The following is a 45,749-nucleotide window of genomic DNA, read 5'->3' on the forward strand; positions in this document are numbered from 1 at the left end:
TATGCAACCGTCACCATACGCTGGATAAGCAGCTATGCCGATGGCTGTTACTCAGTCTGGATCGATTGAACGGCGTAGATTTGATCATGACCCAGGAACTCATCGCTAATATGTTAGGTGTGCGGCGTGAAGGTGTAACCGAAGCAGCACTCAAATTACAAAATGCAGGCTTGATTAGCTATACGCGTGGCCATATTAAAATTCTGGATAGAATTGGTCTGGAAAAACGAACGTGCGAATGCTATATGGTTGTGAAGAAAGAATACAATCGCTTGCTTCCTGAAAGAACGGCGACATAATGTTTTCCCTGCACTGACCAAAAATAAAAGGCTAAGGTATCACTTCATGTCGATCACACAGAACTTTTTCTACAGGTGTAATACAAATAGCAATCGGATCACTGGCCGGGAAAGTTTCCCATAAAGCTTCATCGAGAGCAGCTTCTTCTGCTTTACTTTCTTGTATCAAGAGATCAGAGTCGAGTTGACCTATTTTCTGCTTTACATCGACTTTTGCTGACGCAGGTAAGGGATGTAACTTGTTTTTTTTATGCATGCGATTCTCCTATACGTAGAGTTATCTGGGCAAATCAAAATCAAACATGGGAGTACCAACGTTACCCCCATATTCGAATGATTTAGCGATTGACAATGTGCCCGGCGTCATCCGAAAGAATAATCTCAACGCGACGGTTCATCTGGCGATTTTCTGCCGTACTGTTATCTAATAATGGAAATTGTTCGCCATAGCCGTGCATTGTAATTCGTGCTCTTTGCACGCCCATCAGTTGCAAAGCGCTGCTGACCGCATTGGCTCTACGTTCCGACAACTGCAAATTGTAGGCTGAACCACCGGTACTATCGGTGTGCCCCTCAATTAATAATATTTGTTGTTGATGCACTTGCAAAACAGTGGCTAATTTTTGTAGTTCACGCATCCCGTCAGGATTCAAGCGTGCATCATTGGTGCCAAATAAAAGATCCCCCAAGGTAATTACGATGCCGCGATCGGTATTTTTTGCTTTGAGATCTGCCAGCTCTACTGATAAAGCCGTGACTTTTTGTTGTGCCGTCTGCGTATTAGCCTGCGCTACCTGCGCTGCATAAACTGCCTGATCTGCCCTATTCTTTTCCTGGTTCACTTCCTGCGTTCGTTGATCGAGGCGCATCTCATCGCGTTCTTTTCCTGCATTAGCAATCTTATTTTCTGCATTTTTTTGTTTTGCCGCTTCTTTTGCAATGTCTATTTTTTTACCAGCGAGGTAAGCGAGTTTATCTATTTCTTCGCGACTTTCATTATTGCTTGCAGCATTATTTGCTAATACCATTGCATCATCCGCCTGACGCATTTCTATTGGCGCTAACTGGGCAATGCGTGGATTGTTTTGTGCCATCTGATATTGCTGTCGTGTGTTATCTAATAAACTCGTCGATCTCGGCGCAGTGCTGCAAGCAGTCAACATTGCCACCATCAATAGCGCACCTGGCGTCATCGAAATTTTATTCATGATGTTTCTCCATTTTTGATTATTGGCTTTTTTTGCTGCATTTATTTGTTGTTCACGCGATTTAGCTCTTCGCGTAAAACCCTGATGTCTTCCTGTAAAGCCGTTGCCGCCTGCTGCGCTTTGGTTGAGCTTACTTTGGTTTGAGCAAGTTTGGCATCTGCTTGCGCTTGCGCTGCATAATCAGACGCAGCTTGATAGTCATGTGCGGCCATTGCCGTATTCGCCTGAGCAAGTTTTTCCCGGGCTGAGCGCATTTCTGCCGGTGCATATTCACCACCGCCAACTGCTGCAGCGCCATTCACTGCTGAAGTGGAAACAGCAACATCCGCTGTTGCTGGTGTCTGTAGATTGCTGCAAGCGCTGATTGTAAAAATATATGCAAAAAAGCTGCTGGCAAAAATGAGGCGCAACAAATTTGATGCGTGAGGATGTGCGGTAAGCATTGTTTTCTCCGTAAAAGACAATCAGTAAATCTGAAATGACTTTGTATCCTGGACTGGCATATCGTATCTGTACGATGCCGCACCTAGTGCTATCCATCTGCTTTCGATCTACTTTCGATCTGTTCTTCATTCCGAGCCACTATGTACGTCAGCGTACCTACAAGCTTCGGTCATTGCTCTAAGATCAATAAAATGTGCGGTTTCCCGCGCAATCAATACCGTGATATCGAGATTTAACTCATCGTCAAAAGAAAGTAGCGTGCCATTTGAAAACTATCCAACAATACCTTTCCGATGGTTTTTACAGTTTGCGCACTAACTGGCTCATGAAGCGTCTATGGTTCCGTTCGCATCGACAACAAAACACGACGGAATCACCGTTACGGGCTGAACTGTTTAGCGCGCTACAGATGGAACAACATGGAAGAATTCTCGCGATAGGCCATGTACTGAGTCCCACTTTCCATTCAGATCAGCTTCTATCACGTTTATCAAATAACGAAGAAGTTATCGTCACTACCTGTGGTCTGCTGACCGAAGTAATCAAAGATGGTCACCAAGTCACTCCGGCCGCGGCATGGTTACTGGATAATTTTTATCTCATCGAAGACCAGATCAGAACAGCCAAACATCATCTTCCTAAAAATTACAGTAAAGAGCTGCCCTGCCTGTCGACTGGCAATTGCACCGGGAAACCACGGGTGTATGGAATTGCTTTAGAAACGATATCGCATGGCGATGGGCGCATCGACCCTGAAAATTTGCGCCACTTTATTATGGCTTATCAAGTCATCTCCACCTTAAAGCTAGGCGAGTTGTGGGCGATTCCCATCATGCTAAGACTAGCTTTGATAGAAAACCTCCGCCGCGTGGCCGCGCGCCTGGCGACTACGCAAGAAAATCGCAAACTCGCGATTGTCTGGGCGGATGCCATGATTACCACCGCCGAGAAGGATCCCAGCAATCTGATTCTATTGGTGGCTGACATGTCACGCTCACACCCGCCACTGGATAGTTCATTTGTCGCTGAGCTGGTAAGACGTCTGCAAGGTCAGGCGCCAACATTAATTTTGCCCTTGAATTGGTTGTCACAACGTCTTGCTGAAACAGGGCAAACGATAGAAAAATTAGTTCAGCAGGAATCGCAAAAACAAGCCGCGGATCAAATTTCGATCAGCAATAGCATTGGCAGTTTACGGCTACTTAGTGCGATGGATTGGCGTGAATTTGTTGAAAGTATGAGCGCGGTGGACAAAGTCTTGCAACAGGATCCGGCACAGGTTTATCTACATATGGATTTTGCAACGCGTGACCGTTATCGCCATGTTGTAGAAAGCATCGCAAAGCAAAGTGAATTATCTGAAGTCGATGTCGCAAAAGCCGCACTGGATTTAGCCAATAAAGAATTGATTAAACAGGTTCCACATGATCGTCGCTCGCACATTGGCTTTTTTTTGGTTGATCAGGGTTTGCCAACACTCGAAGATCTGGCACGTGTGAAGCTTAGTGTATGGGAGCAAATTTGCCGTTGGACAAAAAAGCATGCTTTTTTCATCTATACCGGCAGCATTGTATTGCTAAGCCTTTTTGTCACAACATGCCTTCTGTTGCCGGCGATTGATCTGAAAGATAAATCTTATTTGTTGGTCGCATTTTCTATCGTTTGTGTTTTAGTTGCCAGCCAATTTTCTGTCTCCGTTATCAATTGGTTAGCCACTCTGCTGGCCGTACCGCATTCGCTGCCACGGATGGATTTTTCAAAGAGAATCCCACAACAATGTAGTTGTCTGGTAGTAGTGCCTACCATGTTGTTTAACACCGAAAATATAGATGAATTATGTAATGCCATGGAAGTACGCTTTCTGGCAAACCAGGATTTTCATCTACAGTATGGCTTGCTGACGGATTTTTCGGATGCAGATCTGGAAAAACTCGCTTCAGATGATGCTTTACTGGAACGGGCAACCCACCATATCGAGCAATTAAATATAAAGTATCCGCGTGCAGGTGGTTCTTATTTTTTACTCTTTCACCGGCCACGAATCTGGAATCCGCAAGAAAACAAATGGATGTCATTTGAGCGTAAGCGCGGCAAGTTAGCCAGCCTGAATGCATACTTGCGCGATTTGAGCGGCAATGCATTTTCTCTGGTGGTGGGTGACACCAGCGGCTTGGCTAAAATAAAGTACGTGATCACGCTCGACACAGATACCGAATTGCCACGTGACGCCGCCTCCTTATTTGTTGCAACAATGGCGCATATATTAAACAAGCCTAAATACGACGATCATCTTTGTCGGGTGACAGAGGGATATGGAATTTTACAACCCCGTATCACCGTAGGCATCCCCTCCTTGCATGCATCGAGGTATGAATTATTGTATGGCGGGGATGTGGGAATTGATCCCTACACCAGAACGGTGTCAGACGTGTATCAAGATATATTCAATGAAGGATCCTTCATCGGCAAAGGTATCTATGACGTTGATGTTTTTGAGCAGGCACTTGCGAACCGAATGCCAGAAAATCGGATTTTAAGCCATGATCTTTTAGAAGGTTGCTATGCGCGCGCGGGCCTGCTTAGTGATATTCCATTGATCGAAGCCTATCCTGCTAGCTATCTTACTGATATGCGTCGCCGCCACCGTTGGGTGCGTGGTGACTGGCAAATAGCTTCGTGGATGTTGAAAAATGTCCCAGGCTCTTTGACAGAAAATTCCGATGCAAAAAAGACGTGCCAAAATCCACTTTCGTATCTCTCTCGCTGGAAATTATTTGACAATTTACGGCGTAGTGTCACGCCTCTGGCTCAGATCTTGTTTTTGCTCGTTGGATGGCTATTACTCTCATCACAGATCAGCCCCAGATTTTGGTCCTGGGCGCTGGTAATTTTATTGGCGTTTCCATCGATCTCCTCCTTTATATTAAATTTATTCAAGAAACCGACAGATATTTTGCTGTATCAGCATCTCGTCGCCTTAATTAAAAATACGAAGCTACAGCTGACGTATGCGTTTCTACACCTCTGTTTTTTGCCTTATGAGGCATGGGTAAATACCGATGCCATCCTGCGTACACAATGGCGTGTTTTATATTCGCATCAACACTTACTCGAATGGAACCCGTCTCACCTGGATATGCTATCAGGCAAGAATAGCTTTCTTTACGCCTTAAAAAAGATGTGGATTGGTCCGATGTTAGCGGGTGTGCTATTTATCGTCCTGACATCAGACATGAACAGTAGCGTCTCCGCATGCGCCCCCTTTATCCTTTGTTGGCTATTTTCACCTCTCCTTGCTTACTGGATCAGCTTACCCAAAATACGCGAGATTCAACAGCTTACTGCGACACAAAATACGTTTCTGCATCTGCTATCCAGAAAAACCTGGCGCTTCTTCGAGACATATGTGGGTTCGCAAGATCATTGGCTGCCACCAGATAACGTGCAATTGGATCCAGTTGCAGTTGTCGCGCATCGTACATCTCCTACCAATATTGGTTTGTCTTTATTGGCAAATGTCGTTGCTTTCGAATTTTCTTATATCTGTGCAGGACAACTTCTTACACGTACCAATAATACGTTTCAAAGCATGAAAGTATTAGACAGATACAAGGGCCATTTTTATAATTGGTACGACACCCTCACGCTGACTCCTTTACAACCGATGTACGTGTCAACGGTGGATAGCGGAAATTTATCTGGGCATCTGCTTACGTTACGCCCTGCATTGATAGACTTAATTGAGCAACCGATTCTTCATCCTCGCTTATATCAAGGGCTCTACGATACGTTTGAAGCACTGACAGAGGCGTTAAATGGGATTCTATCCCCTGTGATTTCGGTCATAAACGACAAGCTGATGCAACTTTTGCAAACGCGCCCGCTTTGTTTGCATACCACTTACTGTGATCTCAACAATTTAATTTCTCTGATTGAAGAATCCAGAACCAGCTCACTAGGGCAGCCTGTCAATCCTGATGTTTCAATCTGGAGTACTGCCTTACTAAGCCAATGTCAAAGTCAGGTCGGCGAAATACTTTATCTGGCACCATGGATCAGCGATGCACAAATTCCAGTTTGCTTTGAACACTTTCCGCAATTAAAGGGAATACCTAGCTTAAAGCAATTGGCGAATTTAAGTTGCGTCCATCATCAGACAATGGCGGACAGTTTGGCGGTACATCAGTATGATCAGGATGAGGAAAAAAATAGCTCGTGGACTGCATTAATCATTGAAGCGCAACACCGGGCCGAATTGCGTATCGCTGAAATACATCGTTTAGCCGACATGGCGACCACTTTTTCTGAGGTGCAATACGATTTTTTATACGACACGACCACCCATTTACTGTCGATAGGTTACAACATCAATGAACGACGTTGCGATGTCAGTCGTTATGATTTATTGGCTTCGGAAGCGAGGTTGGCGTGTTTTATTGGTATCGCTCAAGGTCAACTTCCACAAGAAAGTTGGTTTGCGTTAGGGCGTCAACTCACGATCGCCGATAGTGAACCTATCTTGCTATCGTGGAGTGGCTCGATGTTTGAATATTTGATGCCGCTGCTGATTATGCCTACGTTTGAGCATACGCTACTGGAACAAACCTACCATGCAGCTGTAAAACGACAAATTGAGTATGGCTTCCAGCGCGGCGTACCGTGGGGGATTTCTGAATCTGGTTACAACGCTTTTGATACTAATCTAAACTACCAATATCGCGCGTTTGGCGTACCTGGCCTCGGGTTTAAACGCGGTCTGGGTGATGACCTGGTCATTGCTCCTTATGCTTCTATGATGGCGTTGATGGTTGAACCTGAAGCTGCATGCGAGAATCTGATGCAAATGGCAGCGGTTGGATTTTGTGGCGCTTTTGGCTTTTTTGAGGCGATAGATTACACGCCATCACGCTTGCCCCGTGGTCAGGATCACACCTTGATCCATTCGTTTATGTCACACCATCAAGGTATGGGCTTATTGTCCTTAGCGTATCTATTATTAGACCAACCTCTGCAAGCACTGTTTGAGTCCGATCCCTTACTCAAAGCAACCATACCTTTACTCTATGAGCGCGTGCCTAAAGTAACCGCGAAGTATGCCAACACCACAGAATTGGCTGATATCCGCAGTAGCACCAACGAAGAGACCACCCCACTACGGGTTATTTCACAAGCGAATTCTAAAACACCAGAAGTACAACTGCTCTCCAATGGACATTATCATGTCATGGTGACCAGCGCCGGAGGCAGTTATAGTCGTTGGAATGATATGGCTGTGACTCGCTGGAAGGAAGATAGCACCTGTGATGACTGGGGCAGCTTTTGTTACGTGCGTGACGTTGAAACAGGACGTTTCTGGTCTACCGCTTTTCAACCTAGCCTGGTCAATTCCCCTCAATATGAAGTTGTATTTTCGGAAGGCCGGGCTGAATTTCGCCGGCGCGATAATAATATTGATTTACATACTGAAATTGTCGTCTCACCAGAAGACGATATTGAATTGCGTCGTACCCGTATCATTAACCGTTCAGGGCGGCGACGGACGATAGAATTCACTAGCTATGCAGAAGTCGTATTGGCCTTGCCTGCTGCCGATAATTCGCATCCGGCTTTTAGTAAATTATTTGTACAAACCGAAATACTGCCTGAACAAGCGGCTATTTTATGCGTACGCCGTCCCCGCTCCAGCACCGAGCAAGTTCCAACGATGTTTCATTTGATGGCGCTGCATGGTGTAAATGCCGATGAAGTTTCTTACGAAACTGACCGGCTGCAATTCATTGGCCGTAACAATACTTGCACCTACCCCAATGCCATGAAACATTCTGGTCCCTTATCGAATAGTGCCGGTTCAGTGCTTGATCCCATTGTCGCCATTCGCTATCAACTTACCTTAAACCCAGAACAAACTGCGACCATCGATATCGTCACTGGTATCGCAGAAACACGCGAGACGTGTCTGGCACTCATAGAAAAATATCAGGACCAACATTTGGCTGAACGCGTGGTCGACTTGTCCTGGACTCACAGTCAGGTTGTACTCCGTCAATTAAATATCAGTGAAAAAGACGCGCAACTCTATGCGCGACTGGCGAATTCTGTGATCTACGTTAATCCTCTGCTGCGTGCCAGCGAAGATATTCTGATGCAGAACCATCGAGGTCAATCCGCGCTCTGGAGCTACGCTATTTCAGGTGACGTGCCGATTGTCTTATTGCAAATTAGCAGTCAGGAGCATATAGAACTGGCGCGCCAACTGATACAAGCCCACGCCTATTGGCAATCAAGAGGTTTAGCGGTCGATCTGGTCATTTGGAACGAAGATCACGCCAATTATAGACAAGTTCTTCAAGATCAGATTCTGGGGCTAATTTCATCGGTGATCGGAACGCACGCCTTAGAGAAACCGGGCGGCATTTTTGTGCGCTCTATCGATCAAATTTCAAATGAAGACAGAATCTTATTTCAATCGGTGGCACGTATCATTTTGAATGATCATCGCGGTTCGCTTTTAGAGCAATTAAATCGCCGTGACCTGGCGGATATCCGTCCTGGAAATCTTATTCCAATCAAAAAGAAGCAAATTTATTTACCATCAATTTCAGAGGTACCCGCAGAAAAGGAGCCGTCACGTCAATTTGAAAATGGTATTGGTGGTTTTTCGGACGATGGCCAAGAATACCTGATCACAAATAGTCATAGCTTGTCTACCCCTGCACCTTGGGTCAATGTATTGGCGAATCCCATGTTCGGGAGCATCATTTCCAACAGTGGTCAGTCATACACCTGGTCAGAAAATGCACATGAATTCCGGCTGACACCGTGGAACAATGATCCGGTGACCGATATGGGTGGGGAAGTATTTTATTTACGCGATGAAGAAACCGGCAAATTCTGGTCGCCGACCGCTCTTCCCCACTGCGGCAATGGCGAATATTACGTACGGCATGGTTTTGGATACAGTGTTTTTACGCATACAGAAGAAGCGATTCATACTGAATTGACCATTTATGTCGCCTTGAACGCACCGATCAAGTATGTGGTGTTCAAAATTATCAACGAATCACAATTGCATAGACAACTTTCCGTCACAGGCTATGTTGAATGGGTATTGGCAGATTTATCAAATAAATCGGCAATGCATATCGTCACAGAAATGAATGCCAGCCACAACGGCATTTGCGCTCGCAATTCTTACAATACAGATTTCCCTGGACGAGTAGCCTTCTTTAGCGTCAACAGCAGCAATTGCTCTGTTACCGGTAATCGCGCTGAATTTATCGGACGTAATGGCAATTTATATGATCCGGCGGCAATGAGTAAGGGCTATCTATCTGGCAAGGTGGGTGCAGCTTACGATCCTTGTGCTGCGATACAGATTGCTTTTGATTTAAATCCCGGTCAACAAAAGGAATTGATTTTCGTTTTAGGGGCAACGGATCAATCATCAAGTTCGCCCGAAACGTTAATGCGGCATTATCTGAACGCCGATGCGGCGGCACGCTCGTTAGCTGAAGTCAGGGAATACTGGAAAAAAACCTTAGGTATTGTCAAAGTGACGACACCAGATGTTGCCCTCAACGTGTTGGCAAATGGCTGGTTACTTTATCAAACGATAGCTTGCCGCTTATGGGCACGAAGTGGCTACTATCAATCTGGCGGCGCATTTGGCTTCAGAGATCAATTGCAGGACACTATGGCGCTGGCGCATACAGCACATCAATTAGCCAGAGAACAGATCTTGTTATGCGCCGCCCATCAGTTCATTGAGGGCGATGTGCAGCACTGGTGGCATCCACCAACACAAAGAGGCGTGCGTACACATTGTTCTGACGATTATTTATGGTTACCTTTAGCAGTTTCCCGCTACGTCAACAACAGTGGCGACACCGGCATTTTAGACGTCAAAATTCCATTTATTGAAGGTCGTGCGCTCAGCTCCGACGAGGATTCTTACTATGATCAGCCGTCCCGTTCACAGCAAACAGCAACCTTATACATGCACTGCGTACAAGCCATAGAGCATGGCTTACGCTTTGGGTCACACGGATTACCTTTAATGGGCTCGTGTGACTGGAACGACGGTATGGATAAAGTTGGTAATGAAGGCAAAGGCGAAAGTGTCTGGCTCGCCTTTTTTCTGCATGAAGTCTTAATGCAATTTTCTACGCTGGCACTACAGAAAGAAGACGACGTCTACGCCAAGCATTGCGAGGATCAGGCGAAACGAATTGCAGGGTTAATTGATAAGGCGGCGTGGGATGGAGCTTGGTATAAGCGCGCTTACTTTGATGATGGAAGTGCTTTAGGTTCAACAAAAAATGCTGAATGCCAGATCGATTCGATCTCTCAGAGTTGGTCCGTTTTGACCTCAACAGGTGATCCGGCGCATAGAAAGCAAGCAATGGAATCTCTGTATCAACGACTCGTCAACAAAGAAAAAGGGATTATTCAACTACTAGATCCACCATTTGATCAGTCCGGACAAAATCCTGGCTATATCCGAGGTTACGTGCCTGGGGTACGTGAAAATGGGGGACAATATACGCATGCCGCAATTTGGGCGGGAATGGCATTTGCCAAACTAGGTGAAGTCGATCACGCTTGGGAGGCGTTTGACATTATCAACCCGATCAACCATGGCAATACACCTACCGCAATCCAAGTCTACAAAGTGGAACCCTATGTGATTGCCGCCGATGTCTATGGCGTTGCACCCCACATAGGACGCGGTGGATGGACCTGGTATACAGGTTCTGCGGGATGGATGTACACGTTTATGATGGAATCATTGCTCGGCATCCATCGCCGCAATACGGAACTACACATTTCTCCGTGCTTACGCCTGAGTTGGAACGGCTATCAACTCGATTATCGCTATTGCGACACTGACTACCACATTGACGTCACAGTTCACGACGATCCAGAGCAAGTCTCCAAATTGTATTTCGATGGGATATTGTCTGAAAAATTACATATTGATTTAGTTGACGATAAGCGATCACATCAACTACGTTTAGAATTTCTTCGGACTCCAGTGGGAGAGAATTAGGTTTCGGCCAACTGCGAATGCAGTGCCGGTTGCATTCGCCTTACCGTCTAAAAAGCAACACGGTAACGCATTGAGAATATGTTCGATAACGCACCGAAATGAAACAGATAGTCCAATACGCTATGAGTGTGCCAAAACGCTGATCGGCATACAAATTTTCTTACTAACCAAACTGGAGAAATAAAAATGACAACAAATAGCGAAGCAGTAAGCTTACACGAACAAGCAGCTAACGATCATACTGAAGCAGCCTCACATCATCTGGATGCAGCATCACACCTTGCGAAAAACAAAGTGGAAGAGGCAAAAGTATGCGCTGATCACGCAATGAAATCCTGTGACAAAGCCGCAAAAAATACAGCAACAGCCTGTAAATCTACTGCTAAATAAAGAATTCAAGTGTCTTTACTTTGAGGAGTAAAGACACTTCAACCTCTATATATTGGCTACAACAAGGAAAATAACATCATGAACAAACAACTACGTTCTATTTATCAAACCGCCGCCCTTGTGTTCGCCAGCCTGTTTTTCGCCGGTGGGATCAATCAGGCCTACGCTGCAAGCACCGCAGCAGAACTCAATCTTGAGGCAAATGAGTCTTTAAAAGCGCTTTATCACAGCAATCCTACAGCACTTGAATTGTCAAAAAAAGCACGTTCAATTTTGGTATTTCCTAAGATAGTCAAAGCTGGCCTGGTATTTGGCGGAAGTTTTGGCGAAGGCGTTTTGCTCAAAAGCGGCCAAATGAATGAATACTTCAACTCCGTTTCGGCTTCATGGGGCTGGCAAGCTGGTGCTCAATCCTACGGATATGTGATTTTCTTAATGAGCGATCGTGTCGAGCAAAGCATCCGTGAAGCAAAGGGATGGGAGGTAGGCGTTGGACCCACTGTTGTTGTAATGAATGAAGGTGCTGCAAAAAATTTCTCTACTTCGAGTCTCAAAGATGACGCTTACGCCTTTATCTTTGATCAGCAAGGCTTAATGGTCAGCATCAGTGTCGAAGGTACGAAAATTTCCAGAATTAAAAGATAAGGTATTACTTGTTTCAATGAGCAAGATTCACTAGGATTTATGCAAAATTATTCTAATTTGACATTACCACGACGACAATAGAAAAACAAAGTTTTTGATATGCTACTTTTTCAGGTTTTATTGTTATCAGGGATAAATTTGTGTAAGTCCTATTAAACTCGCTGTTTATTTCACGCCTCAGGTGAACTTGAATGAATTAGGGCATACTCCAGTCCGCAGCTGCCTTAAGAATTATCATTCAACACAATCCGCAACGAGACGTACGAGTAATTTTCCTCTGCTTACTTGCTTGCATCCAATTTTGAACGAAAGCAATTCGTTCACAGCATACTCATTTCCAAGGTCTTAATATGAATTCCAATATCGCAAATGGTCTGACCATCAGAGGCAGACTCTGGCTTGGGTTTGGTGTCATTTTGGCCTTACTGTGCGTCGTTACGACGATCGGTGTTGGCGAAGTAAATTCAATTGCCCGAGGGCTGATTACTATTGGTGACTTCAATAGTGTAAAGCAGCGTTATGCCATCAATTTTCGCGGCAGCGTTCATGACCGCGCAATTGCCTTACGCGATGTCGTATTAGTGCCTACTGATACTGAACTACAGGTGGTTACAGAACGGATCACGAGCCTCGCAGCTGATTATAATAAGTCTGCCGGCCCGCTGGATACGCTATTTACAGGTTCAAAAGAAATTAGCGATGATGAAAAGCAAATACTGAGCAGTATAAAAGAAACTGAAGCACGCACCCTACCATTGATCAACCAGGTAATCTCACTGCGTAAGTCGGGTGATTTTGACCAAGCAAAACTAATGCTGCTCAACGAAGCTAAACCTGCATTTGTAGAATGGCTGGCGCGGATAAATAAACTGATCGACTACGAAGAAAATTTAAATCGTGTTGAATCAGCTTCGGCCAGAAAAACTGCGAATGGTTTTCAGACTTTAATGCTAATCATGTGTCTCGGTGCAATCGTCTTTGGTGCTATTGTCGCTACATTTATTGCCAGAACAATTACCAGGGCAATGGGCGGCGAACCTCGTGATGCCAGTTCTATTGCACAAAATATCGCCGCTGGTGATTTGGCGGCAGAAATTCATATCGCCAGCAATGATCATAGCAGTGTACTGGCTGCCATGAGTGAAATGCGTGAGAGTCTGGTCAGGATAGTGAGCGAAGTGCGAAGTACTACGAATGCAATCTATGACGGTTCCTCTGAGATCGCCTCAGGCAATCAGGACTTATCAATCCGTACAGAACAACAAGCCTTAGTTTTAGAAAAAACTGCGACCTCGATGACGGAGCTAACCTCGACTGTCAAACAGAATGCTGAGAACGCTAAACAGGCAAATGTGTTAGCGCTTTCTGCATCGGATGTGGCTGTCAAAGGTGGTGCCGTCGTAGCGCGGGTGGTTCATACGATGGAGTCTATCAACAGCTCAGCTAAAAAAATCGTCGATATTATCGGCGTTATTGATGGCATCGCATTTCAAACAAATATTCTCGCCTTAAATGCCGCTGTGGAAGCAGCACGTGCTGGCGATCAAGGTCGCGGCTTTGCCGTGGTGGCTACCGAGGTACGTAATCTTGCACAAAGAAGCGCGGCGGCTGCCAAAGAAATTAAGATCCTGATTGGTGATTCTGTGGAAAAAGTCGAGATGGGAAGCAAACTGGTTACAGAGGCTGGTAGTACCATGGAAGAGATTGTCGGCAGCGTCAAAAAGGTAACCGATATTATGGGTGCAATAATGTTAGCCAGCGAGGAACAGAGTACCGGTATTGACGAAGTGCACAGAGCAATTAATGAAATGGACGAGGTAACGCAACAGAATGCGGCGATGGTCGAAGAGGCTGCAAGCGCTGCATCGCATTTGCAAACATTGGCGACAGCCCTATCAGCCCACGTCTCCATTTTTCAATTAAGTGAGGCCACACAACAACCTGTACAAAAACTTATACGCAGAATACCGGTAAGCAAGAAAGTTGTGTTGAAACTAAAATAAATATAACGACCTCCTATGAAATAGCTGAAATAGAGCCTGAAATTGCACAGTATTTTGAGCAAAACAATGCATTCATCCCGATATTTTCTGAATGCCGCAAACACGTTTGACGGTGTAGCGGCAGTCAAACTAAATAGCCTTATTTTGTCACTGGAGATCAACCACCGCCCGGGAATTGCTCAGTTCATTTTTTGCGCGTAATACATCTTCTGCGTCGCCGTGAACGATCAATACAAATTTATCCGCTTTGACTGCTGTATCGTATTTGATCAATTCATCCTTAGATGCTCCAATCATTGATAACGCGCCACCAACTGCGGATATGCCGCCAATCACGACTGCCCCCTCCAATGCAGCAACAATGGTGGTAACAATGGGGCCAGCCATCGCTACTACCCCAAGACCTGGCAAAACAAATACTGCCGGTGCTACCAACAAACCCCAGATCCCGCCCCAGAATGCACCAACACCGCCCCAGGCTTTAATTCGGTCGCCGGTACTGTAAAAGCCAATCGGATGTTCCTCACTGTGATACCCCTTACCGATTAAGGACAGTTTCTTGACATCAAATCCTGATTTCCCCAAGGCTCTGATCGCGTCTTCGGCATCACTGTGCGTATTAAATACGTAAATTGCAGAATGTTCGCTTTGCATATAAAACCTTTCAAGTAGATTTGAACGTCACAAATTCGTGTTCTGTCCGGAAAGAACATTTTGCTCAACAGCTATCTTTTCATCTGTGCGACAACCCACGTTAGAAAAAGGATTCAGAGTACAGACATTTTTTAGACATCAAGTTCGGTGGCGTACAGATGACACACACCTATCCAAATAAAGTTAAGTGATTCGGGCTACACCCTTTTGCTTACAGGAGTTCTGATGTCTACCGACCCCACATTCATTTCTAACGCGACTCCGCAGGTAACAGGTTTGAGCAGCAGCAAAAAAAGTGTATTAATGCAACCAGTTGTCAGCAGTAAAGTACAAATTCAATTTATCGTTGCATGGTTGTTTTGTCTGATTTTTTATTTTGCGCAGTACGCGATGCGTTCGGCGCCCGGTGTGATGTTGCCGGAGCTGACGCAAGCATTTTCTTTGACCGCATTAGGCATCAGCACCTTAATCGGGTTGTACTATTACACGTATTCTTTATTCGCTCTGATCGCAGGCGCTTTTCTGGATCGCTTCGGTGCCAGACTTGTGGTACCTGCCGGGATAGCAATGCTGGCAGCTGGTTCAATTTTATTCGGATGGGGTTCTTCATTATCGGCAGAATTTGGCCGACTGCTGCAAGGGGCTGGCGGGGCATTCGCCTTTACTGGTGCAGTGTATCTGGCAACACATGGGTTTCCCGGAAAATATCTGGCAACGGCAATTGGTTTTACTCAATGCGTTGGGATGCTGGGTGGTTCAGCAGGGCAATTCCTGGTCGCGCCTTTGATACACGGCATCATAACGTGGCAACAATTCTGGATCGATGCCGGTATTGCTTGCTTTATCGTCGCTGTCATCATGATGGTACTCACTCCACGTTCTGAGTCTTCACCCGTTTCTGAAAAAACCTCTTTGTGGGCAATGTTTGCGCCCTACAAAATAGTCCTGACGAATCCGCAATCATATTTGTGCGGCTTTAGTGCTGGGCTCTTATTTTTGCCGACAACGATCGGAGACATGATCTGGGGCGTCCCATTCTTACGCGTGGCTTCGCACCTTGAATTTAATGAAGCGGTCAGACAAGTATCCATGGTTCCGTTGGGTTGGGTGATTGGTTGCCCTTTACTCGGCTATCTGACCGATGTGATTGGTCGCAGAAAACCAGTGTTGATCGCTGGCGGCGTATTTATGCTGGCGATCTCTTTGGTGATTCTTTACGCACCACGAGAACTCCTGCCAGCTTATTGGCCAGGGCTGTTACTCGGCTTAGGTTCGGGTGCAGCGATGATACCGTACACCATGATCAAAGAATTAAATCCGGACAAAGTCAAAGGTAGTGCAACTGGCGCGATCAATTTTCTGGTTTTCACGTTAAGTGCTTTGATGGCTCCAGCTTATGGCTGGCTATTAAACCATTTATCTGGCGACACACCGATGACGATGGAAACGTTTCAACAGGCAGGTACCGTCGGCATTGTAGGTATCGTTGCCGCCATCGTCATGGCTTGTTTTATTAAAGAAACCGGTAGTAAGGCACTGCCGGAACGGCAAGCAAGCTGAACAAAATCAGACAAGTACAGTAAAGGCAATTCAATATGCGCTCTTCGATACTACAAGACCTGACCCCGGAAGTAAATTTGGCAAAATCACTTGGCGTTGGTCCTCGCCGGACACAACATCCAATTTATGTCGATTTGCTGCCACCCTGCAATGAAGCTTGCCCCGCTGGTGAAAATATCCAGGCATGGTTGGCACATGCGCAAGCTGGTCACGATCGACTGGCGTGGGAGGCCATTGTCAAAGACAATCCGTTCCCCGCCATACATGGGCGTGCGTGCTACCACCCTTGTGAGAGCAAATGCAATCGCAATGAACTGGATAGCGCCGTCAGTATTCACGCGGTAGAACGCTATCTCGGTGACTTAGCGATAGCGCAAAAATGGCATTTACCATTTGATGCGTCACCTACTGGCAAGCGCATTCTGATCATCGGTGCAGGACCAGCTGGCTTGTCCGCAGCCTATCATTTGCATATGCGTGGGCATGAAGTGGAGATCCATGAATCGAACGGACTGCCAGGTGGTATGTTGCAATATGGGATACCAGCTTATCGCTTGCCACGCGATATTGTTGCAGCCGAAATTAATCGATTACAAGAAATCGGTATTCGCATCATTTTAAACCATGCGGTCAGTGATCTTGTCGAAGAACAAAAGGCAGGCAATTTTGATGCTGTGTTTGTTGCGATAGGCGCCGGAATTTCTAAACACATCGATATTCCAACGCGAGATACCAGAAAGGTGATGGATGCGATCACCCTGCTTCACCACTTTGATGAAGAAGAAATTCCACGGATTGGCCGCAAGATGGTGGTTTTAGGTGGTGGCAACACCGCCATCGATGTGGCGCGCACTTTAAAACGTCTTGGAGCAGATGACACCATCATCGTCTATCGACGTGATGCTGCACACATGAGTGCGTTGCCGTTTGAAGTGAGAGAAGCCGTAAGCGAAGGTATACGCTTCGCCTGGATGCGGGGCGTTGCTGAAGTCTTTGCAGACCACGTAAAGGTCGAAAAAATGCAAACGGATGAACACGGGAATATTATAGGCACCGGCGAATTTGAAGATATTCCGTCAGATGCCTTAGTGCTAGCGATAGGTCAGGATTGTGCGAGTGGCTTTTTAGAAAAAGTACCGCAAATTCAACGCAGTCCTCACGGAAATATTCATATTGATCGTCAATTCATGACGGGAGTGGACGGCATTTTTAGCGGTGGTGATGCCACCGATGGTCAACATAGCGTCACAGCCGCGACTGGCATGGGCAAAAAAGCTGCTGCCTATATGGATGCATGGCTGCGTAAAACCAAATACGAGGCATATAAAAAACACCCTGTTGTGAGTTTTGATATGTTGCGCTTGCCCGTCTACAGTCCGGCAGTTTCGTTAGAAGAGAAAGAGCTTCAAGGTTCAGAGCGGCTAGTGAGCTTTGACGAGGTCATCAGCACACTAACACCGTCCGAGGCACGGCATGAAGCAAAACGTTGTTTATCTTGTGGTAATTGCTTTGAGTGTGACAGTTGTTACGCCGCCTGCCCGGAAACCGCAATCTCAAAACACGCAGAGACCCCAACCTACCAGGTCAATCTGAATCTGTGCACTGGTTGCGCCGTGTGCGTTGATCATTGTCCTAGTCATGCGATGGAAATGATGCAGGATCTTGTTCAGTCTGATTGCTAAAAAAAGCAACAGACTCAGCTCACACAAAATAACGGGACAAAATTCCGGGAAAGAACATCATGAGCAAATATACGACCATGGATGGTAATACTGCAGTGGCACATATCGCATATAGGGTGAATGAAATTTGCGCTATATTTCCAATTACGCCCTCTTCCACCATGGCAGAACTGGCCGATGAATGGTCAGCCAAAGGTATCACCAATATATGGGACAACGTACCGGTAGTACAAGAAATGCAAAGTGAAGGTGGCGCCGCTGGTGCGGTTCACGGTGCATTACAGTCAGGGGCATTAACAACCACGTTTACGTCATCCCAAGGGCTGATGCTGATGCTGCCAAACATGATAAAAATCGCTGGCGAATTGACCTGTGCGGTTTTTCATATTGCTTCGCGTTCATTAGCAACGTCTTCATTGTCGATCTTTGGCGACCATTCGGATGTCATGACCGTCAGAACCACCGGTTTTGCGCTATTGTCTTCGGCTTCAGTACAAGAAGCACATGATCAAGCCTTAATTGCGCAGGCGGTGACCTTAATGTCGCGCGTTCCAGTGCTGCACTTCTTTGATGGTTTTCGCACCTCGCATGAACTCAATACACTCATTTTGTTAAGCAATGAGCAAATACGCGCCATGATCGATGATCGCCTGATTCTGGCACATAGAGCGCGCGCATTAAATCCTGAACATGCATTTATTCGTGGGACAGCACAAAACCCAGATACATTTTTTCAAGCGCGAGAAGCAGTCAATCCCTACTATGCAGATTTGCCAGACATTTGTGAATCAGTCATGGTGCAATTTGCTGCCCTTACCGGTCGCCATTATCACTTATTTGAATACACTGGCGCGGCAGATGCAGAACACGTCATCATTGTGATGGGTTCTGGTGCTGAGACAGTGAAAGCGACCGTTAAGCTGGCGAACCAGAACGGCAGAAAAATTGGCGTCATTCAGGTTCGTTTATTCCGGCCTTTTTCTGCATCGCATTTCCTTGCCTGTCTCCCGGATAGCGTCAAGAGTATCGCTGTCATAGAGCAATGCAAAGAAGTTGGTGCCAGTGGTGAGCCTTTATATCTGGACGTAGTCTCCACCCTTGCCCAAGACTACACGAGCGGCAAACGGGTCATCATGCCAAAAGTCATTGGCGGCAGATATGGTCTGGGTTCAAAAGACTTTTCTCCCGGTATGGTCATGGCGGTTTTTGCTGAGCTACAAAAAGCGGAACCTAAAAACGGTTTTACGATTGGTATTGATGACGATCTCTCACATACTAGCCTTAGCTTTGATGCGCAATTTGCGATTCCTGACAAAAATAGAAGCGCGGTGTTTTATGGCCTGGGAGCAGATGGCACGGTGGGCGCGAATAAAAATACCGTCAAAATACTGGCAGAAAGCGCTGGCTTCTTTGCCCAAGGTTATTTTGTGTACGATTCACACAAATCCGGGGCACAAACTGTTTCTCATTTACGTTACGGACACGAAGCAATCCATGCCCCCTATCTGATTAGCTCTGCAGAATTTGTCGCCTGCCATCACTTTGATTTTTTATTCCGGCAAGACTTATTAGGTCTGGCAGCAATGGGGGCGACATTTTTATTGAATAGCCCTTTCTCTGCAAGCACGGTGTGGGATCAATTCCCGCGGTCTGTGCAACAGAGCATCATCAATAAGCAATTGAAAGTATTTGTCATCGACGCCCAAGCAATTGCAGAAAAAGCGCAGCTAGGTAACCTGACCAATACGATATTACAGACCTGCTTCTTTGCGCTGAGCGAAGTATTACCACTGGCAACGGCGATAGCGCACATAAAAACAGCGATTAGCAATAGCTATAGCGGAAAAAGTGCCGGCACCGTTGAGAAAAACCATGCCGCAGTCGATATGGCAATCGCCAACATGCATGAAGTCAAGATACCACACAAAGTAAGCAACTCGCTGGAATTGATCGCAGCTGTGCCACCTGGTGCACCTATCTTCATTCAAAAAATGACTGCCAAAATGTTACGCCAGGAAGGCAACAGCATCCCCGTCAGTGTGATGCCGGCCGATGGTAGTTTTCCGTCCGGTACAGCCTCTTTTGAAAAACGTAATATCTCAGATTGGGTCGCCGAATGGAATGCAGAGACCTGTATTCAGTGCGGGCAATGCTCTATCGTCTGCCCACATAGCGTCATTCGGGCAAAATTTTATAATCAAGACCAACTCTCTGGTGCGCCAGCCAATTTTAAAACAGCGGCTATCAATGCGCGCGGTTATCCGGAAGAGCGCTTTAGTCTGGATGTTTATCTGGAAGACTGTACTGGTTGCGGACTGTGTGTTGAAGCTTGCCCTGTCGTCACACAATCGGACGCAAAATTAAAGGCCATCAACCTCGTAGCAAAAGCACCAATATTAGAAACCGCTAAAGAACATTTGCGGTTTTTTGAAACGATCCCCATTAACAATCGTTCCCTGGTCGACTTTGATAACGTACGTGGTGTCCAATTTCTGCAACCCTTATTTGAATTTCCGGGTGCATGTGCCGGTTGTGGCGAAACGCCGTATCTTAAATTATTATCGCAGTTATTCGGAGATCGTGCCCAAATTGCGAATGCAACAGGTTGCTCTTCCATTTATGGCGGCAATTTACCTGTTACCCCTTGGTCTTTGAATGCAAAAGGACAAGGTCCAGCATGGTCAAATTCTCTGTTTGAAGACAATGCCGAATTTGGTTTCGGGTTCAGGCTCGCGGCTGACAAACACTTAGCGATGGCAAAAGACCTCCTGAAAATAATGACTCAACAAATCGGCGATCAACTTGTCAGCGACATCCTCGGAGCCCGACAAATCGAAGAATCTGAAATTCAACAGCAGAGACTGCGCATCGCGAGTTTAAAAAAGATTCTTCATCGGCTTAATTCTGATCCAGCACGCAATCTATTGTCACTCGTTGATCATCTGGTCAGGCGCAGTATCTGGTTGGTCGGTGGCGATGGCTGGGCGTATGACATCGACTCTGGCGGACTGGATCACGTTTTAGCCAGTGGCAGAAATGTGAATGTTCTGGTGCTCGATACCGAAGTCTATTCCAATACTGGCGGTCAAGCCTCTAAAGCCACGCCTTTAGGTGCAGTTGCAAAATTTGCCGCAGCGGGTAAGCGAGTCGCCAGAAAAGATCTGGCATTGCAAGCCATCGCTTACGGCAACATCTATGTCGCACAAGTGGCAATGGGAAGTAATCCACAACAATGCATTTTAGCGTTCAGAGAAGCCGAAGCTTATGATGGCCCATCAATTATCCTCGCCTATAGTCATTGCATTGCCCACGGTATCGATATGCGTCATGGCATGCGACAACAACAACTGGCGGTAAAAAGTGGATTCTGGCCCCTACTTCGCTTTAATCCTGCGTTGATCAGTACCGGAGTTAATCCATTTTGTCTTGATTCTTTAGCGCCTGATATTCCGCTGCAAGACTATGCCTATAACGAAATCCGCTTCAGTAGTTTGATTACGGAAAACAAGGCAGAAGCCGCAGCCTTGTTAGAACAAGCGCAGCAAGATGTATTGAAAAAATATCTGGAATATCAAACTTTATCCGAATTAGGTGGGCAACATTTCAGTGGCAAAGCACCTTCACGAACACCATCGTGGTCAGCCACTTAGTGCTTAACATCTACGATCACGTCGCTTTTTACTATTCATTTTTTATCTTTTCCTGGAGTTCATCATGAAATATCTTCCTACCATTTCTACTAGCGTATTATTAACCATCACCATCACCATCACCATCACCATCATGAGTTTGAGCGCTTGCGCAGGGATGACTACACAACAAAAAAATACCAGCATCGGTGCTGGTGCAGGGGCGGTTGCTGGCGCAGTCCTTACCGGCGGTAGCGGCGTTGGTACCGTTGGCGGTGCCGTTGTCGGTGGTGTGATTGGTAATGAAATTAAGAAATAAATTAAGAAGTAAATCACGCTTTCCATTACCGCAATTTCATGTGGTTTTTCTACACCATTGTCTGATAGCGTACCGAACAAAAACTAACAAAAAACTAAGCTTAGTCATACATTTATTTTCATCACTACATATCGACAAATTCTTAGCAATCTGTGCGATGAAGAATGTTGTGATGACATACAGGGGGTGCGTTGCACCACCCTGTGTTCATCACTTATTAAAAGCAGGAACTTACCGCAGAAGCAATTCAGCTGGTCTCTTCCTTTTGTCTTTTTATTTCTTCGAAAGCTATTATGCAATCCCGTAAAAAAATAAATATTGCGCTGACTGCGCTCTTTAGCATTGGTGCCGGGGTTTTAACCTCTGGCGCCGTCGCTGAGGACTATAATCCGTCCTGGTATATTGCGCCTAGCTTACACGCCGCTGATATCGATGATGGCTTTGGGCCGGGCTCAACGTCTTACGGTGCCGGTCTCAGAATAGGTAAACCTGTTTCCGACAATATTGATATACAACTTGGCACCACCTTCACACAAAGCAAAAACAGTTATCAACGCTTTTACCAAAACGCGTATAGCATCGATGGTCTGTATTTATTCTCTCGCGAAGCACTACGACCATTTATCGTCATGGGTATCGGTGCTGAACGAGATCGCATGAATTCTTCCAATGGAATCGCTGACCGCTACTCACCAAATGCCAATCTCGGTGTTGGCGTGCAATATGTATTAAGCGATCAATTCAGCTTGCAAGCTGACTGGCGCAAAGTACATGCTTACTTGCGCGGAGCCGATTTTGGCTTCAAACAAGCAAGTAACAGCTTTTTATCGTTCGCATTAGTCTATGCGTTTGATAAGACGCCAAGCCGTCCAGTGCCGCAGGCACCACCAGCACCGCCACCACCCAACGTCACTGCGACGCCGCCAATAGTCACAATACCTGTCCCACCGCCGCCAGCCCGATTTGAAAAAATCAACCTGTCAGCAACAGAACTATTTGGCTTTGATAGCGCTCGTCTGGCTGATAACCAACCAAAACTAGATGGCATTGCTGATGCACTCAACACCAATACCCAAATTGATAACGTCGTCATTACTGGTTATACCGATCGCATCGGAACCCAAAAATACAACCAGAAGCTGTCTGAACAGCGTGCAAATGCGGTGAAGACATATTTAGAGGGCAAAGGCGTTGCTGGCAATAGAATGAGTGCCATCGGTAAAGGTGAAAGCAATCCTATCGTTCAATGTTCTGAAAAATCAAAAGCAAAATTAATCGAATGTCTGGAGCCTAACCGCCGTGTCGAAGTGGATCAAATTACCATCGAAAAACGGGTGCAATAAGGTCGCCTTCCAAGCTTTAATCATTGAATGAAAAAAGCGGCCATTGTTACGATTGGCCGCTCTTTTTTATTCAACTAATTACCCAACATTTTCTAATCAGACTCTTTAGTCCAGCTCGCATCCGGGTTGTACGTGACGATTTTTGGCATCAACGCCTGTGTTCTCCTACCTAAGTCTTTGCTATAGACCACGCCTTGATGACTGATCATAAAACTTTTGACACCGGTAATTGCATATTTTTCAGGGTACGCAATGAGTGCAAAACCACCTATCATTCTATCTTTTGACAAATAGCTAAAAGCGCCGCCCGGAGCGGAGCTACCTTGCGCAGTGAGGATTTTGAAATAATAGCCGTGATAAGCATGACCACTATCGGCGGGGATTCGTCGCTGCAAACTTTGATGTGCATCGGCAAATGCCTGTCCCATCGGCGATAAACTCTCATTTTCGCCGGAGACCCAATACAGTCCATCATGTTTACCCGGCGTACTCGCAATTTTTTGTGCATATTCAAGTAGCCCATCACTATTTCGGTCCATCAAAACGTATTCGCGTTGAGCATCCGCATAGGCCAATGAAACTTGTATGGCGGCTATTTCATCGCTACCGATACGACGATTTTTCCATTCGCGAGCACCAGCCACATCATCAAAATGCCATTGAGTACCACTTTTTACTAACGGAAACGGCAATGGCCAATCAAGCGCACCAACGATAATGATCGCCCTGTCATTACTCAGCAAATCTAGAGAGTTTTTCTCATCAAAGGCGAGTAAAAATTTCTCATAGGACATTTGATTAAATAACTTGTCGCTGGAGTATTCTTCCGGGATTGCTTTTTCTCCGAGTATCTTTCGCACCCTCACGTGGTCATTCTGCCGTAATGCATCCACTAACTGGGTAACAGCCTGCTCAGGGGTAGCAAAAGTGAGTTGTTTTCTGCTAACTGGAGTGTTATGCACAATGATAGCCTGGTCGCCGATGTTTATTGCCGTAGCTTGCACTGACAAAGGCAAATTGATCAATACGAAGACAGATACGGGGACGATGTTGAGTAGAGTTTTCATGGCTTTTTCTCTTTTTCTGATGGCGTTATTTATTTCTTCTGGCTGGCCCAGCATGCGCTGCGGGTCCCAGGCTTTGTTGACCACGAGCTGAATGTGCCTGGTTTTCTTGTCTGGAACCGGATGGCATCATAGGATGGGAAAGCGCACCTGGGTTACCCATATTAGTGCGCTGTAATTGATGCACAGGTTTTGCCTCAGACAAACGTTGAACCTCGATCGGCGCCGCCGCCTGATTCGTCATGTGATGAAAAGATGCCTGAGGCTGCGCTATTTGAGGCCGCCCCCTTATTGGAGCGGCAGCTGGCCCTGCTACGACAGCAGGTGCAATCCTTCCACGAAAATTTTCCCTCATTACACTACTTGGTGTTGAAGATCTTTGTGGCGCAAACTGCTGCCTCACATCATCGGATCTATACGCAACACCTTGCCTATGTTGTGGTTGGTGCCGCCATGGGCTGCCGCCACCCGCTGCACGCCCGCGCTGGCCTTCAGGATATACCATCATGTGATGGCGATGCCAATCTGGACGTGCATCCAGAAACAGGGAACCAACAATACCTATTCCTATCCCAAACGCCATGCCGTTGATCAATTCATTGTTATAGCCGGGCGAACGATAAACAATGGGCGGTTGCCAGTAAATTGGCGGACTATCCGGCCACCACCAGTTGCCATACACGACGTCGGGATTGTAATAAGGAACATATATTTGATCCGACGTGCCTGGTTCTATGCTGATATAGCCGTTGTCAGCAATAACCTGCTCTTGCTGATCACTGCGCAGATGCCCTGCCTGACTGGCTTTGCTACGTAGTTCCTGGACTGTGTCCATCACCGCTTGCTGTTGCCCTAAAAAAGCATCACCAAGTTGCTGCGTCCACGGCAAATTTTGCTCCATCATTAGCAATACAGAAGGAAACGGCAGCAGGGATCTGATACTCACATCCCACTGCGTTGTACCTGAGGCTTGCGCCAGCTGATCGCCATGCAATTGCGGATTTTTTTGCACAAATGCGGCTGCCTGAGTCACTTCCAGCGGATAAGTTGCGGCCATTAATACCTGACTCAGCAAGGCATCTGGATACAATGCGATCGGTGCCAGTAACTGATCTAATTTTTGCTGCGTCAATATATTTTGCGCAAAGACTGGCACGGAACACATTGCTACAAGAACCACGAAGACAGAAAGAAATCTGCCTCCCACTTGGCATAATTTCGTTTTCATAATGCTCTCCGGTTAAGCGAGGTAATCTGGGCTGAAATAAAGGTAAGAAAATTTTGAAATGAGAGTAACGAAACCAAAAATATGATTCAGTACTTGTTTTCGACTTTTATCTTCTTCGTTCCAGTCGCGAACAAATGATCCCAAAAAGAACTGCTGACGCCATAAAAGCAATCAGGATTCACGCAATGATGCAAGGCATGCCATCGCTTCCTGTTTACCAGCCATCCATTGCGTCCCTTCCAGTGATGAGTAGCATGATGTGTGACGATGTAAGCCCCATAGCCGACAACCACACCCAGTGTGATAGCGATCGCGTAAAAGGAAGTTGTAAAAAGCCACATTGGCAAAAAAATCAAAACCAGGATGAGCGCTGCACTCACAATTGTCGGCGTGCCGATACTCGATTTAGGTTGTTGATGGTGGCGATGATGCCAGACGCTGAACGGCTTCAAACCATGCAAAATGAAGCGATGAGATAAATACTCTACCGCACTCGAAATGACGACACCTAACGCAACCAAAAAAAGGCTCATTAGCCATTTATTTGAAGGACATATTGCACAAAGCAGCAATGTCAAAAATAGCGTATTAAATCCATAAAATAGAAAATCTATAGCAATATCACGCCGACTTTGTTCTAGCGATAAAAAAGACATATCGACCTTTAAATGAAATAATTTCTTCAATTCCAGTCCGTATTTTGGACTGAGACTAAAGAAATTTCCGTTCGTCAACGCACATTAATGTTTGGACGTTCAGCACTAAGTTGTTAAGTGCTGAAGAGCGACAGACGATGATCGTTCGCCAACGTACAGACCTGATAAGCGAGATGACCTAATTTGAATGCAACATCCAACCAGATGCAAATACGGAGAAGCTAAGTGAATAAGATCGGAGAAAATATCAGGGTGGAAAGGTTTACTTTCCTGTCTCAATCAAGGGCTGTCAATACGAAAACGAATCCGTTTGAGAAGCAACAAAAGGAAGTGCAATACCAATGCAAAAAACTAGAGGGAAGCATTACCGACGCGATAGGCGCTATGAAAGAGTTGATCAATCATTCTCGACATCAATAAGCCGGAATTGTGGCACTTTTTGCGCATTTTTTATACAAGCCGTAAATAAATCATCGATTTCTGCAATCACGCTTTCGGTGAATGGAAGCCAGCTATGGAACGTAACGACAATCCACAATTAATACGCTCATTAAAACGCAAGGTTTCGTTAGACACGATGCCAGACTATGCCGGCAATTCGCCTTTACTTTTAATGGAAGGATGCATGTATGGGATCTGCTCTGGCAGCCTGATAGGGGCAATCTCGTTCTGGCTCTGTCACGCAGTATTGGGAAACCCAGTATCCGCACCTATATTATCTTCAAGCATATTGGCATTGTGTTTCGGCGCATTCTCAGGCGCATTTATTGGAACCCTCTTTGGTACCTCCCTCGCCTATTTCGTCAACAGTAAAAAAGTCCGAAATTTTGAGGAATCTCTACAAATACCATTTGATCATGGCCTTTATCCAGACGAAATACAAGATAACTTTGATTACATTCAACAATGGAAATACCAGCGTGGAGAATATTCAAAAATTTGAATTTACTCTTCTGACCACATCCCTGCTTCGAAGCAATTCTTCACCTATAAAAATGGAAATCATCATGGATCAACGCGAAACAACCATTAGTAAAATTCATTCCCAACTAGATGAACTCAATCGTACTCTCGATGATTTGGAAAAAACCATCAAAGATAAATCAGCACAGGCGAGTTCAGCTTACGATAAAGAAATGATTAATCTTCATGAAAAATTAAATGAGATGCGCGCTAAATTAGAGGGAATGAAAACCGCGAGCACCGATCGTTGGGACAATATGATGGAACACATCGAAGTATTGCAACATGCATTTATTGCTTCCTACAACTTTTTTAAAGAAGAACTCAAAAAAAAATGACTTACCAAATGGCAAATCAATATGAGCCTCATCATTCTGGTACTTTTAATTCTTTTCCTGATCGGATCTGTTCCAGCCTGGCCGCATAGCAGGAGTTGGGGATATGGGCCTAGTGGTGTCAGTGGCTTGATCATCGTCATTCTACTTCTTCTGCTCTTTACCGGCCGTCTATAAACTATTTTATTGGAGCTAATATGATTTCGTCCTTCACACTAAATACCAAAAACAAGATTTTCATCAATACCTTATTGTTTACGATGCTCAGTACACTCATGTGTTCCAGTTTCGCCCAACAACGACGTGACAACGACATAGAGCAGCGCGGTGACCCGCAGCGCTGGTACCAGGAAAAGAATACACCCGAAGCGTATTTCGCGACATTGAAAAAAGAAGCCTATGCTGTGTATCAAGAGTCCATCAAAGATTGCAAAAGTGTTGCAACGATGGATAAAAAGCAGTGTACAAAAGACGCCAAATCCCAGTTACAACAAGATTTGGCTGATGCTAAAACTACGTCGGATCACCCGCACTGAATCATATCTGGATTTTTTTTAAGATTGAGAAGTCATCCCGCCTCGACTGCAGGATGACTTCTCAATTTTATACGTCAGGAAAGCAGATCACGCATATCGTCAGCGTGTTCTTCTTCTGTGGTCATGATGCCTATCAACATATTTTTGGTTGTCGGATCGGTGTCTTCCAAATTCTCTATCATCTGACGATAGGTCTCGATGGCGATACGTTCTGCCACCAAATTGGATTTAATCATTTCATGAATATTCGCCGACTCATTATATTCGGCATGACTACGCAGTAATAAAGTCTCAGGATTAAAATCAGGTTTGCCGTTCAATTGAACGATGCGCTCTGCCAACTCGTGTGCGTGGTCTTGTTCATCTAAGGCATGTTGTAAGAACTCGGCTTTTACCGGACGGTTATGTAAGCCTGACGCTGTGTAATAGTGACGTAAATAACGCAGCATACATACCAGCTCAGTTGCCAATGCATCGTTGAGCATCTTTATAACGTCTTCACGGTCGGCTTTATAACCAGCCGTTACCGCACCATCGTTGATATTCGATGCAGCGAGACGAATCGATTGTTTATTCATTTCAGATTTTTTAGCGATGTGCATGATGTACTTTCAGAGCGAATTAGCTGTTAAAAATTTCTGGATTTCTACTACGGAGAGAAAAAAAGATTTAGGCCAGTATTTCAAAATACGAATGTGAACCACAATAAGCCAAGGTTAATGCGACAACATCGAACAATAAGTCTGTGACTGTAAGATTTCGCGCGTCATCCCACCAGCGACCCATTCACGAATACGGCTATGTCCATAAGCACCAGCCACGAGTAAGTCAACATTCATTTCTGTCGCGACTTCTCTCAACTTTTCTGCCTCTTCATCCGCTGCGACAATGGTCAGAGAGCTTGCTTTAATTTGATGACGAGCTAGCCACTCAATAACAACAGCGTGTTGCAACTTGATATTGTCTTGTTCGTCGAGTGCGGCAATTTCCATTAATATGACTTTTGTCGCTTTTTTTAGCATAGGTAGAGCATCGTAGATTGCCCGCCTGGATTCCATTGTGTCTTTCCAGGCAATCATCATGGTCTGTAAATGCAGCTCGCGGCAACTGGCAGGAACCAGCATCATCGGTCGCCCTAGTTGCATCAGTACATCACCATTATTCATGTGCCGGGTAGATTCTGACTCCACATGATCGGCGGCTTTCGCAATCAAGAGATCTGCAATACATGCTTCTCCAACCACGTAGTCAGCGATGGACGGACATATTGCCGAAGAACGCCAGCTAAGAGAGCCGGCGATCGATTGTAAAGATGTGCGAAATTCGGTTTCAAGTACAAGCATTTCCGCTTGCGCTCTATCGAGCTCATCTTTCATCAGATCGCCATTGATATACCCATCACCGTAAGGCATCTGCATTGGACTGCAACCGACGATGCCTATCACGTTCGCATTAAACCGCTCAGCTAACTGCCCTGCAACATGGATTAAATTGTGGTTATCCGCACCAAGCTCGAGATTTACCATCAGGTTTGCATAAGTCATACGATCTTTCATCAACATGGCGCTTTGGTGCCATGATTAGTGGCTGTGAATTAGTGGCTATGAATTAGTGCAATTTATCGATCTATGTTGGCCAGTGTTAACTTCAGGTGCGAAATATCGACGTTTAGGTCATTTTCGAATTCCTGCCATCTTGTGGCACCAGCACGTTTCATTTCACCCATTTTTTTCTCTACAACTTGAATTTCCACTTGCAACAAGGCGTATTTTTGGTCCATTTTTGTTTTAGCTTCACCACTCAGAAGCGCTGATTTTTTTTGCAATTCATTGGCTTTTTCTCTGGCAATAGCCAAATCACTTTCAGCACTCTTTACAAATGCATCTCTTTTTGCGGTATCGCTCGCGTAATCAAATTGCGGTAAATTTCTGATAGATTCTTTGGTTGCACCCGGGATGACTATCTTGCCACTTTGCTCAACGATCTGAGAGATCGGAATCGCAATGTTATGCCCACCGATACCAATAAACCCGCCAACATTGACGATGAAATAGGTCACGTTTTTTTCAGGAGAAATGATGACGTCTTCGATTTTGCCTACGCTAACGCCGGCATCGTTATAGACTTCGCGGCCAAAAATACTCTTTTTCACACTCCATCCCAGTGCCAATTGGCGTGCCTCAATTACAGTCACGCCAAGAAAGGTGGTCGAACCAGCCACCTGCGCAAAGCCAGGTGTACTGAGTAGTAAATTACCCATAAGGAGCAATCCCAGGGTAGAAGCTATTTTGGTCATTTTCAGCCATCCTTTTTTATATATTGAAATCAACACGCCGTTGTAGCAACGACCTCAGATTACATATAAAAGAACATGAAATTGCGTTCTGTGCGGCGTCTAACATAATTAGAAATATTCAACAAAGCGTGACAGCGTACATACAGCAGCGCTAACAAATTTCAGAATAAAACTTCAATCAATTCAGGAGAAATAAAGTGAAAACATCCACGGAGTTAAAACGGGACGTTATTGCAGAACTCAATTGGGACCCCTCTCTTCCCGCCAATAACATAGGCGTAGAAGTCAAAGACGGGGTTGTTACCTTGTCCGGTCACGTTGGAAGCTTTGTCGAGAAATGGAATGCTGAGCGCGCTGTTCAGCGCGTCGTTGGTGTCGGCGCATTGGCAGTAGAAATCGAAGTTAATTTACCAGGTTCAAGCAAGCGCGATGACGCAGATATTGCCCGCACGGCATCCAATGTACTTGCATGGGCATCATACGTCCCCCAAGACAGTATTAAAGTCATGGTCGAAGGCGGATGGATTACTTTAACAGGCAATGTTGAGTGGGAATATCAGCGCAATTCAGCTGCAGATGCCGTGCGCAGGCTAATGGGTGTAACCGGTGTGAGTAATGACATTAATCTCGAGCCATCAATTGCAGCTCAAGTTGTACAGAGTGATATAGAAGCTGCGTTAAAACGTTTGGCAAAATCAGAAAGTGCCAATATCACAGTGCATGTTGATGGCAGCACAGTCACTCTTGCGGGGACAACGCACAGCTGGGTCGAGCGCGACCTCGCCAGTCAGGCGGCCTGGAATGCCCCAGGGGTTAAGCATGTAAAAGACAAGATCAGAATATCCATGTAACTCTCAATGAGTAATCTCCAACGATGCATTTGCAGGTCACAGCCTTAACACCCCGACTTACTTTTTTTTAAATATTGAGAATATTATGATCATATCGAATACAAACAAAGCCACAGATATCAGCAAGTCTATTCCACGCTTATTGAAACGCTCAGATAAAATCTATTCGTCGGACGAAGATGTTGAATCTCTGAAACGTGAAATCCTGATGACCTCAAAAAAGAAAGACGAAAAGAAAACACAGCCTTCTCAGCAGCCAGCAGGGGTCAAAGCATTGCAAGAAAAAAACGAACGAGAAGAGGTCGCTGGCAGACATAAAAATGATGGGCAAAAGCACTTTAAAGGTGCACGTTGATAGTTGAGTGAGTTATATCTGATGACTTGATTCGACTTCACCGATCACATTTTCAGCTTGACCGGTGAAGTATTTTTATATCCTTCTGTCCAGCGCAGCGGAATTCCAGAGGGTAATGGCAGTCATTTCCGGATCGTTATGTTCATAACTTAGTATCCCAAACGAGGCAGTATCGAGTAAAAAGTGCTGGGCGTCGGACACCGGGAAGTGTATCCACCTCGCTGCCAACACGCGACAAAAATGGGCGTGTGAAAATACTGCGACATTCCCTTGCAGGCGCGCAAAATCAGCCAGGCAACGATCAGCACGATGCTCAATCTGCTCCAAAGACTCACCACCATCAGGACCATCTCTGAAAAAGCGCCAACCTGGCCTGGCAAATTGAATCTGTGCTGGTGTCAATCCTTCATCGCATCCATTGTTCCACTCGGTCAAATCTTCCCTGACGATGGCGTGCGTGGCTAAGCCAGCTAACGTACAGGTTTGTCTGGCACGTCGCAGAGGGCTACAAAAGGTCGATGTGAAGGTATATTTGCGGAGCGATTGTCGCAGATACTGCGCTTCTAATTTTCCTTTGGGTGATAGCAGAATATCCGTTGTTCCCGTATATTGCCCCGAGACAGTCCAGGCAGTTTGCCCATGCCTGATCACAAAAATTCTTAATGGTAATGCCGCCGTCATTGCTTCTGTACCCCAGTGATAGCGCGATCAATCGAAGGTTCCAGAAGTTGCTGGTAGACACCGCGACGAGCACGTTGATTGTCACAAACCCGCCGATAAATAGCATCTTGAACGGCTTTTTTATGTTCATGAACACCGCCCCACAATTGCAATGCGGGGAACTGTATTGCACGTGAAAAAGAAAATGCCAATTGCCAGGGCAAAGTCTGTTTCAGATTCTTCAAATCATCAGACGTACTCGCTATACGGCTATCTCTGAGATTCATCGCATTGAGTCTGGCCGATGCCAGATCACCAGACTGACCGCCAGATAAAAAAGCGATTACAGGAACGGCAGCAGGAACTGTCTCAAGCATACAGGTGATGGTCGTATTCGTAATGGTATCGATATCTTCCTGCATTGGGCAATCGGCACCTGGTAAGATCATATTTGGCTTTAAGATCATGGCTTCCAATACGACCTCTTGCTGATTAAGATGTCTGAATACAGCCCGCAAAAATTGTGTCGTCACCTCCCGACAACGATCCAAATTATGTGTCCCCGTCATCATCACTTCAGGCTCTACGATGGGAACCAAACCTGCTTCTTGAGATAGTGCAGCAAACCTTGCCAAGGCATCCGCATTGGCTTCTATACACGCTAGCGTAGGCAGTGATGCTGTGATCGAGACGGCAGCACGCCATTTTGTAAAGACCGCACCAAGCCCTGCGTAGGTATTCAATCGCGCTCTTAATCCATCCAAGCCACTCGTCATTTGTTCGAGAGGATGCAGTGCCAATGATTGCATCCCTTTATCGACTTTAATCCCAAAGAGAATATTATTTTCACGCAATAACTGCAAGAATGACGCGCCATGATGCTGTTGTTGGTAGACTGTTTCGTCAAAGAGGATGACCCCGCCTATCGCGTGATGCAAATCGGGAGTGGTTAATATTAGCTCTCGCCACGCACGGCGATTTTCTTCAGTTACAGGGATACCAAGCTCAATAAACCGTTGATTGCAAGTGGGATTACTTTCATCCATGGCGAGTATGCCTCGCTCCTCCGCAAACAGTGTTTTAATCGTATTCGTCATTTTTTTTATCAGCATATCCATACTTAACCTTTTATTTATTATTCTCAGGTGCTTGTGATGACTGCGATAGTTGTTTCAGTGCAAGCGCCATTTCTTTCAAAACCACCTGATCAACGGCTGCAATATTGACTTCAGGAATATCCCAACTAAAGATGGCACGATATTTTTCCAGCACCGCCGTCATATCGAGGGCAATCTCTTTTTTTCGTGCAAGTAGCTCTCTATCTTCCATTTGGCTCATTGTTTACTCCGTTGCAGAATGTCGTGGTGTTGGGTTCCAATGCCAATTGCTAATCTCAGGCATATCCTCACCATATAGCCGGATATATTTTCCATGTTTGATCAACTTTTCTTCTACTAGCTGTTTAAGCTGCCGGGTTTTGTCATTTGCCTGTGGAAGATGGTCGATGACATCCATGACCAGGTGAAAGCGATCAAGCTCGTTTAACACGGTCATGTCAAACTGCGTAGTGATCGTGCCTTCCTCCTGATAGCCATGGACATGGATATTTCTTTGGTTAATACGGTCGTAGGTGAGCCTATGAATCAACCATGGATAAGAATGAAAAGCAAAAACAACTGGTTGATGCGTCGTAAATAGATCGTCGAAATCCGTATCCGACAATCCATGAGGATGTTCTGTTGCAGGCTGCAATCGCGCCAAATCAACAATATTGATACATCGTATTTTTAAATCAGGCAAATGTTCACGTAAAATTGAAATCGCTGCCAAGGTTTCCAACGTTGGTACATCGCCACAACAAGCCATCACCACATCTGGCATCTCGCCTCGATCGTTGCTCGCCCAATCCCAGATGCCGATGCCTTGCGCGCAATGGGTGACCGCCGCTTCCATACTTAGCCATTGCGGTGCCGGATGCTTTCCCGCAATCACGACGTTGACATAGTGGCGACTGCGAAGGCAATGATCCATCACCGACAGCAGACAATTCGCGTCTGGCGGTAAATACACACGGATAATTGAGGCTTTTTTATTCAACACATAATCGATAAAGCCCGGATCCTGATGAGTAAATCCATTGTGATCCTGGCGCCAGACATGTGAAGTTAAAACGATGTTAAGGGAAGCGATTTTGGCACGCCACGGTAATTGCGCGGCAACTTTGAGCCACTTCGCATGTTGATTAAACATGCTGTCGATGATGTGTATAAACGCTTCGTAGCAAGTAAAGACACCGTGGCGGCCAGTCAGTAAATAGCCCTCCAACCAGCCTTCACATTGATGCTCACTGAGCATACTGTCCAACACCATACCATCTTGCGCAAGAAATTCGTCATTCACTGCTATCTTTGCATTCCATTGTCTCGAAGTGACTTCAAACACTGACTTTAGACCATTTGAGAGGGTTTCATCCGGACCAAATATTCTGAAATTGCGTCGTGCCTTGTTTGCAACAACGATATCACGTAAAAACCTGCCCAGAACATGCATGTCCCCGATTCCAAGCATTCCGCGCTGCTGTAAAGTTTCAGCATAAGCACGAAAATCAGGCAGCAGCAAATCGCGCAACAAAACGCCTCCATTTGCATGAGGGTTAGCCCCCATACGACGCTGCCCTTCAGGTGCTAAGGCCGCCAAAGCAGGAAATAGTTTTCCAGTTGCATCAAATAGTTCATCCGGCCGGTAACTTAACATCCAGCTTTCCAGCATCGCCAGATGAGTAGCAGGTGTGCTCTCAGAGACAATCAAGGGCACCTGATGGGCACGAAACGTACCTTCAATTTGTAGATCATCAACGACTTGAGGACCGGTCCAACCCTTTGGCGAGCATAATACGATCATAGGCCAACTTGGTCGATGCAACTCCCCCATGGTGCGTGCCTCGTACTGTATTGCCTGAATCTTCTCGATCACGCTATCGAGCGCAGTAGCCATAGTTTCATGCATGAAAGCTGGATCATCCCCTTCAACAAAATACGGCGTCCAGCCATAACCTTGCAAAAGTTGCTCCAGCTCTGCACGAGGTATCCTCGCTAATATGCTTGGATTGGAAATTTTATAGCCATTCAAGTGCAATATCGGTAGCACGACCCCATCGTGTACCAGATTTAAAAATTTATTTGAATGCCAGGCCGTTGCCAAAGGTCCGGTCTCTGCTTCTCCATCACCAACGACACAAGCAACAATCAATTCTGGATGATCAAACACAGCGCCAAACGCATGACTTAGTGAATAACCCAATTCCCCGCCCTCATGTATTGAACCCGGGCATTCAGGGGATGCATGACTGGGAATGCCGCCAGGAAAAGAGAACTGTAAAAATAGTTTTTGTAATCCAGCTTCATCCTGGCTGATCTCTGGATAGATCTCGCTATAGGTACCTTCCAGATAGGTATTGGCAACGACTGCCGGCCCACCATGACCGGGTCCGGCAATATAAATCATATCCAAATCGTATTTTTTGATGATGCGATTTAAATGTACGTAGATAAAATTCTGTCCTGGGGTTGTTCCCCAATGCCCGAGCAGCATACGTTTGATATCTGCCAATGCTAAAGGCCGTCTGAGTAAAGGATTGGCGTACAGATAAAGCTGCCCGACTGATAAGTAGTTTGCCGCACGCCAATAAGCATCAATGTTGTACAACATTTCCGGGGACAGGCTGACTCTACTCATGGCATATTCCCTTTAGTTTGCGGGTTTCAGTGCCTTCAGGTATACCTGCTTGCCGTACCTTATTCTGTGCGCTAGCGTTCTTAGTGAGTTTGAAAAATATTAAAAAAGCAAGGGAGGCACAGATTCTATGAAATCAAGTGAATGACCAATGACTGCACTTCTTTCAACAAACTTTCCAGATGTGGCTTACCTAAGAAACTTTCAGCGTAAATTTTGTACAAGTCTTCTGTTCCTGATGGGCGAATTACAAACCAGGCGTTTTCCGTGACGACTTTGAGACCATTGATGGCCTGATGATTGCCTTGCGCTTCAGTCGTCGAACGCAGCACTTGTTCACCACCAAATTCGCTTTTTTTCAACTGACTAAAGTGCAAAGTCGACAGTATTGCTCTTTGCTGCGCATTGGCATTACCTTCGACTCTGCCTGCATCAGGATGTCCAAAACTGTCGCTTAATACTTGATAATGCGTCCCCGGACTTATTCCGGTGGCGGCTAAAATTTCTGCTGCAAGCAGGCCCATGACGATGCCATCTTTATCGGTGGTCCACACGCTGCCATCGCGCCGAAGCAAAGTTGCACCAGCACTCTCTTCCCCAGCAAAGCCAAGAGCACCCTGATAGAGCACGCCACCAAACCATTTAAACCCTACGGGAGTTTCATAGACATCTCTGTTCAAAGATGTTGAAACGCGATCGATAAGCTGGGTACAAACAACATTTTTTCCAACTCCCGCGTGCTTGTTCCATGCAGGGCGATGTTGAAACAGATAGTCAATCGCAACCACCAGAAAATGATTCGGTGGCATCAAGCCACACTCTGGCGTGACGATGCCGTGACGGTCATGGTCAGTATCGCAGCCAAATGCAACGTCAAAATCAGCTTTACGTTGTATCAATCGCTGCATTGCATAACCCGAAGCAGGATCAAGCCTGATTTTGCCATCCCAATCCAAAGTCATAAATGCAAATCGCTCGTCGACCTGTTTATCGATGATGTCCAGATCAAGCGCATATTGCTCAGCGATTCGCTCCCAGTAATGGACCCCCGCACCACCCATAGGATCAACGCCGATATGTAACGCAGCATGCCGCAACATATTAATGTCTAACACCTCGCACAAGGAATCTACGTAATGCCCAAGAAAATCATAATAGTGAATAAAATTAGTTTGTCGGGTTTGCGCGATTGAGACTCTTTTAATGCCGTGCAGATCCAGGCGTAAAAATTCATTTGCCTTATTCTCTATCCAATTTGTTGCTCGTATATCAGCGCCATCTCCCTGGCAAGTGTTATATTTTAAGCCGCCGAATTCTGGAGGATTATGTGAGGGGCTAATAACAATGCCATCGGCAAAGCCAGACTGACGACCATGATTGAACGCCAATATCGCTAAGGAAATGGCTGGTGTCGGAGTGTATTCCTGATCAGGAGCAATGAGTACGGTGACGCCGTTGGCGACCAAGACCTGCAAGACGCTGTCTTGTGCCGGAATAGATAAAGCGTGGGTGTCTATCCCTAAATATAAAGGGCCATGAATCCCATGTTCAGCGCGGTAATCACAAATGGCCTGAGCAATCGCCAGCAGATGCCATTCATTAAAGCTCGAAGTCAAAGAACTACCTCGATGTCCTGAAGTGCCAAAAATAACAGCTTGTGCGGCAACCGAAACATCCGGCCGCTCAGTATAGTAAGCTGCCACCAAACGCGGTATGTTAACGAGCATGCTGGTTGGAACTGGTTTTCCGGCTAAGGGGTGGATCCACATTTCAGCTATCCCGGTGAGCACAGTAATATTGCATCAGCTTAAGGGTTGAGCCGTCATGGAATGACTCAGGAATTGCGTGATGCAGACTTTCTTGAAACTCTTGCGTCATTTCTTTTGCCATTTGCTTTCCTAACTCGACACCCCACTGATCAAACGAGTTGATATTCCATATGGCGCCCTGTGTGAAAACACTGTGCTCGTATAAAGCAATTAATTGCCCAAGACTTCCTGGTGTTAATGTCTTTGCTAAGATCGTGTTACTAGGGCGGTTACCACTACACACCTGATGTAAAACAAGGTCAGCAGGAACCTGCGCATGCCGTAATTGCTCTGCACTTTGGCCATAGGCAAGTGCTTCAGCCTGGGCAAAACAATTCGCCATCAAGATGTTGTGTTGTGTAATTTGTTCATGTAAGGGTTTGCAAAAACCAATAAAATCACTAGCTACCAGCGCCGTTCCCTGATGCAGGAATTGATAAAACGAATGTTGTCCATTCGTTCCCGGTTCACCCCAATATACCGGGCAGGTGTTAAAGGTCAGCGCTTTACCATTGACGTCGACGTGTTTACCATTACTCTCCATCGTCAGCTGTTGCAAATAAGCCGGAAACCGTCGCAAATAATGGGAGTAAGGTATTACCGCAACACTATTGATCATTAAAAAATTATTATTCCAGATCGCAATCAGTCCCAATAACACCGGCATATTTTGCTTCAATGCTACGTGCAAAAAATGATCATCCATCTCATGCATCCCGTATAGCAATTCGTAAAAGCGTTCTGCACCTATTGCAATCATGGTCGACAAGCCCACCGCTGAATCAATGGAATAACGACCTCCCACCCAATCCCAGACAATAAACATCTTTGAAATGTCAATTCCAAATTCAGCGACGCCATGTTCATTGCCAGAGACCGCGATAAAATGCTGCTCTACCGCTTCCGGATGGGTTAACTTTTCCAGTAACCAGCTCTTCGCCAGAAGTGCATTACTCAAGGTCTCCGTCGTTGTAAAACTCTTAGAACAGACGATAAATAAACTTTCCTCTGGATTCAGATCACGCGTCGCCTCTATAAAATCGCTGCTATCGACATTTGAAATAAAACGAAAGCACAAAGCCCTGTCGCTATAAAAGCGTAATGCTTCAAAAGCCATTACTGGCCCCAGATCCGAGCCACCAATGCCGATATTGATGATATTTTTAATCTTTCGCCCGGTATAACCAGCCATGCGCCCTCCCCTGATCTGATCGGACAATAAGCGCATTTGCATTAAACCTTGCTGGATTTCCGGCATCAGATTTTTTTGATCAAGGTACACGCTTTCACCAATTGGCAAACGTAATGCAGTATGCAAAGCAGCACGATGTTCGCTATGATTAATTTTCTTGCCTTCAAACATCGCGCGTATTTTTTCCGGCAGACCGCATTCTTTTGCCAGCTCCACTAACAAATCGATGGTCTCCATCGTGAGTCTATTTTTGGAATAGTCGAGGTAAAGATCACCCTGCGTCAGCGACATATGTTCTGCGCGTTGTGGATCATCAGAAAATAATTGCGATATAGTAGATCGCTCTATTTGCCAATAATGGGTTCTGAGTGCGCGCCACGCGCTACGTCGGCTTAAGGGGCGTTGGTTTAACATGGCAACATTCGGACAGCTATTACTCTGCAATCAGGCGTTGCATGATAGTAGGCGGGCATCAACGTTCCTTTTGAGATTTTTCTTTGGTTTATCAGATTCAAGGAGGATTTTTTTAGATTCGCACTTCCTTTGCATGACCAATTGTCTGACGCAGCCAAACTAAAATCCGTACGCTAAGACACCGAGAGTAAAAATGACGCAATCGAGAAAGGATCGAAGGAAGGAGTATGTAGAAAAATTTATTTTATCAATCGCTTACGCATCGCCTGAAATTCGCGCTTCTGCTTTGGCGTTGACTTTGGATAGTGCATATCGAGCCCGATGAAGGTATCGAGAATAATGCGTGAGACAATTAATCTGGCGTTCTCTTTATCGTCAGCGGGAACGATATACCACGGTGATTCTGGCGTACTGGTGGCGCTCATGCATTCCTGATAGGCGTACATGTAGTCTTTCCAAAACTCACGTTCTTTCATATCCGCGTAGCTCAATTTCCAGTTTTTATCGGCAGCATCGATGCGTTGCAGAAATCGCTTACGTTGCTCTTCTTTCGATATATGGAGAAAGAGTTTGATAATACGCGTACCGTTAATGTGTAAATGCCGTTCAAGATCAGCAATAGATCGATATCTGTTTATCCAGATATTGTCAGACTTTGATTGCTGATCAATCAAACCCTCGCTATCAAGTATTTCCGGATGAACGCGGACAATCAATACCTCTTCGTAATAAGAACGATTAAAAATCCCTATACGGCCCCGTTCAGGGAGATTGCGCGTGGTACGCCATAAAAAATCATGTTGCAATTCAGCTTCACTGGGGTGTTGATAGCTAAACACCTGACAACCTTGAGGATTGATGCCAGACATCACATGTTTAATAACACCATCTTTACCTGCGGCATCCATCGCTTGAAAAATCAAAAGCACTGCGTGTTGATTACTCGCATACAACAACTGCTGCTGTGTACTTAACTCAGAGATGTGTTGTTTGAGAATGTCCTGATACTCTGCAATCGACTTATAGACAGGCGAACTTAAGGTAGCGCGCTTTTGTAAATCAATCTTTTCTCCTGGCAATACCTGAAATGCTTTCGAATTAATTTTGAGCATAGTGAACCCAGCTTTCAAGATCACGAAAGATGAAAAAAATTCCTGAGTAAGTGATCAATACGAACCATGCATGTCTGCTCATGAATTGTCTGTGCGCTCACGCACGAGGATATACGACATCATTGATCAGCGTACATCATGCTCAAATTAGCATTTTTCTGGTCTTATCTGAGTTGAGTAATCCATATTTACGTGCGAAGAGGACAATACCAACGGTATCTTTTTCGCCGATGATTTCCATGATCTTTGAGCGATGTGCGGCCACTGTCTTAGGGCTGAGCCCAAGCTCATAGGCAATCTGCTTATTTCCTTTTCTGTTGCCTATCATCGCTATGATCTGCATTTGTCTGGGCGTCAAAATCTGTGCTTGATGGGGTAATTTCAATGTTGGAAACTGAAAGCGTTTCAGCATTTTCATCGAAATATCGGGATTTAAATAAGTTTCTTTGTTTGCTACGGCTCTCAGCGCGGTTTCGAGTTCAGCTTTTGTGACCGTTTTCAGCAGATAAGCAGAAGCACCGGCTTGCAGCGCCTCTGACATCAATTCTTCAGAATCATCCATGGTCAAGACAACGATACCAAGATCTGGATAAGCATGTTTGAAATATTGAATCATCGAGATACCCGTCTGCATCCCAGTGTTGACATCGATGGTCATCACCGTTGGTAACGTTCTATCTAACAATGCAATTGCTTCTGATTGACTTGCAACTTCAGCCACAACGACAACACCATCCATCTGCTCTATCAGGCACCGAATACCAGCACGCATCAGTGTTTCATCATCGAGCAAAAGCACACTAATGGTCATGAAGAAACCGTCTTTTTTAAAGCCACCGGAGATAGTCGCCGCCCGCATTAACATAATCGGCACCGCTCCCTTATTCTGTACGTTATCGAACGATGAGGTAAGAAAAATCGAAAAATCCGCGATAGACAAGCTTGCTGGCCTATCGCAACAAGTAAAACCGCAAATAATCAGATTGCAGGTTTACCAGCTAAGAGACTTTTGGTGCGTTGATAAAAACCTAGCTCATTCATCGTAATCAGGCCTCGATTAGTAATGAATTTACTTTCTATCATATGCTGTTGCGTCACTGCCATCGCCGTTTGATTGCGCAAGGCAGCGACGTACCCTAGTACGGCCCACGGAAACGGATCATATTGACCAGATTGCCAGTTAGGCGTGTACAAATTCAGATAAGTCCACGCCTTGTCGTAATACGAAGACAACTCACTTAATCCAAATGCCTGCGGAAAAACCTGACAAGTTGTTCCCGCGTAGAACGCCGTGGTTGCTTGCGCATCGCCATCGCTAGTTTTAAATCCGGCATGCGCAGTGTCGTACAAGTAATTACTAATACCTCCGACAATACCTGTTGCCACCAGATCATAGTAATTCGCGTCTACAGGTTCCCCAAGATCACGTAACAAACCTGCAAAATCACGGAGACCACGATAGCTTTCGGCGTTATCCATCAAATATCCTAACGAATTCGATTGATTTCTTGGTGGCTGAAATGTTGCGGTCAGTCCATCCGATGGTTTTTCCATGACGGCGAGATTGCGGTAAGCAATATTTTTTAATGCGACTTCGTTCACTTTCCACCACGCCATATCCTGACTAACGCGCACATATTTGACTGCCAGCGATAAGAAGGTCGCCGCATAGGAATCGTCAGAATCAGATGGCACTAACACGAAATTATTTGTTCCAGGTACGAAGTTGACATCCATAATCGTGGAGTTAGCGGTCAGATTATGCAGATATAAATTCAGATACGATAAAACGTAAGTTTGCAAATCAGCAGGCGATAAGTACTGTACGATTGGCAACAAACCTAAATTACTGAAATACCAATTTATTCGGCCAGCTGGTGCTATCAAATAAGCATTGGCATACGGACCAGATGTGATCTGAAGATTTTTTATTTCCTGTACGACATTGATGCTCGGTGCTGCTTGAGATAAAGCAGGAGATGACTGAAAAAACAAGCCAGTCGAAACAACGATCGCGGCGACTGAAGAGGTAATTTTTCTAAATTGGAGCATGGTATTGAGTCCTAAGTGAGGAATGTGACGAATTCCTGAAGCGACACAATACAAATACGCAAGACCTGATTTGTTGCCGCAAGGAATGACTCAATATAAAAGCGAAGTGCATTCTCGATGTCAGGTAATTACTCAGAAGAAATGAGATAATTTCCTAACCGCAACTAAAGAAAATGAGTTATGGGGAAGGCGTTTTTGTTGTACAAAGATGTTGACGATCACCCAAAATCAAGCCACTTTTTAGAATAAATTTCATCCAAAATTGAGCCACGTGATTGAATGACCTGCTTAACAAATGAGCAGGGAGACCTGGAGTGATCACCGTGGGCATGTTAGCCCAAATAAGGCGGATGTATTTCCGCGACAAACTCTCGATGCGAGAAATTGCGAGACGAACGAATTTGTCTCGAAATACAATAAGCGACTGGCTCAAAAAAGAAGCAATGCAGGAGCCGAAGTACCCTCAGCGGCAAGGGTTCTAATGGAATAAGCAGTCGCTGTTAAACTACCGGTCCGACCAAATTTGTGATTCATATAATGATATGACGTGCTACGCAAGGTAATCAAGCGAATGCATTACCCAATCGCGAGAACTGATTGAAGAGATATATTTATCCTTGACCCAACACCTACCATTATTGCGGTGCATACTTATTGTGCCAGCATCGACCAGACCTCCCTATCGATGAATAAAGGCATCGATGGCTAAACGTTAGCTAGGCATTGGCACAGCAACGTTATCTGACTGTCCTTGTAAAATTTCCAGTATGCCTTTCCACTCTTTATAAACTGACTTAGGGTCACCTGCCTGACTTTGACGCACCACCACCTGACTATTGGCTAAATCCACGTAGTTGATTGGCTGGCGCTCATAACTAGCTCTTTCTGCCTGCGTTAACAGAATACATTCACCATTCGGCCCCACCTTTCCAAGAGGCATACCAGCAAATTGCAGATTGAATAGTTGAACGGGATCGATTTTTCCCTCAGCACACCACTGCTTTGCGATACCTTGCATTTGTGCTGGCGTCATATTAGTAAAGTTGTATAAGCTACTAGTTGTTGACGAACTACTTTGTGATGCAGCTAAGGCTTGCTGTGCAGATGGCGAGATGCTGACTGAATCCTGAGCAATCGTCTGTGCTACTGCGGTTGCGACATTGCTTGATCTATTCGCTTTTACACTAGGCGGGTAACTCGATGCGACTGACAAGCTTCCAATTTGTATGTTCATTATTACCTCCAGTCATTTGGGGAAAATAGATTTTGGAACACACTCAGGATTTCGAGGTGCTGCCATACCAATTTGCCTGTTGCAAATACCAAATGGGCTGCGATGCCATGTATTGCTGAATATTGGTATAAATATTCGCGGCGGAGAGCCCCTGCGCCTTTCCTTGTTCAAAAATTGCGTTTTTTTGCTGAAGCACCTGGCTTGCAAGTGCTGCAAATTTCGCGGTACTTTCAGCCGTCACTGGAAGACCATTTGCAGTGTAAGTCACTCCCGATAGCGTGCCGTTCGGTTCAAATTTTGACTTTGATATATCAACTAGTTCTCCATCTGACGTCGTTGCATTTTCATAGACATAATTGATTGCATTAGACTGATTAGGATTATTTTGCAAATTCGCAATAATTTGCTGTTGATAAAGAGGGAGTGACGCAGTATCTACAGTTGCTTGACTCGATAAGGTGACGACCGTGCTACTAGTTGAACCAACTAGGCTTTGTGTGTTCACGATATTGCTACTAGTTGCTTTTGAAGTTGATCCAGCGCCCCCGACACCCAAAAAGCTACTTGTCCTTAAGTTTGTGTTAGTTACTTGCATGTTAGACGTCCCTTAATTTCGTCACTCGCAAATTGTCACATACCGCAATGGCTTTGCTTTGAGAAAATCAAATCCAAACATCGTTTTTTGTTACGCTGTTGTATTGATGTTGGTACCGCTAGTCGCGTTTTTCTGATCGAGGTAGGCCAGTGCTTTATATAGGACAGAAAAAGGAATAATGCCATTTCTACCATTATTTGATGCTGGAATTGCTTTTTCCTGATTGATCAGATCGTTGATATATGACTTATCAACTTCGCCGCTCAAATAACCACTTGAACGATCAAACGCAATTTGCAACGCCAAATCATTGATTTGCATAACTCCAGTACTTGAAACCGGATTTAAACTCCCTGTCGCTGCTATAACCAAACCCTTATCCGCTGGCGTTAATTCATCGTCAATAACAAACGAGCTAGGTACGCCACCGACCCTATCGACTAATTTAGATGAGGTTACAGATGATGTAGATGACACATTAAAATTACTTGAAATTAACATGACGAACTCTCTCTATTATTTGTCGAAGTAAATCAATGTAAGCAGTTGCATTATTAAGGCGGCTTTAAGTCTGTATCGGCGTAGCCTGTAATTTCTGCAAAGCGTCTAAGGCATTCGTGAAAAATTTTGCGCTACTGGCATCACCTATCGCGTTTGCAGCATTCACTCCCTGCTGCAAAAGGGCAATGAAATTCGTCGGCTGCGTAGTCGCTTGGGGAGCTTGACCATCGTAATTCACCTTAGATAAGGCGGTTGGTATCATCGTGACCAACGCCGATGAGTCGTCAAATGACAATTTTCCCGACTTAATCAGTCCATTCATTGTCGATGCCATGTTTTCAGGCGATATATTGGTGAAGTCGTAGATGGCGTTTTGGCTAGAGACGCTATTTACTTGCGATGCACTAAACAGGGTTTGCGCTTGTGGAGAGATAGATACTGAGCTAGCAGAGCTGCTTTGAGGCTGGTTATCAACACTATTTTTGGTCTTTTGAGGCGTGACCGGTGAGTACGATGTTGCCGCAAGTAAATTTGCTACCCTGATATTCATGATCGCCCCAAAAAAATTGCACAAATAATACTCACTACAAAAATAATAGGCGAGATTTCAACTATGTCAATTGATAAAAAGAATAGGTAAACAGGCTATATTCGTGCTTTAGATTTTTCGTCTGACTATTCTATGGACCACAACACATTGAAGACGCTTCTGCGCAATCAGAGGTCAAACAATTTGATCTCACCTCAACCGAAACAGGATGCTAACGATCAATATCAATAGCTACATGTTGGCAACATTGGACCACTGATTTACATTTCAAAGCAGTAGTTCAGTGACATAGATAATCACAATAAACAAAAAATGATTTCTTTTGGCTGGCGCATATATGACTGGCAGTAAGGCTGGAATCAAAGCATGAATATAGCCTGTTTACCTATT

39 protein-coding genes and 1 pseudogene (1 of these 40 only partly in view) are annotated in these 45,749 nt (G+C 45.3%); 17 read left to right on the forward strand and 23 right to left on the reverse strand.

The features are described 5' to 3' along the window. Nucleotides 1-299, forward strand: the 3' portion of a protein-coding gene (locus tag ACO0KY_RS08515) for a Crp/Fnr family transcriptional regulator (protein ID WP_423045238.1). The gene continues 421 nt to the left of window position 1, outside the view; the window shows 299 of its 720 coding nt (coding positions 422-720); its start codon lies off the left edge, out of view; its stop codon occupies nt 297-299. 31 nt (nt 300-330) lie between these two features. Here ACO0KY_RS08515 and ACO0KY_RS08520 read toward each other — a convergent pair whose 3' ends face one another. The 3 genes from ACO0KY_RS08520 to ACO0KY_RS08530 all read right to left on the reverse strand — a co-directional run bounded on the left by ACO0KY_RS08520 (nt 331) and on the right by ACO0KY_RS08530 (nt 1,950). Continuing rightward, nucleotides 331-555, reverse strand: coding sequence for a hypothetical protein (locus tag ACO0KY_RS08520; RefSeq protein WP_423045239.1), 225 nt, complete (start codon nt 553-555; stop codon nt 331-333). An 82-nt stretch (nt 556-637) separates the two neighbouring features. Further along, nucleotides 638-1,507 (reverse strand): OmpA family protein, encoded by an 870-nt coding sequence (locus tag ACO0KY_RS08525; RefSeq protein ID WP_423045240.1) that lies wholly within the window; start codon nt 1,505-1,507, stop codon nt 638-640. Nucleotides 1,508-1,548: 41 nt separating this feature from the next. Continuing rightward, the gene (locus tag ACO0KY_RS08530) at nt 1,549-1,950 is read right to left on the reverse strand and encodes a DUF4398 domain-containing protein (RefSeq protein WP_423045242.1); all 402 of its coding nucleotides are present in this window, start codon (nt 1,948-1,950) and stop codon (nt 1,549-1,551) included. 266 nt (nt 1,951-2,216) lie between these two features. Here ACO0KY_RS08530 and ACO0KY_RS08535 point away from each other — a divergent pair, with 266 nt between their 5' ends. From ACO0KY_RS08535 to ACO0KY_RS08550, 4 genes are all read left to right on the forward strand, one after another. Continuing rightward, nucleotides 2,217-11,000 carry a GH36-type glycosyl hydrolase domain-containing protein gene (locus ACO0KY_RS08535; protein WP_423045244.1) on the forward strand — a complete coding sequence of 2,928 codons (8,784 nt, stop codon included), beginning with the start codon at nt 2,217-2,219 and terminating at the stop codon, nt 10,998-11,000. A gap of 186 nt (nt 11,001-11,186) precedes the next feature. Beyond that, nucleotides 11,187-11,390 (forward strand): hypothetical protein, encoded by a 204-nt coding sequence (locus tag ACO0KY_RS08540; protein ID WP_186913307.1) that lies wholly within the window; start codon nt 11,187-11,189, stop codon nt 11,388-11,390. Between the two features lie 78 nt (nt 11,391-11,468). After that, nucleotides 11,469-12,035 carry a YSC84-related protein gene (locus ACO0KY_RS08545; RefSeq protein WP_186913308.1) on the forward strand — a complete coding sequence of 189 codons (567 nt, stop codon included), beginning with the start codon at nt 11,469-11,471 and terminating at the stop codon, nt 12,033-12,035. A gap of 350 nt (nt 12,036-12,385) precedes the next feature. Next, nucleotides 12,386-14,038, forward strand: a complete 1,653-nt coding sequence (locus ACO0KY_RS08550) for a methyl-accepting chemotaxis protein (RefSeq protein WP_423045246.1) — start codon at nt 12,386-12,388, stop codon at nt 14,036-14,038. Between the two features lie 147 nt (nt 14,039-14,185). On the opposite strand, the gene ACO0KY_RS08555 is transcribed toward ACO0KY_RS08550, so the two are convergent. Beyond that, nucleotides 14,186-14,692 carry a DUF1269 domain-containing protein gene (locus ACO0KY_RS08555; RefSeq protein WP_423045248.1) on the reverse strand — a complete coding sequence of 169 codons (507 nt, stop codon included), beginning with the start codon at nt 14,690-14,692 and terminating at the stop codon, nt 14,186-14,188. Nucleotides 14,693-14,917: 225 nt separating this feature from the next. On the opposite strand from ACO0KY_RS08555, the gene ACO0KY_RS08560 reads away from it, so the two are divergent. From ACO0KY_RS08560 to ACO0KY_RS08580, 5 genes are all read left to right on the forward strand, one after another. Then, complete coding sequence (locus ACO0KY_RS08560) at nt 14,918-16,252, forward strand: MFS transporter (protein ID WP_423045250.1); 1,335 nt, start codon at nt 14,918-14,920, stop codon at nt 16,250-16,252. 35 nt (nt 16,253-16,287) lie between these two features. After that, nucleotides 16,288-17,934 carry an NAD(P)-binding protein gene (locus ACO0KY_RS08565; protein ID WP_423045252.1) on the forward strand — a complete coding sequence of 549 codons (1,647 nt, stop codon included), beginning with the start codon at nt 16,288-16,290 and terminating at the stop codon, nt 17,932-17,934. A gap of 59 nt (nt 17,935-17,993) precedes the next feature. Further along, entirely contained in the window at nt 17,994-21,584 is a 3,591-nt protein-coding gene (gene nifJ / locus ACO0KY_RS08570; RefSeq protein ID WP_423045254.1) for a pyruvate:ferredoxin (flavodoxin) oxidoreductase, read from the forward strand. Between the two features lie 133 nt (nt 21,585-21,717). Then, on the forward strand, nt 21,718-21,882 hold the full coding sequence (locus ACO0KY_RS08575; RefSeq protein WP_423045316.1) for a glycine zipper 2TM domain-containing protein: 165 nt from the start codon (nt 21,718-21,720) through the stop codon (nt 21,880-21,882). Between the two features lie 293 nt (nt 21,883-22,175). Then, nucleotides 22,176-23,225 (forward strand): OmpA family protein, encoded by a 1,050-nt coding sequence (locus ACO0KY_RS08580; RefSeq protein WP_423045256.1) that lies wholly within the window; start codon nt 22,176-22,178, stop codon nt 23,223-23,225. Nucleotides 23,226-23,317: 92 nt separating this feature from the next. Here the strand turns inward: ACO0KY_RS08580 and ACO0KY_RS08585 are convergent, their stop codons facing one another. The 3 genes from ACO0KY_RS08585 to ACO0KY_RS08595 form a co-directional block, all read right to left on the reverse strand. Next, a complete protein-coding gene (locus ACO0KY_RS08585; protein WP_423045258.1) occupies nt 23,318-24,292 on the reverse strand; it encodes a DUF2950 domain-containing protein in 975 nt (324 codons plus the stop codon). Nucleotides 24,293-24,317: 25 nt separating this feature from the next. Beyond that, entirely contained in the window at nt 24,318-25,517 is a 1,200-nt protein-coding gene (locus ACO0KY_RS08590; RefSeq protein WP_423045260.1) for a DUF3300 domain-containing protein, read from the reverse strand. 86 nt (nt 25,518-25,603) lie between these two features. Further along, nucleotides 25,604-26,203: a sterol desaturase family protein gene (locus tag ACO0KY_RS08595; RefSeq protein WP_423045262.1), complete on the reverse strand. Its 600-nt coding sequence runs from the start codon at nt 26,201-26,203 to the stop codon at nt 25,604-25,606. A 484-nt stretch (nt 26,204-26,687) separates the two neighbouring features. Here ACO0KY_RS08595 and ACO0KY_RS08600 point away from each other — a divergent pair, with 484 nt between their 5' ends. The 4 genes from ACO0KY_RS08600 (at nt 26,688) to ACO0KY_RS08615 (ending at nt 28,007) form a co-directional block, all read left to right on the forward strand. Further along, nucleotides 26,688-27,116 carry a hypothetical protein gene (locus tag ACO0KY_RS08600; RefSeq protein WP_423045264.1) on the forward strand — a complete coding sequence of 143 codons (429 nt, stop codon included), beginning with the start codon at nt 26,688-26,690 and terminating at the stop codon, nt 27,114-27,116. A gap of 64 nt (nt 27,117-27,180) precedes the next feature. Continuing rightward, on the forward strand, nt 27,181-27,474 hold the full coding sequence (locus tag ACO0KY_RS08605) for a hypothetical protein (RefSeq protein ID WP_423045266.1): 294 nt from the start codon (nt 27,181-27,183) through the stop codon (nt 27,472-27,474). A 21-nt stretch (nt 27,475-27,495) separates the two neighbouring features. Continuing rightward, the gene (locus ACO0KY_RS08610) at nt 27,496-27,648 is read left to right on the forward strand and encodes a DUF3309 family protein (RefSeq protein WP_186913319.1); all 153 of its coding nucleotides are present in this window, start codon (nt 27,496-27,498) and stop codon (nt 27,646-27,648) included. Between the two features lie 83 nt (nt 27,649-27,731). Further along, the gene (locus tag ACO0KY_RS08615) at nt 27,732-28,007 is read left to right on the forward strand and encodes a hypothetical protein (protein ID WP_423045268.1); all 276 of its coding nucleotides are present in this window, start codon (nt 27,732-27,734) and stop codon (nt 28,005-28,007) included. Nucleotides 28,008-28,081: 74 nt separating this feature from the next. Here the strand turns inward: ACO0KY_RS08615 and ACO0KY_RS08620 are convergent, their stop codons facing one another. The 3 genes from ACO0KY_RS08620 to ACO0KY_RS08630 all read right to left on the reverse strand — a co-directional run bounded on the left by ACO0KY_RS08620 (nt 28,082) and on the right by ACO0KY_RS08630 (nt 30,303). Further along, nucleotides 28,082-28,609 carry a ferritin-like domain-containing protein gene (locus ACO0KY_RS08620; RefSeq protein WP_186913321.1) on the reverse strand — a complete coding sequence of 176 codons (528 nt, stop codon included), beginning with the start codon at nt 28,607-28,609 and terminating at the stop codon, nt 28,082-28,084. A 114-nt stretch (nt 28,610-28,723) separates the two neighbouring features. Next, nucleotides 28,724-29,551 carry a universal stress protein gene (locus ACO0KY_RS08625; protein ID WP_423045271.1) on the reverse strand — a complete coding sequence of 276 codons (828 nt, stop codon included), beginning with the start codon at nt 29,549-29,551 and terminating at the stop codon, nt 28,724-28,726. Nucleotides 29,552-29,625: 74 nt separating this feature from the next. Further along, nucleotides 29,626-30,303, reverse strand: a complete 678-nt coding sequence (locus tag ACO0KY_RS08630; protein ID WP_423045273.1) for a PRC-barrel domain-containing protein — start codon at nt 30,301-30,303, stop codon at nt 29,626-29,628. A gap of 197 nt (nt 30,304-30,500) precedes the next feature. On the opposite strand from ACO0KY_RS08630, the gene ACO0KY_RS08635 reads away from it, so the two are divergent. Both ACO0KY_RS08635 and ACO0KY_RS08640 read left to right on the forward strand, forming a co-directional pair. Continuing rightward, complete coding sequence (locus tag ACO0KY_RS08635; protein WP_423045275.1) at nt 30,501-31,154, forward strand: BON domain-containing protein; 654 nt, start codon at nt 30,501-30,503, stop codon at nt 31,152-31,154. An 85-nt stretch (nt 31,155-31,239) separates the two neighbouring features. Further along, a complete protein-coding gene (locus tag ACO0KY_RS08640; RefSeq protein ID WP_423045277.1) occupies nt 31,240-31,509 on the forward strand; it encodes a hypothetical protein in 270 nt (89 codons plus the stop codon). Nucleotides 31,510-31,584: 75 nt separating this feature from the next. On the opposite strand, the gene ACO0KY_RS08645 is transcribed toward ACO0KY_RS08640, so the two are convergent. From ACO0KY_RS08645 to ACO0KY_RS08685, 9 genes are all read right to left on the reverse strand, one after another. Continuing rightward, nucleotides 31,585-32,190: a histidine phosphatase family protein gene (locus ACO0KY_RS08645; protein WP_423045279.1), complete on the reverse strand. Its 606-nt coding sequence runs from the start codon at nt 32,188-32,190 to the stop codon at nt 31,585-31,587. After that, the gene (locus ACO0KY_RS08650) at nt 32,187-33,287 is read right to left on the reverse strand and encodes a class I fructose-bisphosphate aldolase (protein WP_423045281.1); all 1,101 of its coding nucleotides are present in this window, start codon (nt 33,285-33,287) and stop codon (nt 32,187-32,189) included. Before ACO0KY_RS08650 ends, ACO0KY_RS08645 begins: the two co-directional genes overlap by 4 nt. Before the next feature lie 10 nt (nt 33,288-33,297). After that, nucleotides 33,298-33,507 carry a hypothetical protein gene (locus ACO0KY_RS08655; RefSeq protein ID WP_423045283.1) on the reverse strand — a complete coding sequence of 70 codons (210 nt, stop codon included), beginning with the start codon at nt 33,505-33,507 and terminating at the stop codon, nt 33,298-33,300. 3 nt (nt 33,508-33,510) lie between these two features. Beyond that, nucleotides 33,511-35,904: a phosphoketolase family protein gene (locus tag ACO0KY_RS08660; protein WP_423045285.1), complete on the reverse strand. Its 2,394-nt coding sequence runs from the start codon at nt 35,902-35,904 to the stop codon at nt 33,511-33,513. A gap of 125 nt (nt 35,905-36,029) precedes the next feature. After that, complete coding sequence (locus ACO0KY_RS08665) at nt 36,030-37,670, reverse strand: alpha-D-glucose phosphate-specific phosphoglucomutase (RefSeq protein ID WP_423045287.1); 1,641 nt, start codon at nt 37,668-37,670, stop codon at nt 36,030-36,032. A gap of 1 nt (nt 37,671) precedes the next feature. Next, a complete protein-coding gene (pgi, locus tag ACO0KY_RS08670; protein ID WP_423045289.1) occupies nt 37,672-39,315 on the reverse strand; it encodes a glucose-6-phosphate isomerase in 1,644 nt (547 codons plus the stop codon). Nucleotides 39,316-39,554: 239 nt separating this feature from the next. After that, nucleotides 39,555-40,427: an ADP-polyphosphate phosphotransferase gene (locus ACO0KY_RS08675; RefSeq protein WP_423045291.1), complete on the reverse strand. Its 873-nt coding sequence runs from the start codon at nt 40,425-40,427 to the stop codon at nt 39,555-39,557. A gap of 142 nt (nt 40,428-40,569) precedes the next feature. Continuing rightward, complete coding sequence (locus ACO0KY_RS08680; RefSeq protein ID WP_423045293.1) at nt 40,570-41,367, reverse strand: response regulator; 798 nt, start codon at nt 41,365-41,367, stop codon at nt 40,570-40,572. 38 nt (nt 41,368-41,405) lie between these two features. After that, the gene (locus ACO0KY_RS08685) at nt 41,406-42,479 is read right to left on the reverse strand and encodes a hypothetical protein (protein ID WP_423045295.1); all 1,074 of its coding nucleotides are present in this window, start codon (nt 42,477-42,479) and stop codon (nt 41,406-41,408) included. 329 nt (nt 42,480-42,808) lie between these two features. Between ACO0KY_RS08685 and ACO0KY_RS08690 the strand changes: the two are divergent. Then, a pseudogene (locus ACO0KY_RS08690) lies at nt 42,809-42,908 on the forward strand (hypothetical protein); the annotation flags it as partial. Between the two features lie 283 nt (nt 42,909-43,191). Here the strand turns inward: ACO0KY_RS08690 and ACO0KY_RS08695 are convergent. From ACO0KY_RS08695 to ACO0KY_RS08710, 4 genes are all read right to left on the reverse strand, one after another. Next, on the reverse strand, nt 43,192-43,713 hold the full coding sequence (locus tag ACO0KY_RS08695) for a hypothetical protein (RefSeq protein WP_423045297.1): 522 nt from the start codon (nt 43,711-43,713) through the stop codon (nt 43,192-43,194). 43 nt (nt 43,714-43,756) lie between these two features. Then, complete coding sequence (locus ACO0KY_RS08700) at nt 43,757-44,308, reverse strand: hypothetical protein (protein ID WP_423045299.1); 552 nt, start codon at nt 44,306-44,308, stop codon at nt 43,757-43,759. Between the two features lie 90 nt (nt 44,309-44,398). After that, nucleotides 44,399-44,809 (reverse strand): hypothetical protein, encoded by a 411-nt coding sequence (locus tag ACO0KY_RS08705; protein ID WP_423045300.1) that lies wholly within the window; start codon nt 44,807-44,809, stop codon nt 44,399-44,401. Between the two features lie 64 nt (nt 44,810-44,873). After that, nucleotides 44,874-45,359, reverse strand: a complete 486-nt coding sequence (locus ACO0KY_RS08710) for a hypothetical protein (protein ID WP_423045302.1) — start codon at nt 45,357-45,359, stop codon at nt 44,874-44,876. Nucleotides 45,360-45,749: the final 390 nt, after the last annotated feature.

Source organism: Undibacterium sp. Dicai25W, from assembly GCF_049340505.1.
Lineage (GTDB): Bacteria > Pseudomonadota > Gammaproteobacteria > Burkholderiales > Burkholderiaceae_D > Undibacterium > Undibacterium jejuense.

Excerpts from the sequence above, each read along its gene's own strand:
- ACO0KY_RS08520 (WP_423045239.1), bottom strand. The coding sequence starts at position 555 with ATGCATAAAAAAAACAAGTTACATCCCTTACCTGCGTCAGCAAAAGTC.
- ACO0KY_RS08525 (WP_423045240.1), bottom strand. The coding sequence starts at position 1,507 with ATGAATAAAATTTCGATGACGCCAGGTGCGCTATTGATGGTGGCAATG.
- ACO0KY_RS08530 (WP_423045242.1), bottom strand. The coding sequence starts at position 1,950 with ATGCTTACCGCACATCCTCACGCATCAAATTTGTTGCGCCTCATTTTT.
- ACO0KY_RS08540 (WP_186913307.1), top strand. The coding sequence starts at position 11,187 with ATGACAACAAATAGCGAAGCAGTAAGCTTACACGAACAAGCAGCTAAC.
- ACO0KY_RS08545 (WP_186913308.1), top strand. The coding sequence starts at position 11,469 with ATGAACAAACAACTACGTTCTATTTATCAAACCGCCGCCCTTGTGTTC.
- ACO0KY_RS08550 (WP_423045246.1), top strand. The coding sequence starts at position 12,386 with ATGAATTCCAATATCGCAAATGGTCTGACCATCAGAGGCAGACTCTGG.
- ACO0KY_RS08555 (WP_423045248.1), bottom strand. The coding sequence starts at position 14,692 with ATGCAAAGCGAACATTCTGCAATTTACGTATTTAATACGCACAGTGAT.
- ACO0KY_RS08560 (WP_423045250.1), top strand. The coding sequence starts at position 14,918 with ATGTCTACCGACCCCACATTCATTTCTAACGCGACTCCGCAGGTAACA.
- ACO0KY_RS08565 (WP_423045252.1), top strand. The coding sequence starts at position 16,288 with ATGCGCTCTTCGATACTACAAGACCTGACCCCGGAAGTAAATTTGGCA.
- nifJ (WP_423045254.1), top strand. The coding sequence starts at position 17,994 with ATGAGCAAATATACGACCATGGATGGTAATACTGCAGTGGCACATATC.
- ACO0KY_RS08575 (WP_423045316.1), top strand. The coding sequence starts at position 21,718 with ATGAGTTTGAGCGCTTGCGCAGGGATGACTACACAACAAAAAAATACC.
- ACO0KY_RS08580 (WP_423045256.1), top strand. The coding sequence starts at position 22,176 with ATGCAATCCCGTAAAAAAATAAATATTGCGCTGACTGCGCTCTTTAGC.
- ACO0KY_RS08585 (WP_423045258.1), bottom strand. The coding sequence starts at position 24,292 with ATGAAAACTCTACTCAACATCGTCCCCGTATCTGTCTTCGTATTGATC.
- ACO0KY_RS08590 (WP_423045260.1), bottom strand. The coding sequence starts at position 25,517 with ATGAAAACGAAATTATGCCAAGTGGGAGGCAGATTTCTTTCTGTCTTC.
- ACO0KY_RS08600 (WP_423045264.1), top strand. The coding sequence starts at position 26,688 with ATGGAACGTAACGACAATCCACAATTAATACGCTCATTAAAACGCAAG.
- ACO0KY_RS08605 (WP_423045266.1), top strand. The coding sequence starts at position 27,181 with ATGGATCAACGCGAAACAACCATTAGTAAAATTCATTCCCAACTAGAT.
- ACO0KY_RS08610 (WP_186913319.1), top strand. The coding sequence starts at position 27,496 with ATGAGCCTCATCATTCTGGTACTTTTAATTCTTTTCCTGATCGGATCT.
- ACO0KY_RS08615 (WP_423045268.1), top strand. The coding sequence starts at position 27,732 with ATGCTCAGTACACTCATGTGTTCCAGTTTCGCCCAACAACGACGTGAC.
- ACO0KY_RS08620 (WP_186913321.1), bottom strand. The coding sequence starts at position 28,609 with ATGCACATCGCTAAAAAATCTGAAATGAATAAACAATCGATTCGTCTC.
- ACO0KY_RS08625 (WP_423045271.1), bottom strand. The coding sequence starts at position 29,551 with ATGACTTATGCAAACCTGATGGTAAATCTCGAGCTTGGTGCGGATAAC.
- ACO0KY_RS08630 (WP_423045273.1), bottom strand. The coding sequence starts at position 30,303 with ATGACCAAAATAGCTTCTACCCTGGGATTGCTCCTTATGGGTAATTTA.
- ACO0KY_RS08640 (WP_423045277.1), top strand. The coding sequence starts at position 31,240 with ATGATCATATCGAATACAAACAAAGCCACAGATATCAGCAAGTCTATT.
- ACO0KY_RS08645 (WP_423045279.1), bottom strand. The coding sequence starts at position 32,190 with ATGACGGCGGCATTACCATTAAGAATTTTTGTGATCAGGCATGGGCAA.
- ACO0KY_RS08650 (WP_423045281.1), bottom strand. The coding sequence starts at position 33,287 with ATGGATATGCTGATAAAAAAAATGACGAATACGATTAAAACACTGTTT.
- ACO0KY_RS08655 (WP_423045283.1), bottom strand. The coding sequence starts at position 33,507 with ATGAGCCAAATGGAAGATAGAGAGCTACTTGCACGAAAAAAAGAGATT.
- ACO0KY_RS08660 (WP_423045285.1), bottom strand. The coding sequence starts at position 35,904 with ATGAGTAGAGTCAGCCTGTCCCCGGAAATGTTGTACAACATTGATGCT.
- ACO0KY_RS08665 (WP_423045287.1), bottom strand. The coding sequence starts at position 37,670 with ATGTGGATCCACCCCTTAGCCGGAAAACCAGTTCCAACCAGCATGCTC.
- pgi (WP_423045289.1), bottom strand. The coding sequence starts at position 39,315 with ATGTTAAACCAACGCCCCTTAAGCCGACGTAGCGCGTGGCGCGCACTC.
- ACO0KY_RS08675 (WP_423045291.1), bottom strand. The coding sequence starts at position 40,427 with ATGCTCAAAATTAATTCGAAAGCATTTCAGGTATTGCCAGGAGAAAAG.
- ACO0KY_RS08685 (WP_423045295.1), bottom strand. The coding sequence starts at position 42,479 with ATGCTCCAATTTAGAAAAATTACCTCTTCAGTCGCCGCGATCGTTGTT.
- ACO0KY_RS08695 (WP_423045297.1), bottom strand. The coding sequence starts at position 43,713 with ATGAACATACAAATTGGAAGCTTGTCAGTCGCATCGAGTTACCCGCCT.
- ACO0KY_RS08700 (WP_423045299.1), bottom strand. The coding sequence starts at position 44,308 with ATGCAAGTAACTAACACAAACTTAAGGACAAGTAGCTTTTTGGGTGTC.
- ACO0KY_RS08705 (WP_423045300.1), bottom strand. The coding sequence starts at position 44,809 with ATGTTAATTTCAAGTAATTTTAATGTGTCATCTACATCATCTGTAACC.
- ACO0KY_RS08710 (WP_423045302.1), bottom strand. The coding sequence starts at position 45,359 with ATGAATATCAGGGTAGCAAATTTACTTGCGGCAACATCGTACTCACCG.